Annotated in this window: 41 protein-coding genes, 2 rRNA genes and 1 pseudogene; 25 read left to right on the top strand and 19 right to left on the bottom strand. The window is 40.9% G+C overall.

Translation table 11 applies throughout. The features are described from left to right. Positions 1–44 precede the first annotated feature (44 nt). Together AC5YCI_RS13740 and AC5YCI_RS13745 are read right to left on the bottom strand one after the other, a co-directional pair. Positions 45–1581: ribosomal RNA gene (locus tag AC5YCI_RS13740) — 16S ribosomal RNA — on the bottom strand. 405 nt (positions 1582–1986) lie between these two features. Further along, the gene (locus tag AC5YCI_RS13745; protein ID WP_496175710.1) at positions 1987–2559 is read right to left on the bottom strand and encodes a peptidylprolyl isomerase; all 573 of its coding nucleotides are present in this window, start codon (positions 2557–2559) and stop codon (positions 1987–1989) included. A 93-nt stretch (positions 2560–2652) separates the two neighbouring features. Between AC5YCI_RS13745 and AC5YCI_RS13750 the strand changes: the two genes are divergently transcribed. After that, positions 2653–3345 (top strand): hypothetical protein, encoded by a 693-nt coding sequence (locus AC5YCI_RS13750; protein ID WP_496175711.1) that lies wholly within the window; start codon positions 2653–2655, stop codon positions 3343–3345. Here the strand turns inward: AC5YCI_RS13750 and AC5YCI_RS13755 are convergent. After that, the gene (locus AC5YCI_RS13755) at positions 3342–4403 is read right to left on the bottom strand and encodes an alpha/beta hydrolase (protein ID WP_496175712.1); all 1062 of its coding nucleotides are present in this window, start codon (positions 4401–4403) and stop codon (positions 3342–3344) included. The genes AC5YCI_RS13750 and AC5YCI_RS13755 overlap by 4 nt on opposite strands. A 162-nt stretch (positions 4404–4565) precedes the next feature. Between AC5YCI_RS13755 and AC5YCI_RS13760 the strand changes: the two are divergent. The 5 genes and pseudogenes from AC5YCI_RS13760 to AC5YCI_RS13780 all read left to right on the top strand — a co-directional run. Further along, positions 4566–4919, top strand: a pseudogene (locus AC5YCI_RS13760) (hypothetical protein); the annotation flags it as partial. A gap of 753 nt (positions 4920–5672) precedes the next feature. Then, a complete protein-coding gene (grpE, locus tag AC5YCI_RS13765) occupies positions 5673–6215 on the top strand; it encodes a nucleotide exchange factor GrpE (protein WP_496130410.1) in 543 nt (180 codons plus the stop codon). 120 nt (positions 6216–6335) lie between these two features. Next, the gene (gene dnaK / locus AC5YCI_RS13770; RefSeq protein ID WP_496130378.1) at positions 6336–8276 is read left to right on the top strand and encodes a molecular chaperone DnaK; all 1941 of its coding nucleotides are present in this window, start codon (positions 6336–6338) and stop codon (positions 8274–8276) included. Positions 8277–8495: 219 nt separating this feature from the next. After that, positions 8496–9407, top strand: coding sequence for a matrixin family metalloprotease (locus AC5YCI_RS13775; RefSeq protein WP_496175713.1), 912 nt, complete (start codon positions 8496–8498; stop codon positions 9405–9407). A 117-nt stretch (positions 9408–9524) separates the two neighbouring features. Next, positions 9525–9902, top strand: coding sequence for a hypothetical protein (locus AC5YCI_RS13780; protein ID WP_496130380.1), 378 nt, complete (start codon positions 9525–9527; stop codon positions 9900–9902). A gap of 50 nt (positions 9903–9952) precedes the next feature. On the opposite strand, the gene AC5YCI_RS13785 is transcribed toward AC5YCI_RS13780, so the two are convergent. The 4 genes from AC5YCI_RS13785 to AC5YCI_RS13800 form a co-directional block, all read right to left on the bottom strand. Then, positions 9953–11236: a lytic murein transglycosylase gene (locus AC5YCI_RS13785; protein ID WP_496130381.1), complete on the bottom strand. Its 1284-nt coding sequence runs from the start codon at positions 11234–11236 to the stop codon at positions 9953–9955. A gap of 517 nt (positions 11237–11753) precedes the next feature. Beyond that, positions 11754–12875 carry a 5-(carboxyamino)imidazole ribonucleotide synthase gene (locus AC5YCI_RS13790; protein ID WP_496175714.1) on the bottom strand — a complete coding sequence of 374 codons (1122 nt, stop codon included), beginning with the start codon at positions 12873–12875 and terminating at the stop codon, positions 11754–11756. A gap of 15 nt (positions 12876–12890) precedes the next feature. Continuing rightward, positions 12891–13403, bottom strand: coding sequence for a 5-(carboxyamino)imidazole ribonucleotide mutase (purE, locus tag AC5YCI_RS13795; RefSeq protein WP_496130383.1), 513 nt, complete (start codon positions 13401–13403; stop codon positions 12891–12893). Between the two features lie 186 nt (positions 13404–13589). Continuing rightward, positions 13590–13931, bottom strand: coding sequence for a DMT family protein (locus tag AC5YCI_RS13800; RefSeq protein WP_496130384.1), 342 nt, complete (start codon positions 13929–13931; stop codon positions 13590–13592). Positions 13932–14124: 193 nt separating this feature from the next. Between AC5YCI_RS13800 and mpl the strand changes: the two genes are divergently transcribed. After that, complete coding sequence (mpl, locus tag AC5YCI_RS13805; RefSeq protein ID WP_496175715.1) at positions 14125–15489, top strand: UDP-N-acetylmuramate:L-alanyl-gamma-D-glutamyl-meso-diaminopimelate ligase; 1365 nt, start codon at positions 14125–14127, stop codon at positions 15487–15489. A gap of 158 nt (positions 15490–15647) precedes the next feature. Beyond that, positions 15648–16721 carry a zinc-dependent alcohol dehydrogenase family protein gene (locus AC5YCI_RS13810; protein WP_496175716.1) on the top strand — a complete coding sequence of 358 codons (1074 nt, stop codon included), beginning with the start codon at positions 15648–15650 and terminating at the stop codon, positions 16719–16721. A gap of 29 nt (positions 16722–16750) precedes the next feature. Here the strand turns inward: AC5YCI_RS13810 and AC5YCI_RS13815 are convergent, their stop codons facing one another. Both AC5YCI_RS13815 and AC5YCI_RS13820 read right to left on the bottom strand, forming a co-directional pair. Further along, on the bottom strand, positions 16751–17038 hold the full coding sequence (locus tag AC5YCI_RS13815) for a GNAT family N-acetyltransferase (RefSeq protein ID WP_496130387.1): 288 nt from the start codon (positions 17036–17038) through the stop codon (positions 16751–16753). A gap of 30 nt (positions 17039–17068) precedes the next feature. Then, positions 17069–17350 (bottom strand): GNAT family N-acetyltransferase, encoded by a 282-nt coding sequence (locus tag AC5YCI_RS13820; RefSeq protein ID WP_496130388.1) that lies wholly within the window; start codon positions 17348–17350, stop codon positions 17069–17071. Between the two features lie 144 nt (positions 17351–17494). Here AC5YCI_RS13820 and AC5YCI_RS13825 point away from each other — a divergent pair, with 144 nt between their 5' ends. The 4 genes from AC5YCI_RS13825 (at position 17495) to AC5YCI_RS13840 (ending at position 21629) form a co-directional block, all read left to right on the top strand. Continuing rightward, positions 17495–18676 (top strand): sugar transporter, encoded by a 1182-nt coding sequence (locus AC5YCI_RS13825; protein ID WP_496130389.1) that lies wholly within the window; start codon positions 17495–17497, stop codon positions 18674–18676. Between the two features lie 299 nt (positions 18677–18975). Next, positions 18976–19935 (top strand): TerC family protein, encoded by a 960-nt coding sequence (locus AC5YCI_RS13830; RefSeq protein ID WP_496130390.1) that lies wholly within the window; start codon positions 18976–18978, stop codon positions 19933–19935. Positions 19936–20081: 146 nt separating this feature from the next. Further along, a complete protein-coding gene (locus AC5YCI_RS13835; RefSeq protein WP_496175717.1) occupies positions 20082–20459 on the top strand; it encodes a hypothetical protein in 378 nt (125 codons plus the stop codon). A gap of 3 nt (positions 20460–20462) precedes the next feature. Further along, positions 20463–21629 (top strand): glutathionylspermidine synthase family protein, encoded by a 1167-nt coding sequence (locus AC5YCI_RS13840; RefSeq protein WP_496175718.1) that lies wholly within the window; start codon positions 20463–20465, stop codon positions 21627–21629. Between the two features lie 45 nt (positions 21630–21674). On the opposite strand, the gene AC5YCI_RS13845 is transcribed toward AC5YCI_RS13840, so the two are convergent. Further along, a complete protein-coding gene (locus AC5YCI_RS13845; RefSeq protein ID WP_496130411.1) occupies positions 21675–22148 on the bottom strand; it encodes a hypothetical protein in 474 nt (157 codons plus the stop codon). Positions 22149–22286: 138 nt separating this feature from the next. Here AC5YCI_RS13845 and AC5YCI_RS13850 point away from each other — a divergent pair, with 138 nt between their 5' ends. From AC5YCI_RS13850 to AC5YCI_RS13865, 4 genes are all read left to right on the top strand, one after another. After that, positions 22287–23345, top strand: a complete 1059-nt coding sequence (locus AC5YCI_RS13850; protein ID WP_496175719.1) for a Rieske 2Fe-2S domain-containing protein — start codon at positions 22287–22289, stop codon at positions 23343–23345. A 52-nt stretch (positions 23346–23397) separates the two neighbouring features. Continuing rightward, the gene (gene guaD / locus AC5YCI_RS13855) at positions 23398–24711 is read left to right on the top strand and encodes a guanine deaminase (RefSeq protein ID WP_496175720.1); all 1314 of its coding nucleotides are present in this window, start codon (positions 23398–23400) and stop codon (positions 24709–24711) included. A gap of 179 nt (positions 24712–24890) precedes the next feature. After that, positions 24891–25418 (top strand): hypoxanthine phosphoribosyltransferase, encoded by a 528-nt coding sequence (gene hpt, locus AC5YCI_RS13860; RefSeq protein ID WP_496130395.1) that lies wholly within the window; start codon positions 24891–24893, stop codon positions 25416–25418. Between the two features lie 180 nt (positions 25419–25598). Continuing rightward, entirely contained in the window at positions 25599–25850 is a 252-nt protein-coding gene (locus AC5YCI_RS13865) for a GlsB/YeaQ/YmgE family stress response membrane protein (RefSeq protein ID WP_496130396.1), read from the top strand. Positions 25851–25907: 57 nt separating this feature from the next. On the opposite strand, the gene AC5YCI_RS13870 is transcribed toward AC5YCI_RS13865, so the two are convergent. The 6 genes from AC5YCI_RS13870 to rpmH form a co-directional block, all read right to left on the bottom strand. Next, positions 25908–26606, bottom strand: coding sequence for a DsbC family protein (locus AC5YCI_RS13870; protein ID WP_496175721.1), 699 nt, complete (start codon positions 26604–26606; stop codon positions 25908–25910). Positions 26607–27029: 423 nt separating this feature from the next. Beyond that, positions 27030–28385, bottom strand: a complete 1356-nt coding sequence (gene mnmE, locus AC5YCI_RS13875) for a tRNA uridine-5-carboxymethylaminomethyl(34) synthesis GTPase MnmE (RefSeq protein ID WP_496175722.1) — start codon at positions 28383–28385, stop codon at positions 27030–27032. Between the two features lie 96 nt (positions 28386–28481). Continuing rightward, positions 28482–30239, bottom strand: a complete 1758-nt coding sequence (gene yidC, locus AC5YCI_RS13880; RefSeq protein ID WP_496175723.1) for a membrane protein insertase YidC — start codon at positions 30237–30239, stop codon at positions 28482–28484. A gap of 5 nt (positions 30240–30244) precedes the next feature. Beyond that, entirely contained in the window at positions 30245–30571 is a 327-nt protein-coding gene (yidD, locus tag AC5YCI_RS13885) for a membrane protein insertion efficiency factor YidD (RefSeq protein ID WP_496130400.1), read from the bottom strand. Between the two features lie 9 nt (positions 30572–30580). Further along, on the bottom strand, positions 30581–30973 hold the full coding sequence (gene rnpA, locus AC5YCI_RS13890; protein ID WP_122901801.1) for a ribonuclease P protein component: 393 nt from the start codon (positions 30971–30973) through the stop codon (positions 30581–30583). 32 nt (positions 30974–31005) lie between these two features. Then, the gene (gene rpmH / locus AC5YCI_RS13895; protein WP_000831329.1) at positions 31006–31140 is read right to left on the bottom strand and encodes a 50S ribosomal protein L34; all 135 of its coding nucleotides are present in this window, start codon (positions 31138–31140) and stop codon (positions 31006–31008) included. A 650-nt stretch (positions 31141–31790) separates the two neighbouring features. Here rpmH and dnaA point away from each other — a divergent pair. The 5 genes from dnaA (at position 31791) to AC5YCI_RS13920 (ending at position 38475) form a co-directional block, all read left to right on the top strand. Beyond that, positions 31791–33170, top strand: coding sequence for a chromosomal replication initiator protein DnaA (dnaA, locus tag AC5YCI_RS13900; protein WP_496175724.1), 1380 nt, complete (start codon positions 31791–31793; stop codon positions 33168–33170). A 97-nt stretch (positions 33171–33267) separates the two neighbouring features. Continuing rightward, positions 33268–34416 (top strand): DNA polymerase III subunit beta, encoded by a 1149-nt coding sequence (gene dnaN / locus AC5YCI_RS13905; RefSeq protein ID WP_496175725.1) that lies wholly within the window; start codon positions 33268–33270, stop codon positions 34414–34416. Between the two features lie 12 nt (positions 34417–34428). Further along, a complete protein-coding gene (gene recF / locus AC5YCI_RS13910) occupies positions 34429–35511 on the top strand; it encodes a DNA replication/repair protein RecF (RefSeq protein ID WP_496130403.1) in 1083 nt (360 codons plus the stop codon). Between the two features lie 45 nt (positions 35512–35556). Then, complete coding sequence (gyrB, locus tag AC5YCI_RS13915; RefSeq protein WP_496130404.1) at positions 35557–38025, top strand: DNA topoisomerase (ATP-hydrolyzing) subunit B; 2469 nt, start codon at positions 35557–35559, stop codon at positions 38023–38025. 105 nt (positions 38026–38130) lie between these two features. After that, positions 38131–38475, top strand: a complete 345-nt coding sequence (locus AC5YCI_RS13920; protein ID WP_496175726.1) for a hypothetical protein — start codon at positions 38131–38133, stop codon at positions 38473–38475. Positions 38476–38669: 194 nt separating this feature from the next. Here the strand turns inward: AC5YCI_RS13920 and AC5YCI_RS13925 are convergent, their stop codons facing one another. Then, a complete protein-coding gene (locus AC5YCI_RS13925; RefSeq protein ID WP_496130405.1) occupies positions 38670–40607 on the bottom strand; it encodes an ATP-binding cassette domain-containing protein in 1938 nt (645 codons plus the stop codon). Positions 40608–40824: 217 nt separating this feature from the next. Here AC5YCI_RS13925 and erpA point away from each other — a divergent pair, with 217 nt between their 5' ends. Further along, on the top strand, positions 40825–41160 hold the full coding sequence (erpA, locus tag AC5YCI_RS13930; protein ID WP_496130406.1) for an iron-sulfur cluster insertion protein ErpA: 336 nt from the start codon (positions 40825–40827) through the stop codon (positions 41158–41160). Positions 41161–41212: 52 nt separating this feature from the next. Here the strand turns inward: erpA and AC5YCI_RS13935 are convergent, their stop codons facing one another. Further along, on the bottom strand, positions 41213–42340 hold the full coding sequence (locus tag AC5YCI_RS13935; RefSeq protein ID WP_496175727.1) for an anhydro-N-acetylmuramic acid kinase: 1128 nt from the start codon (positions 42338–42340) through the stop codon (positions 41213–41215). Between the two features lie 63 nt (positions 42341–42403). Between AC5YCI_RS13935 and tyrS the strand changes: the two genes are divergently transcribed. After that, positions 42404–43636 carry a tyrosine--tRNA ligase gene (gene tyrS, locus AC5YCI_RS13940; RefSeq protein WP_496175728.1) on the top strand — a complete coding sequence of 411 codons (1233 nt, stop codon included), beginning with the start codon at positions 42404–42406 and terminating at the stop codon, positions 43634–43636. Between the two features lie 398 nt (positions 43637–44034). On the opposite strand, the gene AC5YCI_RS13945 is transcribed toward tyrS, so the two are convergent. Further along, the gene (locus AC5YCI_RS13945) at positions 44035–44667 is read right to left on the bottom strand and encodes a YczE/YyaS/YitT family protein (protein ID WP_496130408.1); all 633 of its coding nucleotides are present in this window, start codon (positions 44665–44667) and stop codon (positions 44035–44037) included. A 207-nt stretch (positions 44668–44874) separates the two neighbouring features. Here AC5YCI_RS13945 and AC5YCI_RS13950 point away from each other — a divergent pair, with 207 nt between their 5' ends. Further along, positions 44875–45153, top strand: a complete 279-nt coding sequence (locus tag AC5YCI_RS13950) for a hypothetical protein (RefSeq protein WP_496130409.1) — start codon at positions 44875–44877, stop codon at positions 45151–45153. A gap of 387 nt (positions 45154–45540) precedes the next feature. After that, a 16S ribosomal RNA gene (locus tag AC5YCI_RS13955) occupies positions 45541–47077 on the top strand. Positions 47078–47121 lie beyond the last annotated feature (44 nt).

Raw genomic sequence — 47121 nt, forward strand, 5'->3', positions numbered from 1 at the left:
AAGAACAACTTGTTGTGGATTCTTACCGGTCGCCAATCTTTCGTTAAGGAGGTGATCCAGCCGCAGGTTCCCCTACGGCTACCTTGTTACGACTTCACCCCAGTCATCGGCCACACCGTGGTAAGCGTCCTCCTTACGGTTAGACTACCTACTTCTGGTGCAACAAACTCCCATGGTGTGACGGGCGGTGTGTACAAGGCCCGGGAACGTATTCACCGCGGCATTCTGATCCGCGATTACTAGCGATTCCGACTTCATGGAGTCGAGTTGCAGACTCCAATCCGGACTACGATCGGCTTTTTGAGATTAGCATCCTCTCGCGAGGTAGCAACCCTTTGTACCGACCATTGTAGCACGTGTGTAGCCCTGGTCGTAAGGGCCATGATGACTTGACGTCGTCCCCGCCTTCCTCCAGTTTGTCACTGGCAGTATCCTTAAAGTTCCCACCCGAAGTGCTGGCAAATAAGGAAAAGGGTTGCGCTCGTTGCGGGACTTAACCCAACATCTCACGACACGAGCTGACGACAGCCATGCAGCACCTGTATCAGAGTTCCCGAAGGCACCAATCCATCTCTGGAAAGTTCTCTGTATGTCAAGACCAGGTAAGGTTCTTCGCGTTGCATCGAATTAAACCACATGCTCCACCGCTTGTGCGGGCCCCCGTCAATTCATTTGAGTTTTAGTCTTGCGACCGTACTCCCCAGGCGGTCTACTTATCGCGTTAGCTGCGCCACTAAAGCCTCAAAGGCCCCAACGGCTAGTAGACATCGTTTACGGCATGGACTACCAGGGTATCTAATCCTGTTTGCTCCCCATGCTTTCGTACCTCAGCGTCAGTATTAGGCCAGATGGCTGCCTTCGCCATCGGTATTCCTCCAGATCTCTACGCATTTCACCGCTACACCTGGAATTCTACCATCCTCTCCCATACTCTAGCTTCCCAGTATCGAATGCAATTCCTAAGTTAAGCTCAGGGATTTCACATCCGACTTAAAAAGCCGCCTACGCACGCTTTACGCCCAGTAAATCCGATTAACGCTCGCACCCTCTGTATTACCGCGGCTGCTGGCACAGAGTTAGCCGGTGCTTATTCTGCGAGTAACGTCCACTATCCTAGAGTATTAATCTAAGTAGCCTCCTCCTCGCTTAAAGTGCTTTACAACCAAAAGGCCTTCTTCACACACGCGGCATGGCTGGATCAGGCTTTCGCCCATTGTCCAATATTCCCCACTGCTGCCTCCCGTAGGAGTCTGGGCCGTGTCTCAGTCCCAGTGTGGCGGATCATCCTCTCAGACCCGCTACAGATCGTCGCCTTGGTAGGCCTTTACCCCACCAACTAGCTAATCCGACTTAGGCTCATCCATTAACGCAAGGTCCGAAGATCCCCTGCTTTCCCCCGTAGGGCGTATGCGGTATTAGCAGTCGTTTCCAACTGTTGTCCCCCATTAATGGGCAGATTCCTAAGCATTACTCACCCGTCCGCCGCTGAATCCAGTAGCAAGCTACCTTCATCCGCTCGACTTGCATGTGTTAAGCCTGCCGCCAGCGTTCAATCTGAGCCATGATCAAACTCTTCAGTTTAAAATCAATAGTGCCTATAGGGCACCAATCTTGGCTCATCAATTACTGACAAAAAATTTGCTCAAATAAACTTCGAGAAATTCTTACCAATTATCAATGAAAATATATTCGATTGATCAACCAGTAAAAATCCACACAAGTTGTTCTTCATAATCTCTTAATGATTAACTTTATAGCTCGTCGCTAAAAAGCTAAAACACATTAAAACTCAACAACTTAACACTTCGTGCTAAATCTATTGCGCTTTACTGCGTTGGTATGCTGGCCATTATAGGTGGTTTTTTTTGCTTAGCAAGTATTTTGCAAACAAAACACCAACGAGTGTTTGTTTTTTGTGCGCAATTACAGCTTCATTATCACCAAAATAGTGCATAAGTTTATAATTTTAAATATTTTTATAAAAAATTATTTATTTTTTAATTTTGTGGTCTTAATTTGTATGCTTAAAATTTTGACTGGATTTCTTGGCACATTTGCATGTACACCATAACGTGTAGTCGGCAATTTAACGATTTGATCTACGATTTCCATACCTTTAATGACTTGTCCGAATACAGCATAACCTGGCTTTTCTGGCGTTTGGTCTAAAAAGTAATTATCCGCCACATTAATAAAGAACTGGCTTTTAGCCGAATTAGGATCATTGCTACGTGCCATCGCAACAGTACCACGAGTATTTTTAATACCATTACTGGCTTCATTTATAATCGCCTTAGCTGTTGGCTTTTCCTGCATATCAACAGTCATACCACCACCCTGCATCATAAACCCTGGAATAACCCGATGAAAAATGGTGCCATTATAAAATTTCTTTTTCACATAATTTTCAAAGTTTTTTATAGTTATAGGGGCTTGTGCATTAAATAGTTCAATTTCAATGCTGCCCATCGTGGTTTTCATTTCAACTACTGTATTTGAAGCGTAACTACTTAAACTCGTTCCAGCTATTACACTTGCTACTAAGATTTTTTTTAACATTTGTTTACCAATCCAAATCGTTTCTACTTTAATTTCTTGATATTAGTCGTTCAGTATAAATAAAACAGTCCTGAGCATCGAAAAGGAATTAATATGACTCAACAACAAATACTACCTGAGTTAAAACACTATCCACCGTGGCAATGTCATGGCGAAGCCTATATTTTAAATTATTGGGCCAGTCCACAATTCTTACAACATGCTAAAACATTTAATTTACGGGCTTCTCGTAGCGGTCATATGTTGCATGTGGTTTTATTACGTTATCAGTATACTCCGATTGGCAGTTATGATGCTTTGTTCATTGTCGATCATCCTGTGCAACAAAGACAACGTTATTCTTCTATTGTCAAAATACTAGTTTCTAGTCGGGAATCTATCCTGCATGGCCAAACCTTTTGGGGTTTACCTAAGGAGCTTGCGCAATTTAATTGGACTAAAACCACTACTGGCATGTATTGTGAAATTAAGACTCAGCAGCAAAGTATGATGATTCAATTAAATCATGCGAAGAATAATTCTAGTTTTTATATTAATAGTCACCAATTACCAGACCATATTTTAAATGTACAACAACACTGGCAAGGACAGCGTTATATCTTCACCCCTCAATTTCGCGGTAAGTTATGTAAATTAAAGTCAGTGCAATGGCATAACACTGATGGGTTATTTCCAAATTTTAATCAAGCACGTTATATCGATAGCTTTTATATGCCTGAAGTGCAATTAATCTTACCTGAAGCAAAAGTCCATTTGGTTAAACATGTTTCACGTGAAACACTTTAAACATGGGCCCACCAAAATTTTTTAAATTGCTTGGCGATTTCTAAGCAATGTTTTTTCGCCTGTTTGGAAATAGGTGTTAAATGTATAAAGCCATGCGCCTGTTCTAAATAATTTTGATATTGCACCCTACAACCATGTGCAGCTAATTTTTCCGCATACAACTCCGCTTCATCATGTAATACGTCATGGCCTGCTGTCACAATAAAGGTCGCAGCTAAAGAGACATTGGGCTTGGCATATATAGGTGAAATAATCGGATCATCAAGCGCGATAGCATGTTGATGCGCATATAGTTGTTTCACCTGCCTCACATCAGCTGCAGTTAATGCTAAACCATATCCAAACATCTGTAGCGAAGGATAATTAAAATTAAAGTCAATCGCAGGATAAATGAGTAACTGAGCTTGTGGTGCATAGCTATAATTAATACTACGCTGTGCCACGACTGCACAAATATTGCCGCCTGCACTATCACCTGCAATGGCAATACGCGCTTTATAAATATTTAATTGGCGACGGTTCTCATATACCCATTGCAAAGCCTGTTGACTCGCATCAATAACTTGTTGTGGGCCAGCCTCAGGCGCTAAAGGATACTGCACACTCAAAACTTGCACCTGCATCGTGTGCGCCAGTAAACGACAGATTTCATCGTGAGTTTCTAAACCACCTGCGACAAAGCCACCGCCATGATAAAAAACCAACATGGCTAATTTTTTATTGGGCTTTGGATGATAATGACGAGCTTTTAAAGTAGCGCTTGCCAATGGCAAACGTAAATCTTGAATTTGAGCAACTTTAGTTTGGCGAGCAGATAATAATCGCATTTGTTGTTCATAACGATGACGTGTACGCTCTACATCTTGGGCTAAAAATCCTGTTTGCCTTTGCTGATGCTTAATAGCCATTATGCAAGCAGTAAATGGATCAAGTTGCGGGTAATCATAAGGATAGCCCAACAACTTCAGCAAAGCCTTTTGACTAAATGGGGGTAAATGATCAATAAGCCGTGCAGCTGGAACTTGGCTATACTGCAATATTTTTTTTATTTTTATCATTGATGATTATTCCTTCAATTTGCTTAAAATCTTCATAATTTCTACATGATCAAACGACTTTGCCACTATATTGTTATATAAATCATCTAATCTATAACACAGCTAAATCCATATATCCGTTATGCTATTTACAGTTTAGATTTTGGCACAAGGATCAACAACATGGCTAAAAAACTTTTATTATTGTCGGTGGCAACCACATTTTTAGCTGTGGGTTGTGTGGCTTTTCCAGACGATGGTTATTACGATGGACGTTATGATCGTGGCTACGACCGCAACTATGACCGTAATTATGATAACCGTTATGACACGCAACAACGGCAACGTTTAGAACTAGAACGTCGTCGTTTAGCTGAGCAAAATCGTAGCCGTCAGTTACAACTAGACCGACAAAAAACTGAGTTAGAACGACAGCGTCTACAGCAACAACGCGAACGTCAACAGTTAGAACAAAAACGTCGTCAACAACAATTACAGCAACAACGTGATCGTAATCAAGATTTAGATCGTAAACGTCGTGAGCAAGTTGAACAACAGCGCAAACGTGAACAGCAGTTACAGCAACGCCAGCGCGAACAACAAGCCAACAAACAGCGCCAGGAACAGCTAAAAAGAGAGCGTCAAGTTGATCAACAAAGACGTGCTGCCGAACAGCGTCGCATCAATGAAGATAAGCGTCAAAAGGCAATTAAATATTTTGAAGAACAACGCCAACGTTAATCTTGTACTAGAAGCGCCAAAAGCGCTTCTTTTTTTAAGCAAAAAAAAGACCTATCCAGAGGTTGGATAAGTCTTGAAAAATGTATTTCTAAAATACCGAAAAGAAACTACAGCCATAGAATCTGAATAAATAATATGCAAAAACCAAGCTATTGAGAAATACTTATTTAGTCAAATATTGATCGCTTTTAAATATTAATCAAATATATGAAAATAAAAATTTAATATTAAATAACTGATATTTAATAAAATTATAAAAAATAACACCAATCTAATGATCAATAATATGCGCTATTATCATGTTCAATTTATCGTGATTTAAATTTTTTCTGCTGCGCCTGATGATTCGGTTGATCTTCTATGCAAATGAGCCAATCGCAGATTATTTATAGATTTAATGCAAGTGGTGCTTGAATTTCCAATCCCCGCCCCGATTTCTATTAGCAATCATGAAATTTATCAAACTCATGGCAGTTCAGAGTTAACAGAGTTAGAGCTGATGCCAAAGGACTGTACATGTTTAAGAACCCATTCAAACGGAGTAAAGCAATGGCGACTGAGCAAAATGAGCAAGCTCAAGACTTAGAGCAAGCGGAACCAACAACAGCGCAAACTCAAGCCGAAACTGAGCAGGCTGAAGTTACCGTTGAATCTTTACAAGCGCAAATTGCCCAACTCGAAGGCGACCTTAAGCTAGAAAAAGCACGTACTGCCAATGCAGTCTATGAAGCGCAAAAAAGTGTAGAGCGCATTCAACGCGAGTCAGACAAACATAAAGACGCTGTTTTGGAAAAATTCGCGAAGCAGTTATTAGACACCGTTGATAACTTAGAACGTGCAATTGCTGCTGCAGGCGAAGAAAAAACGCCTTTGTCTGAAGGTGTAGAACTTACCCTGAAATCATTGCTCTCTACTTTAGAGAAATTTGGTATTGTCGCGGTCGATACAGAAAATGGCTTTAATGCAGACTTGCATCAAGCTGTAGGTATTGCACCTGATGCGAAAGCCAACGAAATTGGCACAGTGTTGCAAAAAGGCTATAGCCTAAACGGTCGTTTATTACGCCCTGCTATGGTTATGGTTGGCGCTTAAAGCTAAAAAATTCGAGAGCTTAGAAAATATTTTCAAAAAATTTACTTGAAAAATCTTCAACGGCTCTCATATCGAATAACAAGTGAAACATCACAACAGAATTTTTGAGGAATCCATCTAATGGCTAAAATCATTGGTATTGACTTAGGTACTACAAACTCTTGCGTAGCAGTACTTGAAGGCGACAACGTTAAAGTTATCGAAAACGCTGAAGGCGCGCGTACAACTCCATCTATTATTGCCTATAAAGATGGCGAAATCCTTGTAGGTCAATCTGCGAAACGTCAAGCAGTAACTAACCCTAAAAACACACTGTTCGCGATCAAACGTTTGATCGGTCGTAAGTACCAAGACCAAGCAGTGCAAAAAGACATCGGTCTTGTCCCATACAAAATCATTAAAGCAGACAATGGCGATGCTTGGGTTGATGTAAACGACAAAAAACTTGCACCACAACAAATCTCTGCTGAAATCTTGAAAAAGATGAAAAAAACAGCTGAAGATTACTTAGGTGAAACAGTAACTGAAGCAGTGATTACTGTTCCTGCTTACTTCAACGATGCTCAACGTCAAGCAACAAAAGATGCAGGTAAAATTGCAGGTTTAGAAGTTAAACGTATCATCAATGAACCAACTGCTGCGGCGTTAGCGTTCGGTATGGACAAAAAAGAAGGCGATCGTAAAGTTGCTGTTTACGACTTAGGTGGTGGTACATTTGACGTATCAATCATTGAAATCGCTGACCTTGATGGCGACCAACAAATTGAAGTGCTTTCTACAAATGGTGATACATTCTTAGGTGGTGAAGACTTCGATAACGCGTTAATTGAATTCCTTGTTGAAGAATTCAAGAAAGAGCAAAACGTAAACTTGAAACAAGATCCACTTGCTCTTCAACGTTTAAAAGAAGCGGCTGAAAAAGCGAAGATTGAACTTTCTTCTTCTAACGCAACTGAAATCAACCTTCCATACATCACTGCTGATGCGACTGGTCCTAAACACTTAGTGATCAACGTAACACGTGCAAAACTTGAAGGTTTAGTTGCTGACTTAGTTGCTCGTACTATCGAACCTTGCCGTATTGCGCTTAAAGATGCGGGTCTTTCAACTTCTGATATCTCTGACGTTATCTTAGTTGGTGGTCAGTCTCGTATGCCACTTGTACAACAAAAAGTACAAGAATTCTTCGGTCGTGAACCACGTAAAGACGTGAACCCTGACGAAGCGGTTGCAATGGGTGCTGCGATTCAAGGTGCGGTACTTTCAGGTGACAAGACTGACGTACTTCTTCTTGACGTAACGCCACTTACACTTGGTATTGAAACCATGGGTGGCGTGTTAACGCCAATTATTGAGAAAAACACCACGATTCCTGCGAAGAAATCTCAAGTGTTCTCAACTGCTGCTGACAACCAGCCTGCTGTAGACATTTCGGTTTACCAAGGTGAACGTAAAATGGCGCAGCAAAACAAATTGTTAGGTAATTTCCAATTGGGCGATATCCCACCTGCGCCACGTGGTGTGCCACAAATTGAAGTATCTTTCGACATCAACGCTGATGGTATCTTGAAAGTATCTGCGAAAGACAAGAGCACAGGTAAAGAGCAATCGATTCAGATTAAAGCCAACTCAGGTTTATCTGATGCTGAAATCGAAGCGATGATCCGTGATGCTGAAGCGAATGCTGAAGAAGACCGTAAATTTGAAGAGCTTGCAAAAGCACGTAACGAAGCAGATGCCTTAGTTGCTTCTTCTCAAAAAGCAGTGAAAGATCTTGGCGAACAAGTAACAGCTGACGAAAAAACTGCGGTTGAAACTGCTGTTTCTGAATTAGAAGCTGCGACTAAAGAAAATGATGTTGAAGAAATTAAAGCGAAAACTGAAGCGCTTCAAAACATCATTATGCCAATCACACAACGTGCGTATGAAGCAGCTCAACAAGCTGGTGGCGCACAAGGTTTTGACCCGAACGCATTTGGTGGTGATGCAGGTCAACAACAAAAAGCGGATGATGGCGTTGTAGATGCTGAATTCAAAGAAGTAAAAGACGACAAAAAATAATTTGTCTCTTTAAAAAGAACCGCGCGTAAGCGCGGTTTTTTTATGCCTAATTAGACTGCCGATTGAGCTTAAAAGTAATTTTTGTCTACATGCTCCACCCACCTAAACTTGAATAATGTGCCCTCTTTTAAATATACACATAAAATATTACTCAAATAAAACCGTGTGTTCTGTGCTGCATTTAAGCTAAATTAATCAAAAAATATCAAGATGAGGCTTATGCTGCGCTTAGCAATTTTATTCCTATTTGGATTCAGTGTTTTGCTGGTTTATCAAAATCTGCAATATCCACATTTAAGGCATCATCCCATTAGTGACCGAATTTTGGCTCCTTTTGATCATCGGATCCGTTACCGAATTGCTGAAATTGATCCACGCTTTGATATTAGTTCAGCCGAAGTAAAGCAATTAGCATTCGAAGCGACACAAATTTGGCAGCAGGCAGATGGGAAAAACTACTTCGTCTATGATCCAAAGGCTAAACTGAGTATTCATTTTATTTATGATGAACGCCAATCAGAAAGTCATTTTAGACAACAAAAATTGAGTGAGATTGAATCGAAACAGGCGCTTTGGCAACAACGCCATGTGCAAGCTCAGCAACTCAAGCAGCAGATAAAAGATTTACAGCAGCAACTGAGTCAAAAGCGTAATGATCTTAATCAAGCGACACATTTGTATAATCAGCAAGTGCAACAGATCAATGCACAAGGCGGTGCCACAGCCACCCAACGTTTTACTTTAGAAGATCAGAAATTATATTTGCAGCAACAACAGCAAAGATTAGGCGAGCAGATTCATCAACATAATCAAAAGATTCATGCTTTAAATCAAGAAGTCATACAGTTAAATGCTTTAAATGCAGAGTTATCACAAGAGGTTTCAGGTTTTAATGCACGTTTTTCTGGCAAAAAATTTGATAAAGGTGTGTTTAATGGCAAACAAATTATGATTTATGAGTTTAGTTCGAAAGATGATTTACGCTTAACTTTAGCACATGAATTTGGTCATGCTTTAGGGCTTGGGCATCATGATGATCCTTATGGTTTAATGCATCCTATTTTACAACAGCAAAATGCACACAATTTTCAGTTAAGCCCTGCTGACTTACAACTTTTGCTGAAAAAATAATGGCCGTTTAGGTTACAGTGTAAGAATCCCTTACTTTTTCTAGGCGTATTTTCTTTAATCTACAACAAATTCAATTTTTTCATGTTATTGTGAAGCTTCAATGAAAATAATACATCTTTGGAGAGGCATGTGAGTTACTACCATATTCTGATTGAAGCCAATGATCATATCAGCACTGTTGAAGAAACTCGCGATATTGAAATCTTTGATATTGTTGAAATTGGTCCCTACTTACATTCAATTTTATTGCCCTATTTTAATGAACAAATCATTGAGCTTGAAGATGACAATATTCACTTTGAAGATGTTTTGCATTTACAAGTAAAACAAACTTTATTGCCTATCAAAGATCTTATTGAAGAAGAACAACGTCAATTACCAAGCGATACCGATGTCACTATTAGCGCGTATGAGATTTTTAATAATCGCAATTTAAGCCAAGATGTGACGACTATTATTTTTGATCTGTTAGACGCCGTCAAACTGTGTGATTAATATGAACTATAAAAAAAGGTCTGTAAATACAGACCTTTTTTAGTGTTATTTTAGCGCATCACGTTACGTGCTCGATCTTGACGTAAAGCTTGCAGAATTTTCTGACCTGCCCGACCAGTTTGTGCTAAACCTAAACGTGCTTGCTCACTCATAATGGCTTTACGGGTTTTATCCCCAATTAAACCATCCGCTGCACCAATATCATAGCCACGTGCTAACAAAATTGTCTGAATTTCACGACGTTCAGCGCGTGAAGTGCCTGCATCATCAGTTGGCCAAGACTGCATAAATGGCCCTTGTCCACGAATACGATCTGATAAATGTGCAATCGCTAAAGCATAGCTCTCAGCCGCATTGTAAGCATAAATGGCATCGAAGTTTTTAAAGACTAAGAATACAGGTCCATGAGCACCCGCGGGTGCCATCAGCCCTGCTTGCGAAGCGTAGCTTAAGTTACCTTGTACTAAAGGTGTACCATCAGCCCGCATCACACCACGATCAATCCAATGCTGTAGAGATTTCTTGTTACGACGTCCCTCATTAGCTAGTGACATACCGGCAGGGACTTTAACTTCAAAACCCCATGGCTGCCCTGTTTGCCAACCACGTTTTTTTAAGAAATTCGCAGTCGACGCTAAAGCATCAGAAGTGCTTGAAACTAAATTACGACGCCCATCACCATCAAAATCAACTGCTAGCTCTTCATAGGTACTTGGCATAAATTGAGTATGACCAAATGCACCAGCCCATGAACCTTTAAGTTGATCTTGGCTTACATCACCACGCTGTAAAATACGCATCGCAGCAAAAAATTCGCCTCGGAAATAACTTTGGCGACGACCTTCACAACTTAAGGTACCTAAAGCTTGTAACAATGGATATTTTCCTGAAATATCGCCAAAATTACTTTCTACACCCCATACTGCAACTACAACATTGGCAGGTACGCCATAAGCTGTTTCTACACGGCTTAACACCGAACGATGTTCTGCTAATTTTTGTCGGCCGAGTTGCACTCGCTCTTCATCGACTAAGCCAGATAAATAATCCCAAATAGGAGTTGAAAACTCAGGCTGATAATTGAGTCTTTCAATCACAGAATAATCAGGTGCTAAATTTTGCGTATAACGGTCGTAGCTCATACCTGAGACGCCTCTAGCGATTGCCTGACCGCGTAAGTTGTTTAAGCAACTTTGAAAATTATTATTTGGCGTATATTGGGCTGACGAAGTAGCTGCTGGCGTAACTGAAACCGGCTTACCATTAATCAGCAACTCAGCCTGAGCCGTCATTGCCAACGTAAACGACCCTAAAAGCAAAGCAATGCGCTGCATAACGTCCCTTTTTTTAAATTTAAATTTTATTTACCTTAGCATTCTGTACTAAAAATTAAAGCCATATTAGGTAAATTTAAATTCATTTAAGCAATTTAAATTTAAAAATACCTAGTCTAGATATAGTTTTAAATTCAAAACATAACACTACAATTAAATATTATTGATATCTCAACAGTTTTTCTAAATTTAAACCTAAACTTTTAAATTTAAAGCATCGCCAAAGTGGATATTTCTGTTGATAAGTCTATGGATTATTAAGTGGATAAGTTGAGATTGTGAATAAAATATGCAAATAAGAAACCGCACAGAGCATGTAACATTGTTTTGAATTCAAATTTTTTAGAGTTTTAAGTATTGGTTGAGACCGGTCAACATCACAAATATGGGAGAATATTGTGATTCACGATCAAAACCAATATGCATGCGAATGCGAAAGACGCGCATTCTGCCTGAACTCAAGGCATAAAAAAAGCGATCCACAGGGTGATCGCTTTTTTATTGGGCAATTCAAGGCTTAGATGTTCATATCTTCGCTGAGTGCCAACGGATTAGGTAAAATTTTTGCTAATTGGCGGCATAAAGTCACCAACTGTGCTGAATCATTTGGTACTAAGGTGATATGACCAATCTTACGACCTTCGCGCTCTGACTTATTATAAAGGTGTAAATGTGCACCTTCTAAAGCCAAAACATCTTCAGTTTTTGGATATTGACCAATGATATTGACCAAAACACTTGGACGAACAATTTCAGTTGAACCCAATGGCAAACCTGCAACAGCACGAACATGGTTTTCAAATTGCGAGCATATTGCGCCTTCAATCGACCAATGCCCTGAGTTATGCACACGTGGTGCCATCTCGTTGGCATATAAACCTTTGTCTGTCACAAACAATTCAAGCGTTAATACACCTACATAATTGAGATGATTTAACAAACGCGTAATGTAGTCTTCAGCGACAGGTTGCAAATCGCTACTGTTAGGCGCAGGTATAATTGAATGCGATAAAATTCCATGATGATGATGGTTTTCCGCCAATGGCCAAGTTTTTACTTCACCATTTTGGCCACGTACCGCAATAATCGATACTTCACGTGAGAAAGTGACAAAACTTTCTGCAATGAGTTCCCCCGCAGGGCCAAGTTCTGCCCACGCTTGCTCAATTTGATCTGCATGACGCAACACAAACTGACCTTTACCATCATAACCGCCACGCGAGGTTTTGAGTACAATTGGTAAACCAAGTTCAGCTACGGCAGCAGTTAAGCCTTCAACTGAAGTTACTGCCTTATATGGCGCAACTGGAATCGCCAGCTCATCAAACAAAGCTTTTTCAGATAAGCGATGCTGAGCAATGGCTAAAGCTTGACGCGGTGGATGCAAATCTCTTTGCTGTGTTAAAACATCAACATCCGTCAAAGGTGTATTTTCAAATTCAAGGCTAAATACATCAGCACTGTTGATAAAGTCCTGCAAACCGTTTTCGGCTTGAGTTGAAAATACTTGACCTAAAGCGGCAGAGGGACAATCCGTACTTGCTTCAAAGAAGGTACATTGAATATTTAGAGGTAATGCCGCTTGCGCCATCATACGACCCAGCTGACCGCCACCAAAAATACCGATGGTTTTGTTCATAACCTATGTCCCGTTTTATGCCTGACCCGGAATATTTTTACTTGCCACTTTTTCAGTTTGTTGAGCACGGAAATCTGCTACATTTTTGGCAATTTCAGGACGTGTTAAGCCTAAAATTTGTGCTGCCATAATTGCGGCATTGGCTGCACCTGCAGGGCCAATCGCTAAAGTACCAACCGCAATACCTGCTGGCATTTGTACAATAGAAAGTAATGAATCTACACCATTTAAGATTGAAGATTTCACAGGTACACCGAGTACAGGTAAATCAGTTTTTGCGGCACACATACCTGGTAGATGTGCTGCGCCACCTGCGCCAGCAATAATCACTTGAATACCACGGTCACGCGCAGTTTCTGCGTATTCAAATAAACGGTCTGGGGTACGGTGTGCAGAAACGACTTCGGCTTCGAAAGGTACACCAAGCTGCTTAAGCATATTGGCAGTGTGTTCTAAAGTTGCCCAATCTGATTGAGAACCCATGATAATTCCAACTAAAGGAGCATCTTGTGTAGCAGCCGCATTCATTGCAAATATTCCAACTGAAGTAAGGAAAGATAGACCTCGGACGAGCGTCCAAGCTCTCATGAATCAGTGGTCATTATAGACATAAAAATGCCGCGACGAAAATTTAACGGTCAAAGCAAGGCACGATTTTTATTGTTTTTTTCTTTAAACTTACATTTTATCTTAAGAATTAATTGATTATTCACATTATTGACCACGAAATACAAAATACACGCAACCACATAAACATAAAGCCGCCCAAATGTAATCCAATTTAAATGGTTGTTTAAATAGAAAAATCATAAAGGGCACAAAAACCAGTAAGGTCACTACTTCTTGGGTGATCTTCATTTGACCGACTGCCCAACCTTGCTGCGCTAATAGTTTAGTCGCAGGAATCATTAAACTGTATTCAAATAATGCAATGATCCAGCTGAATAAAATCGCCTGCCACATAGGTGCATCATGCGGTAAAAATTTTAAATGTCCATACCATGCCAATGTCATAAAACAATTGGCAACGATCAATAACAACAATGGAAATAGCATGACTATGTCTTAATTTTTTGCAGAAGCAATAGTGTAATTTTTTTGATGAAAATACGAAATCGCTGTATGAGTTTTTTGCCTGATCTATACCAAGAAAAACTATCTTTTCATAGATAGCCTTGCTATCGTTTGACTCATTCTATTATTCAACACAGCACTAAGCTTGTGTATAAAACGCAGTGGAGTTAAGCGTATGCATCTGCATATTTTGGGTATTTGTGGCACCTTTATGGGCTCATTGGCATTGTTAGCACGCGATCTTGGACATACGGTTACAGGTTCGGATCAAAATGTCTATCCACCGATGTCAACCCAACTTGAAAATGCAGGCATTACCTTAATGCAAGGCTATGAGCGTAGCCATTTACAACCGCATCCTGATTTAGTCATTGTCGGTAATGCCATGAAGCGTGGTATTGATGCGATTGAATATATGCTAAATGAAGGTTTGCCCTATATTTCAGGGCCGCAGTTTTTAGCCGACCATGTGTTACAAGGTAAGCATGTATTAGGGGTTGCAGGGACACATGGTAAAACTACGACCACCACCATGTTGGCTTGGGTACTCGATCAAGCTGGCTTAGAGCCGGGGTTTTTAATTGGTGGCGTACCGCTTGGCTTTTCTGAGAGCGCGCGTTTAGGTGGCGGCAAATATTTCTGTGTCGAAGCCGATGAATACGATTCAGCTTTCTTTGATAAACGTTCTAAGTTTGTGCATTACCATCCTAAAACTGCCATTTTAAATAACTTAGAATTTGACCATGCTGATATTTTTGATGATTTAGCCGCAATCCAAAAACAGTTCCATCATTTAGTGCGTACCATTCCATCGGAAGGTCGCATTATTGCACCAATCACTGAAAGCAATATTGATGAAGTGTTAGAGCAAGGCTGTTGGACGCCAGTAGTACGTACATCATTAGATGCCAATCAGAAATCTGAATTGTATGCCGAACAATTGTCTGCCGATGGTTCACATTTTAAAGTGCTACAACACGGCGTAGTCAAAGGTGAAGTGCATTGGACAATGACAGGGCAACATAGCGTTGCGAATGCTTTAGCCACCATTGCCGCAGCTGAACATGTGGGTGTTTCGATTGCAAAGGCATGTGAAGCATTATCCAATTTTGGCGGTGTAAAACGTCGTATGGAACTTTTAGGCACAGTACGTGGTATTGAAGTTTATGATGACTTCGCCCATCACCCAACTGCCATTGATACCACACTTGAAGGTGCACGTAAGCGCTTAGGTGAGCGTAAATTATGGGCGATTATCGAACCGCGTTCTAATACCATGCGTATGGGTAGCCATAAAGATGGCTTAGCGCATTCAGCACGTCTTGCCGATCAAGTGATTTGGTACCAACCTGAAGGTTTAGATTGGGATTTACAACCTGTGGTTGATGCAGCGCCAAACCCAGCGCAAATTGCCCGTACTTTAGATGAGATTATTACTCAAGTGAACCAACAAGCAGGCGAGGGCGATGCTGTGGTGATTATGTCCAATGGTGGTTTTGGTGGTTTACATCAAAAATTAATTGCGGCTTTAAAGGCTTAAAAACTTAAAATCCAAAAGCCCGCGACAGCGGGCTTTTTTTACCTTAGTCAATCGGTGAGATTGTGTAGCAAAATTGCATATTGTCATTTTTTTAGCTTAATGCTCTGCTAAATTCAACTACAGCTAAAATCTGCTAAAGGACAATAACAATAACAACAATGCGAGCTATGGTCTATCACGGCGCTAACGATATCCGTTTTGAACAGCGTGATAAACCCAAAATTCTGCAACCGACATATGCAATTATTAAACTGACTAAAATTACCATTTGCGGCACAGATCTCGGTATTTTAAAAGGAAAAAACCCCGAAATTGAGCAAACAGCAATCAGCAAAACGGGGCATTTTAACGGGCGAATTTTAGGTCATGAAGGGATTGGCATTGTCGAAGAGGTCGGCAGTGCGGTTAAAAATTTTAAAACTGGTGATCGAGTCATCGTATCCTGCGTCAGTCGCTGTGGTACCTGTGAAAATTGTCAAAAACAACTCTATGCCCATTGCCGTAATGAAGGCGGTTGGATTATGGGCTATATGATTGACGGCACACATGCTGAATATGTACGTACACCATTTGCCGATACCTCTTTATACCCATTGCCAGCTAACCTCAATGAAGACGTCGCGGTATTTTTATCCGATGTATTTCCCACCGCACATGAAATTGGTGTGCAATATGGCGATGTAAAACCTGGAGACAGTATTGCGATTGTAGGTACAGGCCCGATTGGTATGGGGTGTCTACTGACAGCACAGTTTTATTCACCTAGCACCATTATCGCGATTGATATGGATGACAACCGCTTAGCCATGGCCAAAGAACTTGGTGCCACGCATATCATTAATTCTGGTCAAGAAGATGCCATTGCCAAAGTGCTAGAAATTACCCAAGGACGAGGGGTGGATTGCGCCATGGAAGCAGTTGGCATTGAGGCGACATGGAATATTTGCCAGCATATTGTCAAAGAGGGTGGCCATATTGCTAACGTTGGCGTGCATGGAAAATCGGTTAATTTTGAGCTCAACAAGCTATGGATTAAAAATCTCACCATTACCACAGGCTTAGTCAATGCCAATACGACAGGGATGCTGCTGAAAAGTTGCTGTTCAGGCAAATTACCTCTAGAAAAACTTGCTACACATCATTTTAAATTTGATGACATGGAAAAAGCATACGAGGTTTTTAAACACGCTGCAGATGAAAATGCCATGAAAGTCATTATTGATTTAGCCTAAAAAAAGCCCGCGACAGCGGGCTTTTTGCTTTAAGCCGCAACATCGCCAAATGCGTGTGGATCACGTTTAAACATCACCACCACATAAGAACAGGTTGCAATAATCTTGAGCGATTTTTCACGGGCAAATTCAGCCAAACGGTCTAAGAGTTTGCGTGCCATGCCTTGACCACGTAAAGAATCATCGACCCATGTATGGTCAGCAATAATAGTGCTGTCATTGCTCCATACATAGCTAATTTCAGCAATACGCTGACCTTGCTGATCTTTTAGAAAAAACTCACCTTTTGATCCATTGTCTTGATGTTCAAAATTCATCATTGTTCCTTGTTATTTGTTAAAAACATCTTAATACAAAACGTCGCGAATACTCGGGTCTTTATCAAATACTGACTTGGCAAAAGGGCAGAGTGGCATAATCTTGATGTTTTTGTCTCGTGCAAAAGCCACAGCACGATCCAGTAATTTGCGTCCTACACCTTGACCTTTTAGCTCATCACTGACCATGGTATGTTCAATGATAAATTTATCATCGCCAGCCCATGTATATTCCATCTCAGCTAAACGTTGCTCGTTTTCAAAAATAAAAAATGCACCTTTAGTCGAGCTATTGAGGTGTTCAATATCCATTTTTATTCCCTATTTTTTGTTTTTAATCGCTTAAGGATTGCAGATTATCAAAGTTACAATGTTGTGTTTATTTTGGCAAATTGTCGCTTAACATGGCGTAAAGATCAGCCTACACTCGGCACAAATTTTCTGACGATTTAAGTTATGTCTGAGCTTGCTACTCCCAGCCCTACGCGACAATGGATTTGTGTCATTGGTCTTGCCTTTGCTGCTTTTATTTTTAATACCACTGAATTTATTCCTGTTGCTTTGCTGAGCGATATTGGCAGGAGTTTTCATATGCCAGCGACCAACGTGGGCATTATGCTGACCATTTATGCTTGGGTGGTGGCGCTATTGTCGCTACCGATTATGCTAGCCACCAAAAATGTTGAACGGCGCTTACTGCTGATCTTGGTCTTTATCATCTTTATTGTCAGTCATATTCTTTCTTACTATGCATGGAGTTTTGGCATTTTAATGCTCAGTCGGATTGGTATTGCCATTTCACATGCACTGTTTTGGTCGATTACTGCATCATTGGCAGTACGCGTTGCCCCTGAGGGTAAAGCATTTCAAGCACTTGGTTTACTCGCTACAGGGACAGCCCTTGCGATGGTACTGGGTATCCCGCTCGGGCGTATGATTGGTGAGGCCTATGGCTGGCGCAACAGTTTTGCCTTAATTGCGCTAGGTGCAACAATCGTTTGTTTAATTTTAGCTAAGACCTTACCCCTGTTGCCAAGTGTGAATTCTGGCTCAGCACAAAGCTTAAAGCTTTTTATACGTCGTCCAAGTTTATTGCTGGTTTTTGTTGTCACCATCATGATGATCACGGCGCAATTTACCGCTTATAGTTATATTGAGCCGTTTACTTTGGTGGTGGCAGAATTTAGTTCCAATCAAACCACCACCTTGCTCCTCGTATTTGGTGGTGCAGGTTTCCTAGGCTCTTATTTATTTGGAAAATTTGGCTTGAAATTGCCTCGTGTTGCCATTCCATTGAGCTGCTTATTGTTGTCCATGTCGTTACTGTTGCTTTTACCTCTATCTAAAAGTTTTTTTGGACTCACAGCTTTAAGTTTGTTTTGGGGTATAGGCATTATTTGCTTTGGTTTAGCACAGCAATCTAAAACCCTACATTTAGCCAGCGATGCAACCGATGTGGCAATGGCGATTTTTTCAGGCTTGTATAATGTGGGAATTGGCGCAGGTGCACTTCTCGGCAGTGTAGTGATTGAACATCTTGGTTTGGCATATATTGGAATTATTGGCGGTATGATTGGCATATTTGGCGCGCTCATTGCGCTTTATTTAGTACAACGCCGTGATTTTTTACCCAATTAACACAGTGTAAAAATTGCCCTTTGCCTTAAATTGTGCCATGCTTAGGCCATATTTGAGCTTCGCTCAAAACAAAATTTATTTTGAACAAGGGGAGTAGCCTCCTCCAAACCTAATCAGCATTGCTATTTAGGTGTCAGACTATCGTCATTACACTTTGCAAAAAGTCGGTATCTGAGCATAGTTACACATGAATACTGTAATTATGTAGGCAAGACCTTGATCATGTTGTTATAGACAAATTGTGTCTAGCAACTGGTCAAGGTTTTTTTATGGCCAGTTGCTCGATGTGGAGCATACACATGGAAACTATTGGCAATCTTTGGCTGTACGTGGCATTTTTTGGCCTAGTGACTGTCATGTTAGTCATCGACTTTTTAGGTTTTCGCCAAAACCAAGGTCAAGACGTTAAAATTAAAACTGCTGCCTATTGGAGTATTGCGTGGGTCACTGTCGCAGCTTTATTTGGTGGTGGACTTTGGCTGTATTTACAGCAAACCGTAGGCGTGAATATTGCCAATGCCAAAGTAATGGAATACTTTGCCGGTTACTTACTGGAAAAATCTTTGGCAGTGGATAACGTCTTCGTTTGGCTAATGATTTTTGCTGCTTTTGCAATCCCACCTGCCTTACAGCGTCAATTATTACTCTACGGTGTATTAGGCGCGATTATTCTACGTACTATCTTTATTTTTATTGGTGCATGGTTTGTCCAAGAATTCTCTTGGGTGCTATATATTTTCGGTGCGTTCTTAGTCTATACCGGCTTTAAATTCTTAAAAGGTCAAGATGAAGAAGAAACCAATATCGAAGATATGGCGATCTTAAAATTTTTACGTAAACATATGCGCATCACCCCACAAATGCACGGCAATAAATTCTTTGTCCGTGAAAATGGCGTGTTATGGGCAACGCCATTATTTTTAGTGTTAATTTTAGTTGAAGCATCTGACGTGATCTTTGCGGTGGATTCTATTCCTGCCATCTTCGCAGTCACCTCTGATCCATTCATTGTGTTAACCGCTAACTTAATGGCAATTTTAGGTCTGCGTGCAATGTTCTTTTTACTTTCAGGCGCTGCATCTAAGATGCATTATTTACCGTATGGCTTAGGTATTATCTTATTGTTCATTGGCTTTAAGATGCTAATGCTTGATGTATTCCATATGCCAATTTGGATTTCACTGAGCTTTATTGTCGTGGTGTTAGGTATTACGGCATGGTTATCTATTCGACATAGTAAACGCCAAGAAATGCTATAAAACAACATATTTAAGCCCGACTTCGGTCGGGCTTTTTTTATGGGAATTTACTATATTTTGGTGGCAAAAATGCTGTACTTTAATTCATCAGCTGCCTATGCTTAAAGTTCATTTTATATTAAGAAATAGCCTTAAAGGTCTGATACATGCGCAGCAAAAAACTGAGTTTGGTCGTAGTTCCAGTATTATTGGCTGCGTGTAGTAATTCTGGTCGCTTGCAACAAGATATTTATAACAGCCAATATTATTGTAGCCAAGATTGGGACCAAAATCTGTGTGAGCCTTATAACAGCACCAGCTCTTATCACACTGCCTCAAGCAACTATCAAATTTTCTATATTGGTCCGCAGTACTATAGTAATAATCGTAAAGTCAAATACCTAGGCCGTACTTTAACTGCTCAAGGTGCCCGTCATATCAATCAACCCGTCCTGTCACAACATGTCTTTAAAGATGCTAAATCCAAACCGATTCGCCGTGGCGGTTTTGGCCGTGCAACAGGTGGGACATCTTTTGGAGGCTAAAGTATGAAACGGGTGTTACTGCCACCGCGTCAAGATTGGCAACAACAGCAACGTGATATTGGCTTTGATTATTTTGATTTGGCTTCACGTGACGGCTCAATGTATTGGTCAGAGGGTGTCGCCTATGAGTTTAGTCTGCAACAAATTGAACAGCTTGAAGATGCCAGCAATGAATTACATGCGATGTGCTTAGACCTTGTCGCAGACATGGTAAAGCGGGGCAATTATCCTGATTATTTTCATCTTCCGCATGCAGCAATTGCTTGTATTGAAGATTCATGGCGCAAACAAAGCCCAATGCTTTATGGGCGTTTTGACTTTGCCTATGATGGTCAGAATATTAAAATGCTCGAATACAATGCTGACACGCCAACGGGTTTATTGGAAGCCTCCGTGGCGCAGTGGCATTGGCTAGAGCAAGTACAAGATATTGCCAATCGTGATCAATTTAATAGTATTCACGAAGCACTGATTGCACGTTGGCAACACACCTATAGCGCAGGTCAACATGTACATTTTGCTGCCTGCCAAGAAGCAGGGCGTGAAGATTGGGGCAATTTAGAGTATCTCATGGACACTGCGTTCCAAGCAGGACTAAACGTGCATGAATTGTCTATGGAAAATATTGGTTGGGATGAAACCGACTTTGTTGATCTAGCCGAACAACCCATTCGGCATCTCTTTAAGTTGTACCCTTGGGAATGGTTATGGCAAGAACAATTTAGCCAGTTTATTCGACCTGAAGTTAATATAGATTGGATCGAACCCTGTTGGAAAATGCTGTTATCCAATAAAGCTATCTTAGTTGAGCTATGGCAACGCTATCCACATCATCCTTTACTGGCTGAAACGCATATTTATGATCCACAGCAGAACTATCAAGGCAAATGGGCACGTAAACCAGTATTGTCACGCGAAGGCGCCAATATCCATATTGTTCAAAACAATCTAGATTATGGCGCTGCCTCGGGCAGTTTTCATTTTGATGAATATGATCAATCTGGCTATGTGATGCAGCAATGGGTTAAAACACCATTATATGATGGCATGCTGCCGACCTTAGGTTTATGGATGGTCGGTGATCAATGTCATGGCATGTCTTTACGTGAAGATGTGTTTGAGGTCATTGGTAACGATGCTCATTTTGCTGCGCATTATTTTGTCGAATAAAAAAGTGGCTTTCGCCACTTTTTATTGCTTAGATCCTATTATGACTTAGATACTATGCGCTGCTACACGGCGCATATAAAACACTAAACGAGTAAAAAATAAAATTTGTAAAAATAGGGTAAAGGCAGAGATTGTCCATTCATACCATTCATCAAAGGCTGTACCTTCTAAATTCAAGGCAAAATATAAACCTAATAAAATGCCCCCAAATACCACACCTGCTAGGGTAGTTTGCACCAAAATTGGAAAAGATAAGGCAGTAATACGGCTAATAAAGTGCTCGCCCTCATCACCACCATTGGCACGATAAGCAGATTGAATTCCAATCGCCATAATTGCCAAGGTCAGTAGGCCTTCAACTGCAATAATATTCAAATTAAAGTAAGGTGAATACATGCCATAGTAGTACACCAAAGAAACCAGTAAAGCTGTCATTAGGTAATAATTTTTATAATGTTTTTTTTCTAAAGTATTGGCAGACAACTCATGGGCAAGGGCTTTGCTATTCCAAAAATACATACAAATCTTGGCTCTAAATTGATTAATTTTCACACTTTACGCATTTAAGGCGCAAAGATAAAGGGCAAAAACCGCCTTTTATCTTGGCAAAGAATTTGCATTGTAGTTGTGGTCACCATCAAATTTTAGGAGCACAGCATGAACGCCATTATTCCGACACTACAGCTGTTTGATCAACCCTGTAACAGTCAATTTGATGCAAGTGATTGGCAAATTTTAGCCCAACACTGGTATCCAGTGGCGCGTGTGCAAGATGTGTCAATGCAACCACAACGCGTGACCTTGTTAGACGTGAATATGGCACTGTATCAAACCCAAAGTGGCGCAATTCATTTAGTTCGGGACATTTGCCCGCATCGCGGTGTCCCACTGACAAAGGGCTGGGTCGAAGATGAAAATATTATCTGTCCTTATCATGGGCTGCATTATGGTGCTGATGGTCAATGCAATAAAATTCCTGCTCAGCCTGATCTAAAAAAAATCTCTGAGCGTTTTCGTTTAACTAAATTTCCTGTGGTCGAGCGCTATGGGTTGATTTGGACCAGTATTTTTGCACGCGATGTCGATAGCGCTAATCTCCCTGTCTTAGAGACATGGGATCATCCTGAGCATCAAGCAATCCTACCGCCATTTGTAGATATTGCAGGTTCCAGTGGTCGTCAACTTGAAGGCTTTATTGATGTCGCACATTTTGCTTGGGTGCATGATCAGGCCTTTGCCAGTCGTGACAATCCTGTGGTACCTAAATACCAAACTGAACGCACAGATTATGGTTTAAAGAGCACGTATATTAGTGATGTGAGTAACTATCCACATGGCTTACAGCATTTAGCCCCTGAAGGTTTTGAGTGGAAGCGTACCTTTGATGTTTATCCACCATTTAGCGCAATTCTGACTGTAGATTTCCCGAATGATGGCGTACTCAAAATCTTAAATGCCTGTTGTCCTATTTCACACAACAAAACCCGTTTGTTTGTACCCCTGACGCGTAATTTTGACCAAACAGGCGACTTAGAAGCAGTTTATGCGTTTAATGCGCAAATTTTTGCTGAAGATCAAGAGATGGTTGAATCCCAAAAACCAGAAGAACTGCCGCTGGATTTAATGATGGAAGCACATTTTGAAGCAGACCGCTCATCCACCACATATCGCCGTATTTTAGCAGAATGGGGACTGAGTAAACGTTATACAGTTTAAGCCCTCAATATTGGGTACAATCAATCGAAAAAATAAAACTCGCAGGTTAAAAATGTCTTCTGTAATTGCAACGACGGCGATCCGCGGTCGCTTCCTCGATATTCAGAATACGGTTGCCCAAGCGCGTGAAATTCACGACCAAGTGCGATATGTGGAAGATGGTTTACTGATTAGCAAAAATGGTCATATTGACTATTTTGGTTCGTGGCAGGAAGGGCAACATCTGCTCGATGCCAATACTCAAGTGCAGCATTATCCTGAACAATTGATTGTCCCCGGCTTTATTGATAGTCATATTCATTTCCCACAAACCGAAATGATTGGGGCTTATGGTGAACAACTGTTAGAGTGGCTTAACACCTATACTTTCCCGACTGAATTACAATTTAAAGACCCTGAATACGCCCAAAAAATTGCCGAGTTCTTTATTCAAGAACTACTCAAAAACGGCACCACAACCGCTTTAGTCTTTGCCACTGTGCATCCTGAATCAGTGAATGCCTTATTTGAAGCTGCAACTCGCAAAAACATGCGCGTGATTGCTGGTAAAGTGTTGATGGATCGTCATGCGCCTGAAGATCTGTGTGATACAGCCGAAACTGCTTATACGGATTCCAAAGCCTTAATTGACAAATGGCATGGTCAAGGTCGTAATCTTTATGCAATCACACCACGCTTTGCACCCACCTCTACAGAAGCTCAACTTAGCAAAGCAGGGCAGCTCAAAGCCGAATATCCTGATGTGTATGTACATACCCATTTAAGTGAAAATAAAAATGAAATCGCTTGGGTTAAAGAATTATTTCCTGCTCAAAAAAGCTATTTAGATGTCTATCATCATTATGGTTTAACAGGCTCAAAATCTGTATTCGCGCATTGTGTCCATTTAGAAGAAGATGAGTGGCAATGTATGCATGATACTGATTCCGCGATTGCTTTTTGCCCAACCTCAAACCTGTTTTTAGGCAGTGGTTTATTCCCACTGCACAAAGCGTGGCAAAAACAAGTCAGAGTAGGCTTAGGCACAGATGTAGGTGCAGGCACTTCATTTAACCAACTGCAAACTTTAAATGAAGCCTATAAAGTGCAGCAACTGCAAGGCAATAAACTCTCTGCTTTTGAGGCGCTATATCATGCCACTTTAGGCAGTGCCAAAGCTTTAAGCTTAGACGACAAACTTGGCAACTTTAATCTAGGCAAAGAAGCAGATTTTGTGGTGTTAGATTTAAATGCCACTGCGCTGCAACGTTTACGTCAAAGCCGTGCTAAGAATATTGAAGACGCTGTATTTGCGCTGATCACCATGGGCGATGATCGCAACATTGCAGCCACCTATGTCTTTGGTCATTGTGTTTATCAGCAGTAATTTATCGCATAGAGTTTCAACAATTAAAGCCACATCGTTTAATCTGTTGCCTTGGTTTACATTTTCAACACTAAAACGGATGCAACAGTAGAGAAGATGCTTTAAAATTAAAACATGTTTAGGGGTGTTGCAGGTCAACACCTTTTTTATTTTTGATTTTGCTTTTTAGGTATCTACCCATGTCTGTTGAAATGAAGGTGATGATTTCTGCTGAAGAAATTCAAGCGAAAGTTCAGGAACTTGGCGCTAAAATTAATGCACATTATGCAAATAGCGACAAAGAACTGGTACTGATTGGCTTGCTTCGCGGTTCAGTAATCTTTATGGCTGACCTTTGCCGTACCATTACTAAACCTCATGAACTCGATTTTATGACTGTATCAAGTTATGGCGGCGGTACAGTTTCAACACGTGATGTCAAAATCTTAAAAGATTTAGATGGCGAAATCCGTGGTAAAGACGTACTGGTTGTTGAAGATATTATCGATTCAGGTAATACCTTAAGTAAAGTATTAGAAATTTTACAAACGCGTGAGCCAAACTCCATTGAGCTATGTACTTTAGTGAGTAAGCCTTCACGCCGTGAAATTGAACTTGAAGTGAAATTTTTAGGTTTTGAAGTTGAAGATAAATTTATCGTAGGTTATGGCTTAGACTACGATCAAAAATATCGACATGTTCCATTTATTGGTGAAATTGGTCTTTAAGATCAAATCACTTAGAGAGAGTGGCCGTAGGCCACTTTTTTTATTTTTTAAAATCGACATCTGCACAAAAAAGCAACATTTTTTAGCGTAATTTGGCTTTAGTGCTCGGCGTGAATCCTGAATTATAGAATAGATAAATAACCCTGAAAACAACCATCAAAATTCTAGAGGAGACAACTTATGTGGTCACTCATCGTTGCAATTGTCGTGGGTTTTGTTGCTGGCTTAATCGCAAGAGCACTGCATCCAGGTGAAGATAAAGCTGGTTTTTTAATGACTACTGTACTTGGGATTGCGGGTTCCTTGCTGGCAACTTATGCTGGACGTTTATTAGGTTTATACGGCGAAAACTCAACAGCAGGTTTTATTGCCTCTATTATTGGTGCGATTGTGATTTTATTTATTTACAACATGCTGAGTAAAAAAGCTTAAAAATACCTATAAAAAAAGCCCTAAAATTTAGGGCTTTTTTAGGTTAAAGCTTTATTTTTATAAGCCTAGTTCACGCCAGATTGTTTCAATTTCAGTGGCAGGGTAAGCGCCCAACACACGATAGCCATTTGAGAAAATAATGGCAGGTGTGCCCGAAACCCCTAATTTTTTAGCCAGTTCAATATTGGCATTAATTGGATTCTTACAACTCTTTTTAGATTTTGGTGCAATTCCTTGTCCAATTAACTGTTGCCATGCAAAAGCAGGATCAGCTTCACAATAGACTTGCTTAGACACTGCGACTGATTGTGTTTTTAATGGCAAAATGAAGGTATATATTGTCACATCGTTTAGCTTTTTCATTTCTACTTCAAGCTGTTGACAATATGGGCAATTTGGGTCAGAAAAGATCGCAAGCTGGCGCTTACCATTCCCCCTTACTGATTTAATCGCATTTTTCAGGGGTAAACTGTCCCAGCTCACCGTGTTATTTTTAACAATCAATTCTTGAGTCAGGCTTTTTTGATCTTTTAAACGCAGCATATTACCTGCAATCAAATGTTCAGCATCATCATTTAAATACACCACCTGTCCATCAATTTCAGCACTATAAATACCACGCATTTCGGTATGGGCTATATTTTTTACTGCCAAATTAGGATAATTTTTAGCAAGATTTTGTTGTGCAGTAGTGAGGTCAGCGAGGGTAAAGCTAGATAGGCTGAGCAGTAACATGCTCAATATGGTTTTTTTCATACCCGAGGTACTCAAGTGTTAGATTTATATGCTGTTTAATTCTACGCTGTTATGCTCAAAATAGACCACAGTGATACGGTTTTGATTACCTAATCACAACAGCTTAAATGTTTCACGTGAAACAAAAAATAATATTTTAACCTCAGCCTAAAATTATAAATCTACAAATAACATATAAACAACTTATTGATTTTTAATTATTTTTAAATTCATACATAGGTATTCACTTATCCACATGATTCTACAAGTTATCCACAATTCGACTATATTATCGCTCTTTAAGCCATATCATTTACTCACAACTTAATTTAAGTCGTGGATAAGTACAAAGTTATCCACATATTTAGCCTAAAAATACTCAGATATCTATAGCATATTGCTTGATTTAGCCATTAAAAAAGCCCTCATAAGAGGGCTGTTGTATTACTTTCCAATACAGAACGAACCGAAGATTTTCCCAAGCAAATCATCAGCGCTGAAATCACCAGTAATTTCACCTAATGCATTTTGTGCTAAACGTAACGATTCAGCCACCAGCTCACCTGCGTTATACACCACCAGTTGCTCACGCGCTTCTGCAAGATAGTACTGTGTGCGCTTCATTGCATCTAAATGACGAGTACGTGCAATAAAGGTATCTTCTTCTGGTTGGAAACCTGCATGCGCTGTAATCGCATCTATGAGCGATTGGACGCCAGTTTCTTGCTTAGCAGAGACAGTAATATGACGGAAGCCATTTAAATCAGAAATTGCGGTTTTTACATTAGTTAAATCACATTTATTTCCAATCAGCATGAGACGTTTTGGTTCAATGTGATCAGCAAAATAGTCTTGCGCCAATTGTAATGGGTCTTCACCTTGGCTTAAGTCATACACCAGTAACAATAAATCCGCTTGCTCAATTTCTTTAATGGCACGGCGGATGCCTTCTTTTTCTACGATATCGCCAGTTTCACGCAAACCTGCGGTGTCGGTTAAGGTGATTGGTAAACCATTTAAAGTAATTTTCTCATGTAGCACATCACGGGTTGTACCTGCAATATCAGTCACAATGGCACGCTCAATACCCGCTAAAGCATTTAATAGCGATGATTTACCCGCATTTGGTTTACCTGCAATCACCACTTGTAAGCCTTCACGCAATAACTGTCCTTGACGCGCTGATTGCTGTACTTGAGTGACTGCACCTGCAACACCATCCAGTAGGCTTAAAATTTTACCATCCGCTAAAAAGTCAATTTCTTCTTCAGGAAAATCAATGGCTGCTTCTACGTGTAGGCGTAAATGAATCAGTTGCTCAAGTACTGCATTTACTTTAGTAGAGAAGGCACCTTGCAATGAACGTACTGCAGAACGTGCCGCAGCTTGCGAAGTCGCATCAATTAAATCGGCAATCGCTTCTGCTTGGACTAAATCGAGCTTGCCATTTTCAAAGGCACGCATGGAAAACTCACCCGCTTTAGCTGCCGTAGCACCTAGCTCTAATAAACGCGCCAGTAGGGCATTTTGAATGATAGGCCCACCATGACCTTGCAACTCAACCACGTCTTCACCAGTAAACGAGTGGGGGTTAGGGAAGCAAATGGCTAAGCCTTCATCCATCACCTCACCCGCTGCATCATAAAACTTACGAAATGCAGCATAACGTGCACCGGCAAGGGGTTGCTGGGTTAGGCTTTGGGCAATGGCATAAGCTTTGGGCCCAGATAGGCGAATTACCCCAACGCCACCACGCCCCGGTGGTGTGGCAATCGCAGCAATAGTGGTTTGAGTTTGCATAAAATTCACCTAAAAATCTTTGTTAACAACACAAATAAAAATCCGCCTAAGATTACCATCTTAAGCGGATTAATTCAGCTAGTCAGTAATGTTGTATTACTGGCTTGAGCCTTCACGTTGTTCACGTTCTTTCGCTACAGATTTATTAATTAAACCTTGCTGTAAGATGGTGATCAAGTTGTTGACGATCCAGTAAAGTACCAAACCTGCAGGGAAGAACAGTAAGAATACTGTAAAAATCACCGGCATAATTTTAAATACTTTGGCTTGCATTGGATCAGTCGGCTGTGGATTTAACGACTGTTGGATATACATGGTTAAGCCCATCAACAGCGGCAAGATAAACCAAGGATCCATTGCAGATAAATCTTGAATCCAAAGTAACCATGGCGCATGACGTAGCTCTACAGATTCCATAAGAACCCAATACAACGCCAAGAAAATAGGCATTTGCAGTAATAACGGTAAGCAACCTGCAAGTGGATTCACTTGTTCACGCTTATACAATGCCATCATTTCTTGCGAGAAGCGCATACGGTCTTCACCGAACTCTTCTTTCATGCGTTGCATTTCAGGTGCAATCACACGCATTTTCGCCATTGAGCGATAGCTCTTAGACGATAATGGCCACAAGATCAGTTTAACAAGCACGGTAAGCAAGATAATTGCCCAGCCCCAGTTACCCACTAAACCATGGAAGAATTCCAGACCCACGAACAATAACTTGGCAATTGGCCATAACCAACCGTAATCTACAGTTTGGTTTAAACCAACAGCTAAATCTTTAAGCTCAGATTGAATTTTTGGACCTGAATAGAAGGTCGCATCCACTTCTGCCACAGTACCTGCAGGTACATTAATCGCTGGCGAAGTAAAACCAATAATATTCATATCATCGGTTGATTTACGCGATTCAAGTTTAGCCGCATAAGCTTGAGCACCATTTTGGGTCAGCTTAATTTCACCTGGCACCCAAGCGCTTACAAAGTAATGCTGAACCATAGCAACCCAACCGCCTGTTGCGTCAACACTTACTTTTTCTTCATTGAAGTTATCAAACTTCAACTTATTGTAATGCTCGTCTGGTGTACCCCATGCACCACCAAGGAAAGTACCAAGGGTAAAGATCCCTTGATCTGATTTACCTGGATCGTCAGAGTTATCACGTTTGATTTGACCAAACATTTGACCCTGCCAAGGTTGGCTACTGCGGTTAACCACTTTGTGATTAACCACAATTGGGTATTCACCTTCAGTGAAGGTAAAGGTTTTAATGATTTCTACACCATCAGCGGTTTTATAAACCATTGGTACAGTGACAGTTTTAATTGCCTGACCATCTTTATCTTTTGCAGCTTTAGCATCAGCTAAGCTATATGAAGTTTTTTCAACTTCATAGTTTGGACGACCATTACGGCTTGAGTCTGGGCCATTAAGACCAATTAAACCAGACTGCGCGACATAGGTACGTTTGTCATCGCTTTCAAGCATAACGAATGGTTCATCGCTATCTTTATTTTTGTCATGATTGAGTAATTCAACACGAACAATATCACCACCTTTTGGACTAATCCAAAGATGATAAAGGTCAGTTTGTACTGAAATAAGCTGTTGACTTACAGGTGCTGTAGTGTCCGTTGCCTGTTGTGCTGCAACATTTGCTTGTGGCAGATCAGATGCGGCAACTGCCGTCTGACCATTTGGCAAATCTGCAGATACATCATGCGATACCACGGCAGCTTTCTGCTGCGGCTGACTATCTGCATTACCGTAATCTTTTTGCCAAGCCAAAATGAGCAAATATGCGACAACAAACATGGCACCGAGAATTGCAATCCTGGCCCATTGTTGCATATCTATTACCCCAAGTGGTTAGAGTGTTTTTGGTTCAATAAACGATCACGAAAGGGTACAGCAACAAGACGCTTTTGAGAATCAGAATCTATTTGCTGAAAGGAAATAAAACGAATTGCTTTTAATGGAACAGGATCATAACCCGATCCTCCCCAAGGATGGCACCGGCAAATACGTTTCGTAGATAACCACACACCACAGACAGCACCATGCGTATGGACTGCTTCCAAAGCATATTGAGAACAAGTTGGAATATAACGACAACGCGGCCCAAGTAATGGACTAATCGCAATCTGATAGAGACGAATGAACCAATGCAGTAGACGTACCATTGGCCATCCCTATTTTTCTGGGGAGGGAGCTATTTTTGAATGCTTTTTAGCAAGGCGTTGTAACTTCTGCCAAGCAAATTGTAGTTGCTGATACAATTCGGCATTAGGCACTGCTTCAATCCCCATTTTGGGCATCACGACAATATCTAATAAACCTAATTGATGTTGGTGCAAGCGAAAGCTTTCGCGAGCAAGTCGTTTTACTCTATTTCTTTCGTGTGCGCGGCGCACTTTCTTCTTAGCAACAACTAAACCCAAACGGCTATTCGGCAGTTCGGAATGTTTTGCTAAAAATAAGAAATGGGGCTGATGCACTTTAAAAAGCGCACCATCAAAGACACCTTTGTAATCGGCAGCACAGCGTAAACGAACCTCTGTGCTATAGCCGCAAAGTGTTGTCATCACACCCAAAACCGTCAAGTCTTAACTATTGATTAAACAGTTAAGCTATGACGACCTTTTGCACGACGGCGAGCTAATACTTGACGACCAGCTTTAGTAGCCATACGAGCACGGAAACCATGAACGCGCTTACGCTTTAATTCAGATGGTTGGAATGTACGTTTCATATTGAAACTCCAAAAATGATCTTTCTATAAAGGTCCGCGATTTTAGTGCTCATTGCTTGAGCTGTCAATGCAAAATGGCAAATGTAACGCAATTAGATTGTAATTTTTGCTGTTTAAGTTTTTAGCGTGTAAACAGTGAAAAGATAAATATTCCTTAGTCTACAAACATTAAACTATTGTTTTAAAAAAATAAAATAAATATCAACAATGATATTAACAGACTTATCCACAAGTTTATTCATAGTTTGTCTATAACTTTAATTTTAATTCCAAATTTATTTGATTTTAAGACTTATCCACAGAAAACTCGATGCTTATAAATAAATTTAAATTTATAAATTTAATATTATTATTATTAGGGAGCGATTTTTCTATGGATAACACGATTTTGAATATAAAAATCATTAATTTACTATGTGGATAAATATGTTTTTAATTTTTGGATAATTTGTGGATAACTTTGTGCTATATTTTATCCACAGCTTATGGATAAAGTTATCCACATTGTGATTTAAATTTAAATTTGCGCTTTTTTTACTAAATCGCTGCGATTGCTCATGACAGATGTGGATAACTTAGTTAGAATGGCGACCCGCTTTGGCTTGGCGCGGTAATTTTCAAATCTGTTAACGGATATATAGGGGTTTCACATGCTTTGGACAGACTGCTTAGATCGCTTGCGACAAGAGCTATCTGGAAATGTCTTCACAATGTGGATTCGACCGTTAGTTGCAGAAGAAACTCAAGACTGTTTGCGTTTGTATGCGCCTAATCCTTATTGGACGCGCTATATTCAAGAGCATCACCTAGAGTTGATTTCAATTTTGGCTGAGCAGCTCTCTGAAGGGCGCATCCAAAAGGTTGAGATTCTAGTAGACTCACGTCCTGGTGCAATTTTGTCACCAAGTGAACAGCCAGCAACCAGCACAGCTGCGTTGAGCCCAGTACCTCAGTCTATTCAGCCTAAAGCTAAAAAAGATAAAGATGAGGCAGCCAAAGCCAATCGCAAACGTCTGCTTAATCCTTTGTTTACGTTTTCCCTTTTTGTGGAAGGTCGTTCTAACCAAATGGCAGCCGAAACCTGTCGTAAGGTTTTAACCCAACTAGGTGAACCGCAACATAATCCATTATTTTTATATGGACCTACTGGTTTAGGTAAGACGCATCTGATGCAAGCAGTCGGTAATGCCTTATTGCAAGCCAAACCAAATGCTCGAGTCATGTATATGACTGCAGAAAGCTTTGTACAAGATTTTGTTACCTCGCTACAACAAGGTAAGGTTGAAGAGTTTAAAAAGAACTGTCGTTCTTTAGATTTATTATTGGTGGATGATATTCATTTACTTGCGGGTAAAGAAGCCAGTTTGGTGGAGTTTTTCTACACCTTTAACGCGCTGTTAGATGAATCAAAACAAATCATTTTAACTTCAGATCGTTATCCAAAAGAATTAACTGAACTTGATCCACGTTTAGTTTCACGCTTTTCTTGGGGCTTATCTGTAGGAGTTGAGCCACCAGACATTGAAACGCGTATTGAGATTCTGCTAAAAAAAGCGGAAAGCACAGGGGTAGATTTACCACGTAATTGCGCGCTTTTTATTGCTCAGCAAGTGGTGGCAAACGTGCGTGAACTTGAAGGTGCACTGAATAAAGTGGTCGCAATTTCGCGTTTTAAAGGTACATCTATTGATCTTGATGTGGTGCGTGAATCGTTAAAAGATGTGCTCGCAATTCGTGCGCGCACCATTAGTACAGAAAATATTCAACGTGTAGTCAGCGAATACTTCCGCATTCCATTAAAAGAATTGGTGGGCCCTAAACGCACACGTATTTACGCTCGACCACGTCAATTGGCAATGGGATTGGCACGTGAACTCACTGGCGATAGTTTTCCTGAAATTGGTATGGCATTTGGTGGGCGTGATCATAGTACAGTCATGCATGCCTGTGAAAAAGTGCAAAGCCTACGTGAACAAGATCCTATCTTTAACGAAGACTATAAAAACCTACAGCGTTTGTTACAAAGCTGATTAAGTTTTATTCAAATGCTAGACCTTGCAATAGTGCAAGTTCTACCTCATATTACTCATCGAAAAATTTCATCTTCAGCTGTTAGAGGAATGTATTGTGCGTTTAAAAATCGCGAAAGAAAGCTTACTTAATGTTCTCTCTCACGTCGTGGGCGCGGTAGAACGTCGTCATACTCTTAATATCTTATCTAACGTTAAAGTGCAGGTAACGCATACGGCTTTGACCGTAACAGGCTCAGATTTAGAAGTAGAGCTAGTGGCCAGTACTGCTTTAGCTGAAGGTGCATGTTTAAAAGCCGGTGAGACCACTGTACCTGCCCGTAAGTTAGTCGATATTTGCAAATCTTTACCTAATGGTGCTGTAGTTGATTTGCAAGTTTCTGAAGATCAACGTTGTGTGCTCACCTCTGGTCGTAGCCGCTTTGTTTTAGGTACTTTACCTGCTGAAGATTACCCATTACTCACCACAGAAAGTACACACGGCACACAAGTGACCGTAACGCAGCGTGAGCTTAAGCGTCTATTTGAAAAAACTGCGTTTGCGATGGCTGTACAAGACGTACGTTTTTACTTAACAGGCACATTGCTTGAAGTCGAAGAGAATCAATTGCGTGCTGTGACCACAGATGGCCACCGTTTGGCGCTATGTGAAACTTTAGCTTCTTCTAATGCCACTCAGCCAATCCAAGCGATTGTGCCGCGTAAAGCAGTTGCAGAGTTACAACGCTTATTGAGCCTTGAAGATGAACCATTATCTTTATTAATTGGTCGTGAATTGCTTAATATCACCATTAGTACGCCAAGCCGTGATAAAGATCAGCCTGATATTAGCGTACGTTTCACCACCAAGTTGATTGATGGTAAGTTCCCTGACTATCGTCGTGTCATTCCACGTGGCGGCAATAAAACAGTAGTGATTGGGCATGATGTGTTTAAGCAATCTTTACAGCGTGTTTCGATTTTAAGTAATGAAAAATTACGTGGCGTATTCTTAATTTTTAAACAAGATGCCTTGCAACTACGTGCCAATAACCCTGAGCAAGATGAAGCCACCGAAGAACTCGCTATTCAGTACAATAGTGATGAACTCGAGATGTCATTTAACTCACAATACTTACTTGAAGTACTAAACGTCCTTGATGGCGAAGATGTATCAATGACCATGACGGAAGCCAATCATTCAGTCTTAGTACAAGATACGGCTTATCCTGATCAGACCTATGTGGTCATGCCAATGCGTGTTTAAGCGTTTAGCTTTATGCATATTACGCGTTTAAATATCCAACGTGTTCGAAATCTAGAAGCGGTTGCACTCCAAGAGTTGCAGCCGTTTAACGTCTTTTATGGGGCGAATGGTTCGGGTAAAACTTCGGTTTTAGAGGCGATTCATTTACTGGCGACCGGACGTTCTTTTCGAACGCATATGCCTAAAAACTACATTCAGCAGGGTAAACCTGATGCCATTGTATTTGCCCAATCGCCAAGCGATAAAATTGGTATGCAAAAGCTGATTTCAGGTGAGCAAACTATTAAGCTCAATGGCGATCATATTGCGACTCAGGGTCAATTAGCACGCCTATTACCCTTGCAATGGGTTGACCCATTAAGTACTGACATTATTGATCATGGCGCCAAGCCACGTCGACAATTACTTGATTGGTTAATGTTTCACGTGGAACCTGAATTTTATCAAGCTTGGCAGTTCTATTCGCGTACTTTAAAACAGCGCAACAGCTTACTAAAAAGTCAGCGTCACTTGAGCTTGAATGATTTAGAACCATGGAACCAAATATTGGCGCAATATGGTGAAATTTTGCATCAGCAACGTTTGAGTGTTATTGAGCAATGGCAACACTATTTGCTTCAAGATCTACAGCATTTATTACCTGATTTAGAGATCAGACTTGAGTATCAAGCCGGCTTTCATCATGAACAAGGTTTACTACATGATCTGACTACTCATCATCAAAAAGACCTTGAGAGACGTTATACCGAATATGGTCCGCATCGTGCTGATTTGCGCTTGAAAACCCCACTGGGTGATGCTGACGTTGTGCTATCGCGCGGTCAAAAAAAGCTGTTAATCATTGCGTTAAAACTGTCACAGATTGCAATGCTACATGCTTGTAATAAGGAAACTGTGGTATTATTAGATGATCTGACGGCAGAATTAGATTTAACCGCACAACAACGTTTAATTGGGCGCTTGAGCCAACTTGGTAGTCAAGTTTTTATTACCACTTTAGACCATGAGTCAGTGCAAACTCACTTACATGATTTGTCTATTTCTTATCAATTATTCAAAGTTGAAAACGGTGAGGTTCGCCTTGTCACACAATGATTTACCCATCTTTGGATAGACCTATTTTTTCACTAGGGAGAAACCATGAGTTCAGAAGATCAATCTGTCTCTACTACAGAACAAACCATTGAAAAGGCTTATGATTCCTCTAGTATCAAGGTATTACGTGGCCTCGACGCGGTTCGTAAACGTCCCGGCATGTATATTGGTGATACTGATGATGGTACAGGCTTACACCACATGGTGTTTGAGGTCGTTGATAACTCAATCGATGAAGCCTTAGCAGGTCACTGTGACGAAATTTTAGTGACTATTCACGAAGATGAATCAGTATCTGTTGCTGATAACGGTCGTGGTATTCCAACCGACATTCACCCTGAAGAAGGTGTTTCTGCCGCAGAAGTGATTTTAACGATTCTGCATGCAGGCGGTAAGTTTGATGATAACAGCTATAAAGTTTCTGGTGGTCTACACGGTGTAGGTGTTTCCGTTGTTAACGCCTTGTCAGAAAAACTTGAACTCACCATTCACCGTGCGGGCAAAATTCATGAGCAAGAATATCGTCATGGTGATTCTCAATATCCACTGAAAGTGGTTGGCGAGACTGAAAAAACGGGTACTCGTGTACGCTTTTGGCCAAGTGCTGAAACCTTTAGCCAAACCATTTTTAGCGTCGATATTTTAGCGCGTCGTTTACGTGAACTTTCATTCTTAAATGCCGGTGTACGTATTGTTTTGCGTGATGAACGTATTAACGTAGAACATGTATTTGATTTTGCTGGTGGTTTATCTGAGTTTGTTAGATATATTAACCAAGGTAAAACTCATCTCAATGAAATCTTCCATTTCACTACACAAGCTGAAAATGGCATTGGGGTAGAAGTTGCTTTACAGTGGAATGATTCATATCAAGAAAACGTACGTTGTTTTACCAACAACATTCCGCAAAAAGATGGTGGTACACATTTAGCTGGTTTCCGTGCGGCATTAACGCGTGGTTTAAACAACTATATGGAAAACGAAAACTTACTCAAAAAAGAGAAAGTTGCAGTATCTGGTGATGACGCGCGTGAAGGTTTAACTGCCATTGTTTCAGTGAAAGTACCTGATCCAAAATTCTCTTCACAAACTAAAGAAAAATTGGTGTCGAGTGAAGTGAAAACAGCGGTCGAACAAGCCATGAATAAGTCGTTCTCTGAGTATCTATTAGAGAACCCGCAAGCGGCTAAATCAATTGCTGGTAAAATTATTGATGCAGCACGTGCGCGTGATGCAGCACGTAAAGCGCGTGAAATGACGCGTCGTAAAAGTGCGCTGGATATTGCAGGTTTACCAGGTAAATTAGCCGATTGCCAAGAAAAAGATCCAGCTTTATCAGAACTTTATCTCGTCGAGGGTGACTCTGCGGGTGGTTCGGCAAAGCAAGGTCGTAACCGTAAGATGCAAGCCATTTTGCCACTGAAAGGTAAAATCTTAAACGTAGAACGTGCGCGCTTCGACCGTATGATTTCTTCAGCTGAAGTAGGTACTTTAATTACCGCACTGGGCTGTGGTATTGGTCGCGAAGAATATAACCCAGACAAATTGCGTTACCACAAAATCATCATCATGACCGATGCTGACGTGGATGGTTCGCACATCCGTACCTTGTTGCTGACGTTCTTCTTCCGTCAAATGCCAGAATTGGTTGAACGTGGTCATATTTATATTGCTCAGCCACCGTTGTATAAACTGAAAAAAGGCAAGCAAGAGCAATATATTAAAGATAACGATGCATTAGAAACGTATTTAATTTCAAACGCAATTGATGATCTAGAATTACATATCAGCGCTGAAGCACCGGCAATTCGTGGTGAAGCATTGGCAGCTGTTATTGCAGATTATCAAACCTCGCAAAAGAGTATTCAGCGTTTAACGCAGCGTTATCCTGCAACCTTACTTGATGGTTTATTGGGTCTAGACGCCTTTAAACTAGATCAAGTTACAGATCGTGATTATGTAGAAACTTGGGGTGAGCAATTACGTTTAGCAATTGCCAAGCAACAAGAAAATCTACGTCCTGAATTGTCTTTAGAGAGTTTTGAAAAGCAAGATGCTGATGGCAATGCAGTGATTGCGTATTACCCACGTATTACTGTGTATGTGCATAATTTGCCACATGCTTATTTGCTAGATCAGACTTTATTGGCATCAGCTGAATATGCACGTTTGTTAAAGAACTCGAAGAGCTGGTTTAGCTTACTTGAAGAAGGTGCTTATTTACAAAAAGGCGAGCGCAAAATTCAAGTATCTACTTTCCACCAAGTTTGGCAGCAAATTTTGCAAGACTCTCGTCGTGGCATGATGATCCAACGCTATAAAGGTTTGGGTGAAATGAACGCGGAACAACTTTGGGAAACCACGATGGATCCTGAAAACCGTAACATGTTACAAGTAACCATCGATGATGCGATTGAAGCTGATCGTATGTTCTCTTGCTTAATGGGTGATGATGTAGAACCACGTCGTGCCTTTATTGAAGAAAATGCCCTCAATGCGGATATCGATGCCTAATTAGCCATCGTATTAAATTGTAAAAAGCGCCTTTCGGGGCGCTTTTTTTATGCTATGTTGAAATTAAAAGTCGTCAATGATCGTGACTCAATTGAGGTGAATAAGATGGATACGACGCAATTAGAAGGCATCCGTGATATTTGGATGGAGGCATTTTTTACTGGCAATTATGATGTGTTAGCTCAATATGAAGCTGAGCAATTTAAAGTGGTATATGAACAAGAAGGTCGTGTCGAAAGCAATTATACCCGTTACGATTTAATTGCACATGCAGTGCAAAATGGGGTGTGGAAACCACAAAAATTAGATGTCATCGCTGAAGATTTTGATTTTGATTTAGATAATCAACACTGTAAGGTTCTGATTACACTAGCAGATCAACGTAAGATTCAAGAAACTTGGGCTTATGATCAAGCATGGAAGATAAACGAACTACGCTTTTTAAAATAAATACAATAAACCTGATGTGCGGATAAGTTAGTATTGTTTGCCAAAACTGTGGATAACTTTTGAGTTATCCCCTGTAGAGATTTCAGTCTTTAGAGCTAAGAAAGCACCCCTAGAGGTGCTCTTTTACTGAGGATAAGTCACTGTTTGTTTGCCTAAGCTGTGGATAACTTTTAGGCAGCTGTGTATATCTTCAATTAATCTTCAAATGAAGCTTCGAGATCTTCAAGTTCCATCATCAGCTCAAGCATTTGTTCTTCAGCTTGTTCGACTTTGCCTTTAAGTTCCGATTGCTCATTCATGAGTTTAAGTAGCTCATCTTTACGGTTGGCTTCATACAGGGCAGTATCACCTAGCAATGTTTCAATTTCGGCTAAACGAGGTTGTAGCTTGGCAATTTGCGCTTCATTTTTCTCGATATTTTTGCGAATTGGGCGCGTTTGCTCACGGCGCTGTGCAGCTAACTTACGCTGTGCTTCTTTATCGAGTTTAGATATCACAGGTTTATCCGAGACCTGTGAAGTCACAGGCACAGCAGGTTGCTGCGCGTTTTTCATCATCTCAATACGTGCTTGACGTAACCATTCGGCATAGGCAACTAAGTCACCATCGAACTCGCGACAGCGTCCATTATTGACCAAAATCAATTCGTCACAGACGCTAGCAATGAGTTGACGTTCATGCGATACCAAGACCACCGCACCTTCAAAATCTTGCAATGCCATAGTTAAGGCATGACGCATATCTAAGTCTAAATGGTTGGTCGGTTCATCGAGTACCAATACGTTTGGACGTTGCCATACAATTAAAGCCAGTGCTAAACGTGCACGTTCACCGCCTGAGAAGCTTTCACTTGGTGTATCCATACGCTCGCCGCTAAAACCAAAACTACCTAAAAACGAGCGTAAGCTAGCTTCAGAAATTTTAGGATCGGCGATCCGTGCTAGTTGCAGCATTGGGCTGGCTGTACCGTCTAAAGCATCCATTTGATGCTGAGCAAAGTAGCCAATATTTAGTAATTCAGAGGCTTTACGTTCGCCACGTAATAACGGTAGATCACCTACTAAGGATTTAATTAAGGTAGATTTACCTGCACCATTCATACCCAATAAACCAATACGGCTATTTGGGGTAATTTGGAGATGAATATTGGTGGCAATAAGTTTGTCGCCATAACCAATATCTGCACTTTCCATTTGTAATAGCGGCGAACTCATTTTGGTTGGTTCACGGAAACTAAAGGTAAATGGCGTATCTACATGCGCAGCAGAAAGTTCCTGCATACGTTCTAATTGCTTGATACGGCTTTGTGCTTGTTTGGCTTTGGTGGCTTTGGCTTTAAAACGGTCAATAAACTTTTGTAAGTGTGCACGCGTTTCTTGTTGCTTTTCAAAAGCTTGTTGTTGCTGTGCTAAGCGTTCACTACGGGTACGTTCAAAGGTTGAATAGTTACCTGTATATAGTACGAGTTCTTGATTTTCGATATGTAGAATATGATCGGTAATCGCATCTAAGAAATCACGGTCATGCGAAATTAGGATTAAGGTACCTTCGTAGGCTTTGAGCCAATCTTCAAGCCATAAAATCGCATCTAAATCTAAATGGTTAGTCGGTTCATCAAGCAACAGTAGATCTGAACGGCTCATTAAGGTACGCGCCAAATTCAAACGCATACGCCAACCACCCGAAAAACTTGAAACATCAAGCTCAGACTGATGTTCAAAGAAGCCTAAACCTGCCATGAGTTGTGATGCTTTCGATGGCGCAGAATAACCATTAATTTCATCAAAACGACCATATAGATGCGCCATTTCATCATTATTTAATTGTTCAGGATGAGCCAGTTTGTGTTGAATATCCCAATATTCTTCGTCGCCCGACAAGACAAAATCAATCGCTTTCATATCCAGCGCTTTGATTTCCTGTGCCATATGCGCAACCGTCCATACCGATGGACGAGTTAAACTACCGCTGTCGGATTCCATACCACCAAGTAGCGCGGAAAATAAAGTCGATTTACCAGCGCCATTGACCCCTGTTAAACCAATTTTCCAACCAGGATGCAATTGCATAGACGCTTTTTGAAAAAGAACACGTCCACCGCGACGTAAAGAAAGTTGCTCTAACTGAATCATGAAATTATCGAACAGAGAAAAAGTAGCCTCATTCTAAAGGAAATTAGAAAAAAGCCAAAACCTAAGCAATTTTGATATTGTTCGAAAAATAAACTTGATAAAATAGCTCAACTTTAAGCACTTTAAAGCTTCAAAAGTGCCCCATATATTGATTATGCTATACTGCATAATTGTCTTAGCCGCATAAGACCACCAGATTAACTAGAGGAATCTCCCCATGACTGATCAAGCGCTTGAGCTGACGGATAGTGCTGCGAACAAAGTTCGCCAATTGCGTGAGAGCGAAGGCAACCAAGATTTAATGTTACGTGTTTATGTAACAGGTGGTGGTTGTTCAGGTTTCTCTTATGGCTTTAACTTTGCTGAAAGCCAAAATGAAGATGATGCAGAGTTTATAAATGGCGATGTAAAAATGTTGGTTGACTCTTTAAGTTACCAATATTTAGTTGGCTCTGTTGTCGATTATATTGAAGGTTTAGAAGGTTCGCGCTTTGTGGTGCAAAACCCAAATGCGACAACAACTTGTGGTTGTGGTTCTTCTTTCTCAATCTAAAGATTGTGATAAAAAAGCCCCAGAGTTGGGGCTTTTTTTATGTCTGTATCAATTATACGTAAGTCATCGTACCTAAAACACGGTAGCCATTGGCACCCGTTACAGCAGGTAAATTTCCACTCAACTGAGTTACAAAACGCATTGCTAACCAAGCAAAGGCTGTGGCTTCGACCCATGTTGGGCTAAGCCCTAAATCTGCTGTGGTTTGCACCGTCCATTGATGTTTACGTAAACGCCAACGCAACTGTTCGAGTAAATGTGAGTTATAGGCACCACCACCACACACATAAACTTCGCCTGTATCCATATTTGAACGGTAAATGGCTTTTTTAATGGCACGTGTGGTGAGTTTCATTAAGGTGGCTTGCACATTTTCAGGCGTGTCTTCGAGTTCGTCATATTCTAAACTGCTGCGCCAATCAGCAATTTGTTCATCGAGCCACTCTAGGTTAAAGTCTTCACGGCCAGTACTTTTAGGTGGTTCTTTTGAGAAAAACTCATGCGCTTGCAAGCGATCCAGCAAACTGCGAATAGCATTGCCATAGGCAGCCCAATTGCCATTTTCATCGTAGGGTTGACCCGTATAACGGTGGCACCACGCGTCCATTAAAATATTGGCAGGACCTGTATCAAAACCAAACACCTGATCAGGTTGACCTGCAGGTAACATGCTCACATTGGCAATGCCACCTAAATTTAAAATCACGCGATGAATGGATTCATGCTGAAAAATATCCTGATGAAACGCGGGCACAAGCGGGGCACCTTGACCACCTGCTGCCATATCACGACGACGAAAATCTGAAATCACTGGAATTTGGGTGATTTCGGTAATGATATTCGGATCGCCAATTTGTAAAGTGAAGCCATGTTCAGGACGATGACGGATGGTTTGGCCATGTGAACCAATCGCTTTAATTTGACTACGCTCTAAATTATTGTTTTCAATGAGTTGATTGATACCATGTCCAATCATTTGCGCGAGTGCAACATCGGCTTTCCCCATACGATCAATTTCGTTGTCATCTGGTAAAGTTAATGCCATCAGTTCATCACGCAGGTCTGGATCAAAAGGCAAAGTAAGGGTGGCATGAAGTTGCAGAGGATCAAAAGAAGCAGCAACAATGTCGACACCATCCATACTTGTGCCGGTCATTACCCCAATATAGATCGCTGTCATGATTATTCTAAAGCCTGCAAGATGCTGAAAAAGTGTTAGTATATCGCACAAATTGTATAACTGATCTATTTGGATTTTGTGATGTCAAATTTCCTGCCGGCTGAAGAACAACTTGCCCTCATCCAACGAGGCACCCACGAAATTATTTCTGAAGAAGATCTTCTAAAGAAATTAAAACAGAATCGTCCATTAAAAATTAAAGCGGGCTTTGACCCGACAGCACCTGACTTACACCTTGGTCACACGGTTTTAATTAACAAATTAAAAGTATTCCAAGACCTTGGTCATGAAGTGTATTTCTTGATTGGTGATTATACTGCCATGATTGGCGACCCAACAGGTAAGAGTGCTACACGTCCGCCATTGTCGCGTGAAAAAGTGTTAGAAAACGCCAAAACCTATCAAGAACAAGTGTTTAAGATTCTTGATCCTGCTAAAACCAAGGTTGTATTTAACTCAGAATGGTTTGGTCAAAAATCTGCAGCTGATTTAATTCAATTGGCTTCACAGCAAACTGTGGCACGTATGTTAGAGCGTGATGACTTTACCAAGCGTTATAACAGCCATCAGCCAATTGCCATTCATGAATTCTTATACCCATTGGTACAAGGTTATGACTCAGTGGCTTTAGAAGCAGACGTTGAGCTTGGTGGTACAGACCAAACCTTTAACTTATTGATGGGTCGTACCTTACAAGGTCGTTATGACCAAGAAGCACAAGTATGTATTACCGTGCCAATTCTTGAAGGTTTAGATGGCGTGAATAAGATGTCTAAATCTTTAGGCAACTATATTGCTGTGTTTGATGCACCGGGCGCGATGTACCAAAAAGTACTTTCTATGCCAGATGCCTTAATTGAGCGTTACTTTGATCTTTTAAGCTTTAAGTCAGTTGAAGAAATTCAACAATTGCTTAAAGAAGTGGCTGAAGGTCGTAACCCACAAGAAGTGAAAAAGATTCTTGCGCTTGAATTGGTTGAACGTTTCCACGGAAGCGATGCGGCTGCCAATGCGCATAAAGGTGCAGGTAATATTATTACTGAGGGTGAATTACCTGAAGGTACGCCAGAAATCACGATTTCATTGTCTGAATTTGGTGGTGAATTATTTATTACTTCAATTTTACGTGAAGCAGGTTTGGTGAAAAATTCAGCACAAGCCAAAGATGCTTTAGGCCGTGGTGCAGTAAAAGTGGATTGGCAAGCAGTAGATACTAGCTATTCGGTCAAAGAAAAATCGACTTTAATTGTACAAGCCAGCAAAAAAGCCATTGCTAAAGTGACTTTTGTAGATTAATCACTCACGCTTAAATTGTTTTAAGTGATTGAAAAAAAGCAGACTTTGGTCTGCTTTTTTTGTGACTAAAGTTTTATATTTGTATTATTAATAAGTAAATTCAAAAAAAACCTTATAAAAACAAGGTTTAATTTTTTCCAATCGCTTGCGTTTGAGAAAAAATCTCGTTAGGATGGATTTCATCTTATGACTGTAGAACACAGTCCAGAGGGTGTAAATTAGGAATATCATTCAAGGAAGATATCTTAATTTTGAGTAAAGAATTTAACGAAAATAATTATAATAAGACACACTGGATCGCATTTGATGATCTAACTCCGAGAGAGAGATTTTGGGAGAGATCTCTTTCTTTTTTTATGCCTAAAATAAGCGTTTGAAGTGCTATTTAGTTATTAATTTTATTTAAATTCAATAAAGGCCAAACGTGGCAAAATCATCTTTACTAAAATACCGACTAACACCGCAGCAATGATGGTGCCTTCGCGTACACCCAAGACTTGATGCAACACCAATAAAGAACTCATCACTGCAATAACAATCAAGACGATATCTCCATAAAGTTTGCATGAGCCAAAGTTCCAATGAAAGCGCAAAGAAAACGCTTGATATAAGCCTTCACCAGCCAAAAAAATTAAATTGGCTTTGATGATCATACATACGCCAATAGCAGTGATAGCGCAGCTCATCAAACAATATAAAAGTTGTTGTAGATAGGTGATGGGTGACCAACTTTGTGTTAGCCATAACATAAGATCAATCCCTAGACCAAAAATAAGGCCTACAGGTAATTGCAGCCAGCGTGTCCAGCGAAAATCATCCTTCAATAATAGTTTTTGAAGCGCAATCATCAAGACGTGCATAAAAATAGTCAGCGTACCTACAGAAAAAGGTAATATAAAACTATATACATACGGCAAAGATGAAATTGGCGATGTGCCTAGATTAGAACGAATAGATAGGGCAACTGCAAAGGCAAGCAGCATTAAGCCACCTAGCAATAAGCCTAAACGGGGTAAAAGTTGAGTTGGCATGAGTCAAACATAGTGTAAATAAGTTTGAGTCTAAACAAAGATGAAAAAATGTACTATGCAGCGAAAGGTGAAGAAAAGCGCTTTTTTTATGGCATGATCATTTATAGCTATACATTAATTTGCGACATAGTGAATATTTAAAAACTGTCATTTGATATATGGCAAAAATATGAATAATAAAGTGATTATTATAATCAAGACACAACTATGTACTACCAAACACAAGATTGGCATGACCAACATATTCAAAGCATACTTACATTTTTATTTGACTATACACATCCAGCGTTAAAGCAGCATCAATATCAAGATGTCATGTGGCATTTTCAGCAATTAGATATCCCAGCTTTTTATTTATTATTTGCTTTAGTTCAAGAACGTTTACCTAAACGCGCAAAGATGTTGTTTATGGCAGAAGACTATGCGGGTAAACAACAAATATTATTAGAAGTGATGGGACATTTAATAAAGAACACAGTTAATTGAGCTAAAAAACAGATTTTTCTGCTTTAAAATAGGTTTTATTGATTTCTTAGGTTAAAAAATAAACATTCATAATATAATTTTATAAATAGCGCTTGCTAAGCAAAAAAAACTACCTATAATGGCCAGCATACCAACGCAGTAAAGCGCAATAGATTTAGCACGAAGTGTTAAGTTGTTGAGTTTTAATGTGTTTTAGCTTTTTAGCGACGAGCTATAAAGTTAATCATTAAGAGATTATGAAGAACAACTTGTGTGGATTTTTACTGGTTGATCAATCGAATATATTTTCATTGATAATTGGTAAGAATTTCTCGAAGTTTATTTGAGCAAATTTTTTGTCAGTAATTGATGAGCCAAGATTGGTGCCCTATAGGCACTATTGATTTTAAACTGAAGAGTTTGATCATGGCTCAGATTGAACGCTGGCGGCAGGCTTAACACATGCAAGTCGAGCGGATGAAGGTAGCTTGCTACTGGATTCAGCGGCGGACGGGTGAGTAATGCTTAGGAATCTGCCCATTAATGGGGGACAACAGTTGGAAACGACTGCTAATACCGCATACGCCCTACGGGGGAAAGCAGGGGATCTTCGGACCTTGCGTTAATGGATGAGCCTAAGTCGGATTAGCTAGTTGGTGGGGTAAAGGCCTACCAAGGCGACGATCTGTAGCGGGTCTGAGAGGATGATCCGCCACACTGGGACTGAGACACGGCCCAGACTCCTACGGGAGGCAGCAGTGGGGAATATTGGACAATGGGCGAAAGCCTGATCCAGCCATGCCGCGTGTGTGAAGAAGGCCTTTTGGTTGTAAAGCACTTTAAGCGAGGAGGAGGCTACTTAGATTAATACTCTAGGATAGTGGACGTTACTCGCAGAATAAGCACCGGCTAACTCTGTGCCAGCAGCCGCGGTAATACAGAGGGTGCGAGCGTTAATCGGATTTACTGGGCGTAAAGCGTGCGTAGGCGGCTTTTTAAGTCGGATGTGAAATCCCTGAGCTTAACTTAGGAATTGCATTCGATACTGGGAAGCTAGAGTATGGGAGAGGATGGTAGAATTCCAGGTGTAGCGGTGAAATGCGTAGAGATCTGGAGGAATACCGATGGCGAAGGCAGCCATCTGGCCTAATACTGACGCTGAGGTACGAAAGCATGGGGAGCAAACAGGATTAGATACCCTGGTAGTCCATGCCGTAAACGATGTCTACTAGCCGTTGGGGCCTTTGAGGCTTTAGTGGCGCAGCTAACGCGATAAGTAGACCGCCTGGGGAGTACGGTCGCAAGACTAAAACTCAAATGAATTGACGGGGGCCCGCACAAGCGGTGGAGCATGTGGTTTAATTCGATGCAACGCGAAGAACCTTACCTGGTCTTGACATACAGAGAACTTTCCAGAGATGGATTGGTGCCTTCGGGAACTCTGATACAGGTGCTGCATGGCTGTCGTCAGCTCGTGTCGTGAGATGTTGGGTTAAGTCCCGCAACGAGCGCAACCCTTTTCCTTATTTGCCAGCACTTCGGGTGGGAACTTTAAGGATACTGCCAGTGACAAACTGGAGGAAGGCGGGGACGACGTCAAGTCATCATGGCCCTTACGACCAGGGCTACACACGTGCTACAATGGTCGGTACAAAGGGTTGCTACCTCGCGAGAGGATGCTAATCTCAAAAAGCCGATCGTAGTCCGGATTGGAGTCTGCAACTCGACTCCATGAAGTCGGAATCGCTAGTAATCGCGGATCAGAATGCCGCGGTGAATACGTTCCCGGGCCTTGTACACACCGCCCGTCACACCATGGGAGTTTGTTGCACCAGAAGTAGGTAGTCTAACCGTAAGGAGGACGCTTACCACGGTGTGGCCGATGACTGGGGTGAAGTCGTAACAAGGTAGCCGTAGGGGAACCTGCGGCTGGATCACCTCCTTAACGAAAGATTGGCGACCGGTAAGAATCCACAACAAGTTGTTCTT

This window comes from Acinetobacter sp. CY17, assembly GCF_059515825.1.

Bases quoted from the DNA above. Each gene is read 5' to 3' on its own strand.
- AC5YCI_RS13745 (WP_496175710.1), bottom strand. From the start codon at position 2,559: ATGTTAAAAAAAATCTTAGTAGCAAGTGTAATAGCTGGAACGAGTTTA.
- AC5YCI_RS13750 (WP_496175711.1), top strand. From the start codon at position 2,653: ATGACTCAACAACAAATACTACCTGAGTTAAAACACTATCCACCGTGG.
- AC5YCI_RS13755 (WP_496175712.1), bottom strand. From the start codon at position 4,403: ATGATAAAAATAAAAAAAATATTGCAGTATAGCCAAGTTCCAGCTGCA.
- grpE (WP_496130410.1), top strand. From the start codon at position 5,673: ATGGCGACTGAGCAAAATGAGCAAGCTCAAGACTTAGAGCAAGCGGAA.
- dnaK (WP_496130378.1), top strand. From the start codon at position 6,336: ATGGCTAAAATCATTGGTATTGACTTAGGTACTACAAACTCTTGCGTA.
- AC5YCI_RS13775 (WP_496175713.1), top strand. From the start codon at position 8,496: ATGCTGCGCTTAGCAATTTTATTCCTATTTGGATTCAGTGTTTTGCTG.
- AC5YCI_RS13785 (WP_496130381.1), bottom strand. From the start codon at position 11,236: ATGCAGCGCATTGCTTTGCTTTTAGGGTCGTTTACGTTGGCAATGACG.
- AC5YCI_RS13790 (WP_496175714.1), bottom strand. From the start codon at position 12,875: ATGAACAAAACCATCGGTATTTTTGGTGGCGGTCAGCTGGGTCGTATG.
- purE (WP_496130383.1), bottom strand. From the start codon at position 13,403: ATGAATGCGGCTGCTACACAAGATGCTCCTTTAGTTGGAATTATCATG.
- AC5YCI_RS13800 (WP_496130384.1), bottom strand. From the start codon at position 13,931: ATGCTATTTCCATTGTTGTTATTGATCGTTGCCAATTGTTTTATGACA.
- mpl (WP_496175715.1), top strand. From the start codon at position 14,125: ATGCATCTGCATATTTTGGGTATTTGTGGCACCTTTATGGGCTCATTG.
- AC5YCI_RS13810 (WP_496175716.1), top strand. From the start codon at position 15,648: ATGCGAGCTATGGTCTATCACGGCGCTAACGATATCCGTTTTGAACAG.
- AC5YCI_RS13815 (WP_496130387.1), bottom strand. From the start codon at position 17,038: ATGAATTTTGAACATCAAGACAATGGATCAAAAGGTGAGTTTTTTCTA.
- AC5YCI_RS13820 (WP_496130388.1), bottom strand. From the start codon at position 17,350: ATGGATATTGAACACCTCAATAGCTCGACTAAAGGTGCATTTTTTATT.
- AC5YCI_RS13825 (WP_496130389.1), top strand. From the start codon at position 17,495: ATGTCTGAGCTTGCTACTCCCAGCCCTACGCGACAATGGATTTGTGTC.
- AC5YCI_RS13830 (WP_496130390.1), top strand. From the start codon at position 18,976: ATGGAAACTATTGGCAATCTTTGGCTGTACGTGGCATTTTTTGGCCTA.
- AC5YCI_RS13835 (WP_496175717.1), top strand. From the start codon at position 20,082: ATGCGCAGCAAAAAACTGAGTTTGGTCGTAGTTCCAGTATTATTGGCT.
- AC5YCI_RS13840 (WP_496175718.1), top strand. From the start codon at position 20,463: ATGAAACGGGTGTTACTGCCACCGCGTCAAGATTGGCAACAACAGCAA.
- AC5YCI_RS13845 (WP_496130411.1), bottom strand. From the start codon at position 22,148: ATGTATTTTTGGAATAGCAAAGCCCTTGCCCATGAGTTGTCTGCCAAT.
- AC5YCI_RS13850 (WP_496175719.1), top strand. From the start codon at position 22,287: ATGAACGCCATTATTCCGACACTACAGCTGTTTGATCAACCCTGTAAC.
- guaD (WP_496175720.1), top strand. From the start codon at position 23,398: ATGTCTTCTGTAATTGCAACGACGGCGATCCGCGGTCGCTTCCTCGAT.
- hpt (WP_496130395.1), top strand. From the start codon at position 24,891: ATGTCTGTTGAAATGAAGGTGATGATTTCTGCTGAAGAAATTCAAGCG.
- AC5YCI_RS13865 (WP_496130396.1), top strand. From the start codon at position 25,599: ATGTGGTCACTCATCGTTGCAATTGTCGTGGGTTTTGTTGCTGGCTTA.
- AC5YCI_RS13870 (WP_496175721.1), bottom strand. From the start codon at position 26,606: ATGAAAAAAACCATATTGAGCATGTTACTGCTCAGCCTATCTAGCTTT.
- mnmE (WP_496175722.1), bottom strand. From the start codon at position 28,385: ATGCAAACTCAAACCACTATTGCTGCGATTGCCACACCACCGGGGCGT.
- yidC (WP_496175723.1), bottom strand. From the start codon at position 30,239: ATGCAACAATGGGCCAGGATTGCAATTCTCGGTGCCATGTTTGTTGTC.
- yidD (WP_496130400.1), bottom strand. From the start codon at position 30,571: ATGGTACGTCTACTGCATTGGTTCATTCGTCTCTATCAGATTGCGATT.
- rnpA (WP_122901801.1), bottom strand. From the start codon at position 30,973: ATGACAACACTTTGCGGCTATAGCACAGAGGTTCGTTTACGCTGTGCT.
- rpmH (WP_000831329.1), bottom strand. From the start codon at position 31,140: ATGAAACGTACATTCCAACCATCTGAATTAAAGCGTAAGCGCGTTCAT.
- dnaA (WP_496175724.1), top strand. From the start codon at position 31,791: ATGCTTTGGACAGACTGCTTAGATCGCTTGCGACAAGAGCTATCTGGA.
- recF (WP_496130403.1), top strand. From the start codon at position 34,429: ATGCATATTACGCGTTTAAATATCCAACGTGTTCGAAATCTAGAAGCG.
- gyrB (WP_496130404.1), top strand. From the start codon at position 35,557: ATGAGTTCAGAAGATCAATCTGTCTCTACTACAGAACAAACCATTGAA.
- AC5YCI_RS13920 (WP_496175726.1), top strand. From the start codon at position 38,131: ATGGATACGACGCAATTAGAAGGCATCCGTGATATTTGGATGGAGGCA.
- AC5YCI_RS13925 (WP_496130405.1), bottom strand. From the start codon at position 40,607: ATGATTCAGTTAGAGCAACTTTCTTTACGTCGCGGTGGACGTGTTCTT.
- erpA (WP_496130406.1), top strand. From the start codon at position 40,825: ATGACTGATCAAGCGCTTGAGCTGACGGATAGTGCTGCGAACAAAGTT.
- AC5YCI_RS13935 (WP_496175727.1), bottom strand. From the start codon at position 42,340: ATGACAGCGATCTATATTGGGGTAATGACCGGCACAAGTATGGATGGT.
- AC5YCI_RS13945 (WP_496130408.1), bottom strand. From the start codon at position 44,667: ATGCCAACTCAACTTTTACCCCGTTTAGGCTTATTGCTAGGTGGCTTA.
- AC5YCI_RS13950 (WP_496130409.1), top strand. From the start codon at position 44,875: ATGTACTACCAAACACAAGATTGGCATGACCAACATATTCAAAGCATA.